This window comes from Ruegeria sp. CDSB136 (assembly GCF_059610965.1).
Window position 1 is genome coordinate 163,984 of sequence record NZ_JBXWOP010000002.1, and the last position, 54,134, is coordinate 218,117.

General features: G+C 59.7%; 61 protein-coding genes, 1 other RNA gene and 1 riboswitch (1 of these 63 running past the window's edge). Of the genes, 36 read left to right on the forward strand and 26 right to left on the reverse strand.

Annotation, left to right across the window (positions count from 1 at the left end; translation table 11 throughout):
• The first annotated feature begins 126 nt into the window (after positions 1–126).
• Together AC2FIR_RS03200 and AC2FIR_RS03205 are read left to right on the forward strand one after the other, a co-directional pair.
• Positions 127–435, forward strand: a complete 309-nt coding sequence (locus AC2FIR_RS03200) for an ArsR/SmtB family transcription factor (protein WP_170807456.1) — start codon at positions 127–129, stop codon at positions 433–435.
• Positions 428–1,459 carry a permease gene (locus AC2FIR_RS03205; RefSeq protein ID WP_496745050.1) on the forward strand — a complete coding sequence of 344 codons (1,032 nt, stop codon included), beginning with the start codon at positions 428–430 and terminating at the stop codon, positions 1,457–1,459. The genes AC2FIR_RS03200 and AC2FIR_RS03205 overlap by 8 nt, the downstream gene beginning before the upstream one ends.
• A gap of 55 nt (positions 1,460–1,514) precedes the next feature.
• On the opposite strand, the gene AC2FIR_RS03210 is transcribed toward AC2FIR_RS03205, so the two are convergent.
• Both AC2FIR_RS03210 and AC2FIR_RS03215 read right to left on the reverse strand, forming a co-directional pair.
• Positions 1,515–1,904, reverse strand: coding sequence for a hypothetical protein (locus tag AC2FIR_RS03210; RefSeq protein WP_170614293.1), 390 nt, complete (start codon positions 1,902–1,904; stop codon positions 1,515–1,517).
• A 53-nt stretch (positions 1,905–1,957) separates the two neighbouring features.
• On the reverse strand, positions 1,958–2,719 hold the full coding sequence (locus AC2FIR_RS03215) for a DUF1013 domain-containing protein (RefSeq protein WP_170807341.1): 762 nt from the start codon (positions 2,717–2,719) through the stop codon (positions 1,958–1,960).
• A 130-nt stretch (positions 2,720–2,849) separates the two neighbouring features.
• On the opposite strand from AC2FIR_RS03215, the gene AC2FIR_RS03220 reads away from it, so the two are divergent.
• Positions 2,850–3,491 carry a ribonuclease T2 family protein gene (locus AC2FIR_RS03220; RefSeq protein ID WP_496761903.1) on the forward strand — a complete coding sequence of 214 codons (642 nt, stop codon included), beginning with the start codon at positions 2,850–2,852 and terminating at the stop codon, positions 3,489–3,491.
• On the opposite strand, the gene AC2FIR_RS03225 is transcribed toward AC2FIR_RS03220, so the two are convergent.
• From AC2FIR_RS03225 to AC2FIR_RS03245, 5 genes are all read right to left on the reverse strand, one after another.
• Positions 3,488–3,976, reverse strand: coding sequence for a hypothetical protein (locus AC2FIR_RS03225; RefSeq protein ID WP_496745046.1), 489 nt, complete (start codon positions 3,974–3,976; stop codon positions 3,488–3,490). The two genes, AC2FIR_RS03220 and AC2FIR_RS03225, sit on opposite strands and share 4 nt — an antisense overlap.
• Before the next feature lie 121 nt (positions 3,977–4,097).
• The gene (locus tag AC2FIR_RS03230) at positions 4,098–4,661 is read right to left on the reverse strand and encodes a histidine phosphatase family protein (protein ID WP_496745044.1); all 564 of its coding nucleotides are present in this window, start codon (positions 4,659–4,661) and stop codon (positions 4,098–4,100) included.
• Between the two features lie 67 nt (positions 4,662–4,728).
• Positions 4,729–5,322, reverse strand: coding sequence for a recombination mediator RecR (gene recR / locus AC2FIR_RS03235; protein ID WP_170614298.1), 594 nt, complete (start codon positions 5,320–5,322; stop codon positions 4,729–4,731).
• 61 nt (positions 5,323–5,383) lie between these two features.
• On the reverse strand, positions 5,384–5,728 hold the full coding sequence (locus tag AC2FIR_RS03240; protein WP_496745042.1) for a YbaB/EbfC family nucleoid-associated protein: 345 nt from the start codon (positions 5,726–5,728) through the stop codon (positions 5,384–5,386).
• Positions 5,729–5,823: 95 nt separating this feature from the next.
• Complete coding sequence (locus tag AC2FIR_RS03245) at positions 5,824–7,584, reverse strand: DNA polymerase III subunit gamma/tau (protein WP_496745040.1); 1,761 nt, start codon at positions 7,582–7,584, stop codon at positions 5,824–5,826.
• A 170-nt stretch (positions 7,585–7,754) separates the two neighbouring features.
• Here AC2FIR_RS03245 and AC2FIR_RS03250 point away from each other — a divergent pair, with 170 nt between their 5' ends.
• Positions 7,755–8,258: a protein-tyrosine phosphatase family protein gene (locus tag AC2FIR_RS03250; RefSeq protein WP_480522807.1), complete on the forward strand. Its 504-nt coding sequence runs from the start codon at positions 7,755–7,757 to the stop codon at positions 8,256–8,258.
• 1 nt (position 8,259) lies between these two features.
• Here the strand turns inward: AC2FIR_RS03250 and AC2FIR_RS03255 are convergent, their stop codons facing one another.
• Complete coding sequence (locus AC2FIR_RS03255; protein WP_170679526.1) at positions 8,260–8,667, reverse strand: hypothetical protein; 408 nt, start codon at positions 8,665–8,667, stop codon at positions 8,260–8,262.
• 87 nt (positions 8,668–8,754) lie between these two features.
• Positions 8,755–8,975, reverse strand: a riboswitch (cobalamin riboswitch).
• 165 nt (positions 8,976–9,140) lie between these two features.
• On the opposite strand from AC2FIR_RS03255, the gene AC2FIR_RS03260 reads away from it, so the two are divergent.
• Positions 9,141–10,049 carry an alpha/beta hydrolase family protein gene (locus AC2FIR_RS03260; RefSeq protein WP_170614302.1) on the forward strand — a complete coding sequence of 303 codons (909 nt, stop codon included), beginning with the start codon at positions 9,141–9,143 and terminating at the stop codon, positions 10,047–10,049.
• Here the strand turns inward: AC2FIR_RS03260 and ffs are convergent.
• Positions 10,049–10,147, reverse strand: an RNA gene (gene ffs, locus AC2FIR_RS03265) — signal recognition particle sRNA small type. The genes AC2FIR_RS03260 and ffs overlap by 1 nt on opposite strands.
• Positions 10,148–10,186: 39 nt before the next feature.
• The gene (locus tag AC2FIR_RS03270) at positions 10,187–12,067 is read right to left on the reverse strand and encodes a bifunctional 2',3'-cyclic-nucleotide 2'-phosphodiesterase/3'-nucleotidase (protein ID WP_496745036.1); all 1,881 of its coding nucleotides are present in this window, start codon (positions 12,065–12,067) and stop codon (positions 10,187–10,189) included.
• Between the two features lie 177 nt (positions 12,068–12,244).
• Here AC2FIR_RS03270 and nudC point away from each other — a divergent pair, with 177 nt between their 5' ends.
• Genes nudC through AC2FIR_RS03290 form a run of 4 tightly spaced genes read left to right on the forward strand, consistent with a single transcriptional unit; the run spans position 12,245 to position 14,243 of the window.
• Positions 12,245–13,228, forward strand: a complete 984-nt coding sequence (gene nudC / locus AC2FIR_RS03275) for an NAD(+) diphosphatase (RefSeq protein ID WP_496745035.1) — start codon at positions 12,245–12,247, stop codon at positions 13,226–13,228.
• Positions 13,229–13,266: 38 nt separating this feature from the next.
• Positions 13,267–13,734: an SRPBCC family protein gene (locus AC2FIR_RS03280; RefSeq protein ID WP_170679533.1), complete on the forward strand. Its 468-nt coding sequence runs from the start codon at positions 13,267–13,269 to the stop codon at positions 13,732–13,734.
• A gap of 21 nt (positions 13,735–13,755) precedes the next feature.
• Positions 13,756–13,959, forward strand: coding sequence for a hypothetical protein (locus AC2FIR_RS03285; RefSeq protein WP_496745033.1), 204 nt, complete (start codon positions 13,756–13,758; stop codon positions 13,957–13,959).
• Positions 13,956–14,243 carry a GNAT family N-acetyltransferase gene (locus tag AC2FIR_RS03290; protein WP_496745031.1) on the forward strand — a complete coding sequence of 96 codons (288 nt, stop codon included), beginning with the start codon at positions 13,956–13,958 and terminating at the stop codon, positions 14,241–14,243. The genes AC2FIR_RS03285 and AC2FIR_RS03290 overlap by 4 nt, the downstream gene beginning before the upstream one ends.
• A gap of 248 nt (positions 14,244–14,491) precedes the next feature.
• Here AC2FIR_RS03290 and hemC read toward each other — a convergent pair whose 3' ends face one another.
• A complete protein-coding gene (hemC, locus tag AC2FIR_RS03295; protein ID WP_170614306.1) occupies positions 14,492–15,451 on the reverse strand; it encodes a hydroxymethylbilane synthase in 960 nt (319 codons plus the stop codon).
• Positions 15,452–15,558: 107 nt separating this feature from the next.
• Between hemC and hemE the strand changes: the two genes are divergently transcribed.
• Positions 15,559–16,593, forward strand: a complete 1,035-nt coding sequence (hemE, locus tag AC2FIR_RS03300; RefSeq protein WP_496761907.1) for a uroporphyrinogen decarboxylase — start codon at positions 15,559–15,561, stop codon at positions 16,591–16,593.
• Positions 16,594–16,675: 82 nt separating this feature from the next.
• Here hemE and AC2FIR_RS03305 read toward each other — a convergent pair whose 3' ends face one another.
• Positions 16,676–17,764 carry a CaiB/BaiF CoA transferase family protein gene (locus AC2FIR_RS03305; protein WP_496745028.1) on the reverse strand — a complete coding sequence of 363 codons (1,089 nt, stop codon included), beginning with the start codon at positions 17,762–17,764 and terminating at the stop codon, positions 16,676–16,678.
• 160 nt (positions 17,765–17,924) lie between these two features.
• On the opposite strand from AC2FIR_RS03305, the gene AC2FIR_RS03310 reads away from it, so the two are divergent.
• The 7 genes from AC2FIR_RS03310 (at position 17,925) to uvrC (ending at position 25,199) form a co-directional block, all read left to right on the forward strand.
• The gene (locus tag AC2FIR_RS03310; RefSeq protein ID WP_496745026.1) at positions 17,925–18,443 is read left to right on the forward strand and encodes an SRPBCC family protein; all 519 of its coding nucleotides are present in this window, start codon (positions 17,925–17,927) and stop codon (positions 18,441–18,443) included.
• Positions 18,444–18,512: 69 nt separating this feature from the next.
• Entirely contained in the window at positions 18,513–19,442 is a 930-nt protein-coding gene (locus AC2FIR_RS03315) for an ABC transporter ATP-binding protein (RefSeq protein WP_170679543.1), read from the forward strand.
• Entirely contained in the window at positions 19,439–20,200 is a 762-nt protein-coding gene (locus tag AC2FIR_RS03320) for an ABC transporter permease (protein WP_170614311.1), read from the forward strand. The genes AC2FIR_RS03315 and AC2FIR_RS03320 overlap by 4 nt, the downstream gene beginning before the upstream one ends.
• Positions 20,201–20,304: 104 nt before the next feature.
• Positions 20,305–21,102, forward strand: coding sequence for a S49 family peptidase (locus AC2FIR_RS03325; RefSeq protein WP_496745025.1), 798 nt, complete (start codon positions 20,305–20,307; stop codon positions 21,100–21,102).
• Between the two features lie 168 nt (positions 21,103–21,270).
• On the forward strand, positions 21,271–22,233 hold the full coding sequence (locus AC2FIR_RS03330) for a calcium/sodium antiporter (protein WP_496761909.1): 963 nt from the start codon (positions 21,271–21,273) through the stop codon (positions 22,231–22,233).
• Between the two features lie 21 nt (positions 22,234–22,254).
• A complete protein-coding gene (locus AC2FIR_RS03335) occupies positions 22,255–23,034 on the forward strand; it encodes an SDR family oxidoreductase (protein ID WP_480912610.1) in 780 nt (259 codons plus the stop codon).
• Positions 23,035–23,324: 290 nt separating this feature from the next.
• Positions 23,325–25,199 carry an excinuclease ABC subunit UvrC gene (uvrC, locus tag AC2FIR_RS03340; RefSeq protein WP_496745214.1) on the forward strand — a complete coding sequence of 625 codons (1,875 nt, stop codon included), beginning with the start codon at positions 23,325–23,327 and terminating at the stop codon, positions 25,197–25,199.
• On the opposite strand, the gene AC2FIR_RS03345 is transcribed toward uvrC, so the two are convergent.
• Both AC2FIR_RS03345 and AC2FIR_RS03350 read right to left on the reverse strand, forming a co-directional pair.
• Positions 25,196–26,080: a DMT family transporter gene (locus AC2FIR_RS03345; RefSeq protein WP_496745022.1), complete on the reverse strand. Its 885-nt coding sequence runs from the start codon at positions 26,078–26,080 to the stop codon at positions 25,196–25,198. The two genes, uvrC and AC2FIR_RS03345, sit on opposite strands and share 4 nt — an antisense overlap.
• Positions 26,077–26,268 (reverse strand): hypothetical protein, encoded by a 192-nt coding sequence (locus tag AC2FIR_RS03350; protein WP_170614316.1) that lies wholly within the window; start codon positions 26,266–26,268, stop codon positions 26,077–26,079. Before AC2FIR_RS03350 ends, AC2FIR_RS03345 begins: the two co-directional genes overlap by 4 nt.
• On the opposite strand from AC2FIR_RS03350, the gene pgsA reads away from it, so the two are divergent.
• Genes pgsA through AC2FIR_RS03365 form a run of 3 tightly spaced genes read left to right on the forward strand, consistent with a single transcriptional unit; the run spans position 26,267 to position 27,632 of the window.
• A complete protein-coding gene (gene pgsA / locus AC2FIR_RS03355) occupies positions 26,267–26,935 on the forward strand; it encodes a CDP-diacylglycerol--glycerol-3-phosphate 3-phosphatidyltransferase (protein ID WP_170614317.1) in 669 nt (222 codons plus the stop codon). The two genes, AC2FIR_RS03350 and pgsA, sit on opposite strands and share 2 nt — an antisense overlap.
• Before the next feature lie 3 nt (positions 26,936–26,938).
• Positions 26,939–27,184, forward strand: a complete 246-nt coding sequence (gene moaD, locus AC2FIR_RS03360; RefSeq protein ID WP_058281820.1) for a molybdopterin converting factor subunit 1 — start codon at positions 26,939–26,941, stop codon at positions 27,182–27,184.
• 4 nt (positions 27,185–27,188) lie between these two features.
• Positions 27,189–27,632, forward strand: a complete 444-nt coding sequence (locus AC2FIR_RS03365; RefSeq protein ID WP_496745018.1) for a molybdenum cofactor biosynthesis protein MoaE — start codon at positions 27,189–27,191, stop codon at positions 27,630–27,632.
• 49 nt (positions 27,633–27,681) lie between these two features.
• Here the strand turns inward: AC2FIR_RS03365 and AC2FIR_RS03370 are convergent, their stop codons facing one another.
• From AC2FIR_RS03370 to ubiA, 4 genes are all read right to left on the reverse strand, one after another.
• Positions 27,682–28,212, reverse strand: coding sequence for a hypothetical protein (locus tag AC2FIR_RS03370; protein WP_496745016.1), 531 nt, complete (start codon positions 28,210–28,212; stop codon positions 27,682–27,684).
• Positions 28,213–28,389: 177 nt separating this feature from the next.
• The gene (locus tag AC2FIR_RS03375; protein ID WP_170614320.1) at positions 28,390–28,710 is read right to left on the reverse strand and encodes a hypothetical protein; all 321 of its coding nucleotides are present in this window, start codon (positions 28,708–28,710) and stop codon (positions 28,390–28,392) included.
• Position 28,711: 1 nt separating this feature from the next.
• The gene (locus AC2FIR_RS03380) at positions 28,712–30,625 is read right to left on the reverse strand and encodes an OmpA family protein (RefSeq protein ID WP_496745014.1); all 1,914 of its coding nucleotides are present in this window, start codon (positions 30,623–30,625) and stop codon (positions 28,712–28,714) included.
• 65 nt (positions 30,626–30,690) lie between these two features.
• Positions 30,691–31,653, reverse strand: coding sequence for a 4-hydroxybenzoate octaprenyltransferase (gene ubiA, locus AC2FIR_RS03385; protein WP_480813046.1), 963 nt, complete (start codon positions 31,651–31,653; stop codon positions 30,691–30,693).
• A 12-nt stretch (positions 31,654–31,665) separates the two neighbouring features.
• Here ubiA and AC2FIR_RS03390 point away from each other — a divergent pair, with 12 nt between their 5' ends.
• From AC2FIR_RS03390 to AC2FIR_RS03440, 11 genes are all read left to right on the forward strand, one after another.
• Positions 31,666–32,391, forward strand: a complete 726-nt coding sequence (locus AC2FIR_RS03390; RefSeq protein ID WP_321249436.1) for a 16S rRNA (uracil(1498)-N(3))-methyltransferase — start codon at positions 31,666–31,668, stop codon at positions 32,389–32,391.
• Complete coding sequence (locus AC2FIR_RS03395) at positions 32,388–33,239, forward strand: GNAT family N-acetyltransferase (RefSeq protein WP_170807360.1); 852 nt, start codon at positions 32,388–32,390, stop codon at positions 33,237–33,239. The genes AC2FIR_RS03390 and AC2FIR_RS03395 overlap by 4 nt, the downstream gene beginning before the upstream one ends.
• On the forward strand, positions 33,236–33,763 hold the full coding sequence (locus AC2FIR_RS03400; RefSeq protein ID WP_170807361.1) for a hypothetical protein: 528 nt from the start codon (positions 33,236–33,238) through the stop codon (positions 33,761–33,763). Before AC2FIR_RS03395 ends, AC2FIR_RS03400 begins: the two co-directional genes overlap by 4 nt.
• Positions 33,764–33,827: 64 nt before the next feature.
• The gene (locus tag AC2FIR_RS03405) at positions 33,828–35,198 is read left to right on the forward strand and encodes a glutamate--cysteine ligase (RefSeq protein ID WP_496745011.1); all 1,371 of its coding nucleotides are present in this window, start codon (positions 33,828–33,830) and stop codon (positions 35,196–35,198) included.
• 104 nt (positions 35,199–35,302) lie between these two features.
• Positions 35,303–36,370, forward strand: a complete 1,068-nt coding sequence (locus AC2FIR_RS03410; RefSeq protein WP_496761912.1) for a Hint domain-containing protein — start codon at positions 35,303–35,305, stop codon at positions 36,368–36,370.
• An 81-nt stretch (positions 36,371–36,451) separates the two neighbouring features.
• Positions 36,452–37,525, forward strand: coding sequence for a phenylalanine--tRNA ligase subunit alpha (gene pheS / locus AC2FIR_RS03415; RefSeq protein ID WP_239339170.1), 1,074 nt, complete (start codon positions 36,452–36,454; stop codon positions 37,523–37,525).
• Complete coding sequence (locus tag AC2FIR_RS03420; RefSeq protein ID WP_496761916.1) at positions 37,526–37,843, forward strand: hypothetical protein; 318 nt, start codon at positions 37,526–37,528, stop codon at positions 37,841–37,843. It abuts the gene before it with no gap.
• A 289-nt stretch (positions 37,844–38,132) separates the two neighbouring features.
• Complete coding sequence (locus AC2FIR_RS03425; RefSeq protein WP_480912588.1) at positions 38,133–38,927, forward strand: CE1 family esterase; 795 nt, start codon at positions 38,133–38,135, stop codon at positions 38,925–38,927.
• Positions 38,928–39,005: 78 nt separating this feature from the next.
• A complete protein-coding gene (pheT, locus tag AC2FIR_RS03430; RefSeq protein ID WP_496745004.1) occupies positions 39,006–41,402 on the forward strand; it encodes a phenylalanine--tRNA ligase subunit beta in 2,397 nt (798 codons plus the stop codon).
• Between the two features lie 81 nt (positions 41,403–41,483).
• Complete coding sequence (locus tag AC2FIR_RS03435) at positions 41,484–41,930, forward strand: YtoQ family protein (RefSeq protein WP_170807368.1); 447 nt, start codon at positions 41,484–41,486, stop codon at positions 41,928–41,930.
• A gap of 463 nt (positions 41,931–42,393) precedes the next feature.
• Complete coding sequence (locus tag AC2FIR_RS03440; RefSeq protein ID WP_480813057.1) at positions 42,394–43,200, forward strand: mechanosensitive ion channel family protein; 807 nt, start codon at positions 42,394–42,396, stop codon at positions 43,198–43,200.
• Between the two features lie 192 nt (positions 43,201–43,392).
• On the opposite strand, the gene ald is transcribed toward AC2FIR_RS03440, so the two are convergent.
• Entirely contained in the window at positions 43,393–44,511 is a 1,119-nt protein-coding gene (gene ald / locus AC2FIR_RS03445; protein WP_480813058.1) for an alanine dehydrogenase, read from the reverse strand.
• A gap of 137 nt (positions 44,512–44,648) precedes the next feature.
• Here ald and AC2FIR_RS03450 point away from each other — a divergent pair, with 137 nt between their 5' ends.
• A complete protein-coding gene (locus tag AC2FIR_RS03450) occupies positions 44,649–45,107 on the forward strand; it encodes an Lrp/AsnC family transcriptional regulator (protein ID WP_170614335.1) in 459 nt (152 codons plus the stop codon).
• Positions 45,108–45,110: 3 nt separating this feature from the next.
• Here AC2FIR_RS03450 and AC2FIR_RS03455 read toward each other — a convergent pair whose 3' ends face one another.
• A complete protein-coding gene (locus tag AC2FIR_RS03455) occupies positions 45,111–45,950 on the reverse strand; it encodes a CPBP family intramembrane glutamic endopeptidase (protein ID WP_496745001.1) in 840 nt (279 codons plus the stop codon).
• Between the two features lie 299 nt (positions 45,951–46,249).
• Between AC2FIR_RS03455 and ppk2 the strand changes: the two genes are divergently transcribed.
• Positions 46,250–47,167, forward strand: a complete 918-nt coding sequence (ppk2, locus tag AC2FIR_RS03460; protein ID WP_170614336.1) for a polyphosphate kinase 2 — start codon at positions 46,250–46,252, stop codon at positions 47,165–47,167.
• A gap of 47 nt (positions 47,168–47,214) precedes the next feature.
• On the opposite strand, the gene AC2FIR_RS03465 is transcribed toward ppk2, so the two are convergent.
• Positions 47,215–48,276 (reverse strand): CAP domain-containing protein, encoded by a 1,062-nt coding sequence (locus AC2FIR_RS03465; protein WP_496744999.1) that lies wholly within the window; start codon positions 48,274–48,276, stop codon positions 47,215–47,217.
• A gap of 310 nt (positions 48,277–48,586) precedes the next feature.
• Entirely contained in the window at positions 48,587–48,793 is a 207-nt protein-coding gene (rpsU, locus tag AC2FIR_RS03470) for a 30S ribosomal protein S21 (RefSeq protein WP_005614280.1), read from the reverse strand.
• 111 nt (positions 48,794–48,904) lie between these two features.
• Here rpsU and AC2FIR_RS03475 point away from each other — a divergent pair, with 111 nt between their 5' ends.
• Both AC2FIR_RS03475 and AC2FIR_RS03480 read left to right on the forward strand, forming a co-directional pair.
• Positions 48,905–49,597, forward strand: a complete 693-nt coding sequence (locus AC2FIR_RS03475; RefSeq protein ID WP_496744997.1) for a COQ9 family protein — start codon at positions 48,905–48,907, stop codon at positions 49,595–49,597.
• 55 nt (positions 49,598–49,652) lie between these two features.
• Positions 49,653–50,639 carry an NAD(P)H-quinone oxidoreductase gene (locus AC2FIR_RS03480; RefSeq protein ID WP_480912576.1) on the forward strand — a complete coding sequence of 329 codons (987 nt, stop codon included), beginning with the start codon at positions 49,653–49,655 and terminating at the stop codon, positions 50,637–50,639.
• 37 nt (positions 50,640–50,676) lie between these two features.
• Here the strand turns inward: AC2FIR_RS03480 and AC2FIR_RS03485 are convergent, their stop codons facing one another.
• Positions 50,677–51,534 carry a DUF2189 domain-containing protein gene (locus tag AC2FIR_RS03485; RefSeq protein WP_170614340.1) on the reverse strand — a complete coding sequence of 286 codons (858 nt, stop codon included), beginning with the start codon at positions 51,532–51,534 and terminating at the stop codon, positions 50,677–50,679.
• Between the two features lie 190 nt (positions 51,535–51,724).
• Here AC2FIR_RS03485 and AC2FIR_RS03490 point away from each other — a divergent pair, with 190 nt between their 5' ends.
• Complete coding sequence (locus AC2FIR_RS03490; protein ID WP_170614341.1) at positions 51,725–52,708, forward strand: quinone oxidoreductase family protein; 984 nt, start codon at positions 51,725–51,727, stop codon at positions 52,706–52,708.
• A 54-nt stretch (positions 52,709–52,762) separates the two neighbouring features.
• On the opposite strand, the gene AC2FIR_RS03495 is transcribed toward AC2FIR_RS03490, so the two are convergent.
• From AC2FIR_RS03495 to plsY, 3 genes are all read right to left on the reverse strand, one after another.
• The gene (locus tag AC2FIR_RS03495) at positions 52,763–53,239 is read right to left on the reverse strand and encodes a YHS domain-containing (seleno)protein (RefSeq protein WP_170614454.1); all 477 of its coding nucleotides are present in this window, start codon (positions 53,237–53,239) and stop codon (positions 52,763–52,765) included.
• Between the two features lie 189 nt (positions 53,240–53,428).
• Positions 53,429–53,710: a hypothetical protein gene (locus tag AC2FIR_RS03500; RefSeq protein WP_496744994.1), complete on the reverse strand. Its 282-nt coding sequence runs from the start codon at positions 53,708–53,710 to the stop codon at positions 53,429–53,431.
• Positions 53,707–54,134 carry the 3' portion of a glycerol-3-phosphate 1-O-acyltransferase PlsY gene (gene plsY / locus AC2FIR_RS03505; RefSeq protein ID WP_170614342.1) on the reverse strand. The gene runs 178 nt beyond the window's last position, so the window shows 428 of its 606 coding nt (coding positions 179–606); its start codon lies beyond the right edge, outside the window — the gene reads right to left on this strand; it ends in the stop codon at positions 53,707–53,709. Before plsY ends, AC2FIR_RS03500 begins: the two co-directional genes overlap by 4 nt.

Consider the following 54,134-nt stretch of genomic DNA (forward strand, 5'->3'; position numbering starts at 1 on the left):
AGAGTGGACTTAATCGCGGGGCAATCTGGACTTAACATCTTGTGGCACGATTTGGCAAAAATCTGTTGACACGATGAAACCATAAACCTAAATAACTAGAAAATTAGTTTAATAGAGGTGATGAAAATGTGGGAAACCGCTGCTGCAGGGTTTTCAGCCATGGGGTCCGAGGCCCGGCTGAAAGTTCTTAAGACCCTGGTCCGCGCCGGGCAGGCGGGCCTGACCGTGGGCGAAATCCAAAGTCGCACGGGCATTGCGCCATCGACGTTGGCCCATCATCTGCGGTTCCTTGCCGCTGGTGGTGTCGTGGAACAGGAAAAGATCGGGCGCACCACGATTAACCGCGCCTGTTTCGATGAGCTTCGGGATCTTGCCCAGTTCATTCTGAGTGAGTGCTGCATGGACGAAGTGGGAAAGGCCGCGAACGATGGCTGAACTGACACAAAATCCGAAGGTACCGGCCAGATCCGTCGCCGATCTGATTAAAACGCCCTGGGCAGTGATCGTGGCGCTTCTTGCAACCGTCGCTGTTCTGGATTCCGGAAACTGGACCGAGGTGGTAACGTTTGCCGGCAAGGCGCTGGCCCATACCGGTCAATACATCCTGTTTGCCGTGTTGCTGCTGTCCTATCTCAAGGCAACAGGGGCCGAGGTCATGGTGGCACGGGCCTTTGAGGGGCGCGAGACACGAATGATCTTTCTGGCCGCCTTGTTTGGTGGCCTGGCTCCGTTCTGCTCGTGCGAGGTCATCCCGTTTATCGCCGGACTTCTGGCCCTTGGCGCGCCTTTGTCGGCCGTTATGGCCTTCTGGCTCAGCTCACCCCTGATCGATCCGCCAACGTTGTTGATCACGGCCGGGGCACTGGGGTGGCCGTTTGCCGTAGGCAAAGCCGTTGCGGCAGTGGCGCTTGGGCTGTTCGGCGGGTTCGTGGTGCGCGCCCTGATGCGCAACGGCGCCTTCTCGCAGCCTCTGCGTGAATACAAACCCGCCGGTTGTTGCGGCTGCGGCCCGAAGAAGGACGACAAACCGGTCTGGCGTTTCTGGCAGGACCCCGATCGCCGCGTGCGCTTCCGGTCCGAGTTTGTGCACAATGGTGTGTTCCTGCTCAAATGGCTGGCGCTGGCCTATGTGCTCGAGGCGCTTCTGGTTAGCTATGTACCGGCTGACATGATCGCCCGGGTTGTCGGTGGTGACGGTGTCCTGCCGATCGTGATCGCGGCGCTGGTTGGCATGCCTGCCTATCTGAATTCCTACGTCGCACCGCCGCTACTGGCCGGCCTGACCGAGCAGGGGATGAGCGCGGGTGCCGCCATGTCCTTCATGGTCGCAGGCGCAGTCAGCTCGATCCCGGCAATGGCCGCGGTCTGGTCGCTGGTCAAACCCCGTGTCTTTGCTACCTATCTGGGCCTGGGGATCAGCGGTGCAATCATCGCCGGAATACTGTTCGAGATGATCTGAAAATGAAAAACCGCCCGGCGTTCAGGCCGGGCGGTTTCAATTAGATCGTGGCGGCTCAGCCAGCCTCGCAATATCGTGGTAATTTGAACCGGTACCGCGCCTCGCCGCTTTCCACATAAACCCGCTTTTCGACGCAAGCGCTGGTGCCAACTGATTGTGCAATCGGAGCTTCGGTCGACGTTATCGATGCCGCTGAACCATCCGGCAGGCGCACCGACGCCACGACGCCGTTCTTCAGATCGCCATTGATCGGCGAAGCGGACAGAACATCGGCGACAAAAAACGAGTCGTGTTCGTGCACGCCGTCGTCATTCAGGATCAGCAAACCTGCCGTTACGGCGATGAGGGCCAGCACACCGGCGATGGCCAGACCCTTCGTCTGGACAAAAGCATAGATGGATACAGCGCGATGCGGGCCAAAAATGGCTGACAGTACGTTCAGCATGGTTCTTCCAAAAAAGCAAAACCCCGGCCAGTCGGGCCGGGGTCACACGTCAATTATGGGCGAAGATCGTCTTCATCCTCTTCCTCGCCACCACCCTTGGGCAGGTTGAAGAAGCTGTCGGCGTCCACGATCGGTTCGTTCTCTTCCTTGTCATCGCTGTCATCGGACAGCGAGAAGGTCTCGAGACCCTCGATGGCAGTCGGGATCTTGGGCGCGGCGTCCATTTCCAGAGACTGCTCGGTCGACACCAGCCTGCGGCGTTCGTCGTCGCTCATGACGCCGCCTTCGGCGGCTTTCTTGGCGGCGGCCTTCTGAACGATCGCGTCCAGCTCGGACTGTTTGCACAGGCCCAGCGCAACCGGGTCGATCGGCTGCATGTTGGCGATGTTCCAGTGGGTACGCTCGCGGATCGACTGGATGGTCGGCTTGGTGGTGCCGACCAGCTTGGCGATCTGACCATCGCTGAGTTCTGGGTGGAATTTGACCAGCCACAGGATCGAGTTCGGGCGGTCCTGACGCTTCGACAGCGGGGTATAGCGCGGACCACGGCGCTTTTCCTCGCCCGAGGCGGCGGGATTGAACTTGAGCTTCAGCTTGTGCAGCGGATTGTTCTGCGCCGAGTCGATTTCTTCCTGGGTAAGCTGGTTGTTGGCGATGGGGTCGAACCCTTTGACGCCAGCAGCAACATCGCCATCCGCGATGCCCTGCACTTCAAGCTCGTGCATTCCTACGAAATCAGCGATCTGCTTGAAGCTGATCGTGGTGTTGTCCACCAGCCATACGGCTGTTGCCTTGGCCATAAGCGGTTTTGCCATCAGCCCATCTCCTATAAATACATCTTTCCCGTCGCCGGAATTCGGCGGCCCCTTGGTGTTGGGGCAGGTTTCCGTTGTCGGGGAACTTGGCCCGTATATAGTCGCCGGAAGGCAAGAAGGGAAGAGGCGAATGCGCCAATGGATTATGGGGCTGGTTTTGTGGGTGTTCGGTTCAATGGCGGCGCTGGCCGACGGCGAAAAGGCGGGTGAGTTCGACTATTTCGTACTGGCGCTCAGCTGGTCGCCCAACTGGTGCGCCCGCGAAGGCGATGCGCGCGGATCGGACCAATGCGATGCGCGGCATGATCGCGGCTGGATTTTGCATGGTCTCTGGCCGCAATACCATCAGGGTTGGCCAGCCTACTGCCGCACGCCAGAGTCACCGCCAACGCGCCGCATGACCCGGGAAATGGAAGACATTCAGGGCAGTTCCGGTCTGGCGTGGCATCAGTGGAAAAAGCACGGCACCTGTACGGGCCTCAGCGCGACTGACTATTTCGCATTGTCCCGCCAAGCCTATGAGCGCGTTGAACGCCCACCGGTGTTTCGTAAACTGGATGCGTCGGTGAAACTGCCCGCCTCGGTCGTTGAGGACGCGTTTGTGAAAGCAAACCCCGGTCTTGAACGCGATATGATCACCGTGACCTGCAAACAGGGTTACATCGAAGAGGTCCGCCTGTGTCTGTCGCGCGACCTGAAACCGGTGCCTTGCGGACGGGATGTGATCCGCGATTGCACCGCCAAGGACGCCTTGTTCGATCCGATTCGTTAGAGCTTCTTGTTCTGGCAGTCCCGCGCATACTCCAGCGCCTTGGCCGTGCCTTTGAGGTCGATTGCCATCACACGCTCACCTGCCGGGTTGTAGACAGTCATGGTTCTGTTCAGCGCAATCGCGTTTACAAAGTTGCGGTCGGTGAAAAACACCGTCCCCCCTGGCACGCGATCCTGCCTGAACCCGATGGCGGTGGCGTCAAAGCTCTTGCCGTCCAGATCGAACCGGATCGGATAGTTTTTCCCCGGTTCGATATCGCCCCATGCCTTGTTATAAACGGTGAAGTATCCGCGATCGCCCAACGCGTCATAGCCCAGCCGCACGACCGACAGATCCTGATAGATCGTCTGGATCAGGCACCCGTTGCCAAGTGCGGGGTCCATCATGATGTTCCAGCCCTCGACAAAGCCTTTGTCGACAAGTTGTTGCGACAGAGCGGAGGTTGCGGTGAAAGCTGCAAAGGTGAAGGCGAGAAGGCGGGTCATCGGGGAACGCTCCAGCTAAAATGGTAGTGTTTGGATATCCTTAGCGCAGTTTTGCGCATAACCAAAGGCTGTGATCAGAAAGCGTGCAGCAGGCACGTGTCGGATAATACTGCAGCCGCCTCTACCGAAGTATCGTTTCCGTTCCGTTGGAAAGATGGAAGACACACCCTTGTGTGCGAGGCAGCTTAAGCAGATCTTCCTGATCCAGGCCCAGCCAGATCCCCCTTAGCACCAAAGAAGTTACACCGTGGGTCACAATGATTGAGGGTTCTTCTTGCTCATCCAGAAAGGATCTAACTCTCGCCGATATCTCCTCAAAGCTCTCACCGCCAGGGCTACAAAAAAACCACAAATAGCTTTCGTAGGCGTAGTCGATCTGCGACCTGATGACGTTCTTGGATACACCTTCCCATTTGCCAAATGCGATTTCCTGCAGGCGGTGGTCAGTTTCCAGTTGAAGATGGGGTGCAATCGCGAGCCGAGCCGTGTGCTGCGCGCGCTCTTGCGGGCTGACGACGACCCGAGAGGGTGTGTTCGGAATGCGGCTCAGAATTTGGTTTTGAGTGCGCGCCTGCGCCTTGCCCGTTTCGGTCAGCGGAGAGTCCTTGCGGCCTTGAAATTTCCCAAGAGTATTCCACTCGGTTTCGCCGTGTCGCAGTACGAATAGATCGGGATATCTGCTCATAAGTTACGCACAACTCTGGAAAATCAAAGCATGATTCAAAAATGTTCTCGGGGCAGGTTCTGTGACCTTACAGTTCTTTCCGCGCCCTCAGCGCCGCCGTGATCGTCCCGTCGTCCAAATAATCCAGCTCACCCCCAATTGGCACACCCTGCGCAAGTGAGGTCAGGCGGACCTGTCCCTCCAACTGGTCGGCAATGTAGTGGGCGGTGGTCTGTCCGTCGACTGTGGCGTTCAGGGCAAGGATGATCTCGGTGATGCCCTCGGCCGTCACGCGGTCTTTGAGGCGGGGAATGCGCAACTCGTCCGGGCCGACACCGTCCAAGGCCGAAAGTGTACCGCCCAGAACGTGATAGCGGCCTTTGAAGACACCGGCACGTTCCATCGCCCAAAGATCAGCGACATCCTCGACGACACAAAGCTCTCCGGTGGCGCGGGCCTCGCTGTCGCAGATGTCACAGATGTCAGCGGTACAGACATTGCCGCAATTCAGGCATTCGCGGGCGGTGGCGGCGACCTGCTGCATTGCGTCCGAGAGCGGTGTCAGCAGCAGGGCGCGTTTTCGGATCAGGTGCAGAACAGCGCGACGGGCCGAGCGCGGGCCAAGGCCCGGCAGCTTGGCCATCAGGTCGATCAGGTTGTCGATGTCGCTGTTCGAACTCACGGCCTGTCCTGTTTGGCACCGAAGGGAGCCTCCGGCGGGAGTATTTTGGAAAAGATGAAGATCAGAACGGCAGCTTGATGTCTGCCGGCAGCCCCATGCTTTCAGTCAGCTTGGCCATTTCCGCCTGAGAGCGCTCGGCGGCCTTGGTCTGCGCGTCCTTGATGGCAGCCAGGATCAGGTCCTCGACCACTTCCTTGTCGTCTCCGTTGAAGATCGACGGGTCGATGTCCAGACCTTTGAGTTCGCCCTTGGCGGTGGCGGTGGCCTTGACCAGACCGGCGCCGGATTCGCCGACAACCATGAGGTTGTTCAGTTCTTCCTGCATTTCGGCCATTTTGGTCTGCAGGTCCTGCGCGGATTTCATCATCTTGGCCATATCGCCCAGACCGCCTAAACCTTTGAGCATCGGGTTTCTCCTGTAAATCGATTTGACGCCTAAATACGAAGGGTGACTGCGTGACACAAGGGGCATGGGCATCCTCCTGTATTCCAGGCAGATGTTCAGTCCTCTTCGAACGGGTCCCATTCGTCTTCGACCTCGGGCAGAGCCTCGGTTTCGACCTTGGCGGCGCGCTGTTCCGGGGTTTCGATCCGTTTGATGCGCGCCTTGGGAAACTGCATGAGTACCGCCTGAACCAGCGGGTGTTGCTCGGCCTGGGCCCTTAGCGCGAGATCGGCCGCGTCGCGGACCTCGGCGATCGTGGCGGCTTCGCCGTCTGCCACAATGGATACCGCCCACCGATTGCCTGTCCATCGCTGCAGCGCCGAACCCAGCCGTTGGGCAAGGTCTGTCGGGGCATGATCGGTCGGCGTAAATTCGATCCGGCCCGGTGAGTAGGACATCAGCCGCACACCGTTTTCGACCTCGACCAGCAGCTTTACGTCCCGATTTGTCCGGATCAGTTCGACCACATGTTCGAAGGTCGGATAGCGCGCCAGAGCGGTTTGGACGTCCTGTGCCAGGGCCGCAGTCGGCGCGCCGGCAGGGCCATTCGGAGCGGAAACGTAGGAAGACCTTGCCGATGCCTGAGGTTGTACCGGGGCGTGCGAGGGTACGGCCATGCCGCCACCGGGGCCTCCGTTCGGCGTGGGTGGAGGTGCGTCCTGCAAACGTTTGATCAGTTCTTCCGGGCTTGGCAGGTCGGCCACATGGGTCAACCGAATGACGGCCATTTCCGCTGCCATCATGGCGTTTGGCGCAGCTGAGACCTCTTCGAGCGCTTTCAGCAGCATTTGCCACATGCGGGTCAGGACACGCATCGGCAGGGCTTCGGCCATTTGCTGTCCGCGTGCGCGTTCGTCGGGCGAAACGGTCGGGTCCTCGGCGGCGTCTGGCGTGATTTTGACCACGGACACCCAATGGGTGATTTCGGCCAGATCGCGCAGCACGGCAAGCGGGTCGGCGCCCTCGGCGTACTGAGCGCTTAGCTCTGTCAGCGCCCCCGCCGCGTCGCCCCGCAGGATCATGTCCATCAGGTCCAGGACGCGGCCCCGGTCCGCCAGACCCAACATCGCCCGGACCTGATCGGCACTGGTTTCACCGGCCCCGTGCGAGATCGCCTGATCCAGCAGCGAAGTTGCATCACGCGCCGAACCTTCGGCCGCTCGGGTGATCAGCGCCAGCGCGTCTTCTGCGATCTGGGCGCCCTCGGCGGCGGCGATCTTGTTCAGAAGACCGATCATGTCCTCGGGTTCGATTCTGCGCAGGTCGAAGCGTTGGCAGCGCGACAGGACCGTAACCGGAACCTTGCGGATTTCGGTAGTCGCGAAGATGAACTTCACATGCTCGGGCGGTTCCTCAAGTGTCTTGAGCAGCGCGTTGAACGCGCTGGTCGAGAGCATGTGAACCTCGTCGATGATATAGATCTTGTAGCGCGCGCTGGCAGCACGATAGCGGACGCTGTCTATGATTTCGCGAATATCGTTCACGCCGGTGCGGCTGGCGGCGTCCATCTCCATCACGTCGACATGGCGGCCTTCCATGATCGCCACGCAATGTTCGCATTGGCCGCAGGGTTCGGTCGTCGGTTTGCCGTCGCCATCGGGGCCGATGCAGTTCATGCCCTTGGCGATGATCCGCGCCGTTGTCGTTTTGCCGGTGCCGCGGATGCCGGTCATGATGAAGGCCTGCGCGATCCGGTCTGCCTCGAACGCGTTTTTTAGGGTGCGCACCATGGCATCCTGACCAACCAGGTCGGCAAAGGTTTCCGGGCGGTATTTGCGGGCAAGAACCTGATAAGCGGGGCTGGGCGTGTCGGTCATTTCTGCTCTGTCGGATTCGTATCAGAAGTGCAGCGTAGAGTGCGCCGCCGCCTGCGTCCACAGCCGGTTCGCGAAATTCATTTGGGAATGCTTCGGGATGCGCGTAAAAATGAAGGCGAAAGCATTTTTGACCGGATTCTTGTGCGTAACGATTAAGGAGGGCGCGTTGCATGTCTCAGATGATTATTCATGCGCTGCAGGTCGGAGGAGGTACTCTGGCCCTGACATCAATGCCGGGGCGTGGGGGTAAATATGCCCAGGACCTGAATGCGATTTCCGACTGGAAGCCCGGTCTTGTCATTTCAATGACGACCGAAGTCGAGATGCTGCAGGACGGCGCGCGTGACTTCGGAACCGACATTCAGGCGCGCGCCTGCCGCTGGGTCCATCTGCCGGTCGAAGATTTCGGTGCGCCCCCCGACGCCGTGACTGCGCGCTGGCCCGATGTAAGCGCGGCCGTCCGCCATGCTCTGTCAGGGGGCGGGCGCATTCTGGTGCATTGCCGGGGCGGCTGTGGCCGGTCCGGAATGGTGGTGTTGCGCCTGATGGTCGAATGCGGCGAGCAACCGGGTGCAGCCCTGAAACGGTTGAGGGCGGTGCGGCCCTGTGCGGTTGAAACAGATGCACAACTGGCATGGGCCACGCAATTGATTCCGGCCAGCGCGGACCCGTAGGTCAGGCCGACAAATGTCCGGCCTGGGCCGCTACTTGGCGACCTGCCAGGGCCGAAGCTTCAAGCATGGCGCAGGGCGGGTCCGACAGAATTGCGGACGGCAGCGCACGGAACTCTGCGCAGAACATCATGTCTGCATAATCCTCCAACCTGTCGCCCGGAGTTTCCTCATTCGTTCCGCAAAACACCCGGATTTTGTCTGGCCGCGCGTGGAACCGGGCCATGCACCCTTCGGGGCAATGGGCAAGCTCGCTGCTGCCTTCAATGGCGAATTGCGGGGTTGCGGCCGGGCCGGCGCTTGCCACGGCGCGCGTCAGAGCCCGCGCCATTTGCGCCAGTGCCGGACAGGGTTTGCCGGTGCGCTGGCACACAGTGGCAGAAAATTCGTGTGTCCTTGTCTTCCAGATCATAATGCGCCCTCCGCGCGCGGCGCGGGGCAAGGATCAGGTGTGACGGGGCTATGCCATCAGGACCTGCCCGGACACCCCGCCCGAGTTTCGGTTTCAGTATCGATGGCAGGTCTCCTGACTTGCGGGTCATCGCTTTGCCGACCTTCCCAGCCCTTCGGCCAGTGGTGTTTCGGCATTGCTCACCGCTTACAGTTGCGGGGGCAGTCTCGGCCTTGGTTCCTTCCGGCAATGCCAGACAGAACCGCACCGTGTTCCCTTTTCATCCCGGCCCCGGAAAGGGCGCGGAAACCATCGCCTCATCGCTAGCGGTTGCCGGGTCCCCGAGTCAAGCGCATAGCGCGGGCCGAGGCATTTGGTCCGATGCGTGGTCGGGAAAGCGGACGTTTGGTCATGTTTGCACCGGGTTGACTTGAGCGGGCGACTGGCCTGACAGATAGGTGAACTGAACTGTTCAGTTGAGAGCGGAGCATGAGATGTTGGACATACAGGAACGGGTCTTGACCGAAGACATACGATTTCCCGCCGGGACGGCGATGCTGTCGGGTCGCCTGTACCTGCCTGTTGCAGCGCCTGATATCGTAGTTGTTCTGAACAGCGCGACCGGCGTTCCCCAGGACTATTATCAGCATTTTGCCCGGTGGCTGGCGGAAGAGCAGGGCATTGCCTGCCTCACCTATGATTACCGCGATTTCGGAAAATCGTTATCGGGGCGCCTGAAGGATTCGCGTGTCACCATGTCCGATTGGGCGCTGGTCGATATTCCCGCGGCCCGGGCCGAGATGCGGCGGCGATTCCCAAGTGCGCGGCAGTGGACCATTGGTCATTCGCTGGGGGGTATGCTTGGGCCATTGCAATCGGATGTGGATCAGGTCGACCGGATGATTTGTGTGTGTTCAGGCCTGGTTACGTTGTCGGATCATCCGTGGCCCTACAGGGGGCTGGCCGGAATCTTCTGGTACGGTCATGCGCCTTTTGCAGTTCATATGCTGGGGTATCTGCCCGGCAAGGCCATTGGGTTTGGCTCGGACCTGCCGTCAAAGGTCTACTGGCAATGGCGAAAATGGTGCACCTCGCCGAACAGCTATTTGCCTGAAATTGGCCAAAGCCTGCCCGCAGCGACCTGGCCGCGGGCCGGTGGTCCGGTTGACCTGTTTGCGATTTCGGACGACCAGATGGTGCCTGAAAATGCGGTCTGGAGGCTGGCCGAGCTATACGGCCCGGACGCCAACCGTCATGTGCTTGAACCAAAGGATTTCGGGCTGAAATCCATTGGCCACATTGGTGTTTTTGCGCGCAAAAACAAAGCGGTCTGGCCGAGGCTGATCGAGTCTGCGGAGCAGCAAGTCCGTTCCGACCGGAAAGATGTGACGATTGCGGGATGAAGTGAGAGGTTGGACATCGACCCAAGCGGGGCTCGTTGTGGCTGCTTCCTTCCGGACCTGACCAGGTTGGCGAGGCGCTCGCCCGCGCCAACCTCTCAATCGTCGATATAGGGAAGTTGCGCCAGGAAGACAACCCGTCAGAGTGACAGTCTGATCCGCAGAAAGCCTTCCGGGTCATGCCCCAGCACATGCGGATCGTATGCGTCCAGTTCGGAAAGATGCGCCCTTGCTCCCGGCCCGGTTTTCAGAATCGAAGCGTGCCCGGGAAGCCGGACAAGGCTGAAGGGGAAGGGCGCAGATTGCATCGGGTCGCCCGGTAATCCCCCCGAAAGATAGTCGCGCAGGACGTGCCTGATGGGTAAGGCCGGCAGATTGATCTGCCGGGCCTGATGCGCAACAGGGAAGTGTCCGCCGCCGCTGGCCCGGTAACTGTTCAGGGCCACAACGAATTTCTGGGTGGGTTCAACAGGGATTCCACCGCAGCAAATCTCGCGGACACGGTTTGCAGCGGGATCGACCAGCATTCCGTGAGAATCAAAACGCGCCGGCTGGGAAAGATCGATCCGATAGGTCAGGCCGAACAGCACATCGAAGTTATGCCCGGCCCGTGTTTCATCGGTCAGAGTGCGGACAGCTCCTTCATCCACCTGATTGAAAATGCCCGCCGACATTTCAAGCCAGTCACGGACCATGTCGCCGGTGACAAGCGCGGCGCGCAGTTCATTCGGGAAAGAATGAAGATCCGAAACATTGCGCAACCGAACCTTTCCGGGCGGTACTTCCGTGTAGGAGCGCGGTCCCGCGCGGCCTCCGAACTTGCAGGGCGAAACAGCGGACAACAGTGGAAGCCCCCGCAGGTCTTCGTCCAGATGGAGGTTCAATGCCGCTGCCTGGGCGCTGGCGACCAGCGCGAGGCCCCGATCTGGTGCGCAAAAGCTGAAATAGCTGTGCAGGCTTTGACCGGTGTGGCCCACGGGTCTTGAGGCCAGCGCACGGATTTCTTCGTGGCCGTAACTGAACAGATGCTGCATTCCGGGGTCTTCGGATACCGCTCCGTTCCCGTGCCGGGAGAGAACAGGCGGCAGCTTAACCTGCTGCCCGACAACCTTCCATCGCCCGGCAGAGGTTTTCTGCACATGCAGGTCAATGATGCCAAGATGCGTCCCGGCGACGCCAGGCATGACAACCGGTTTGCCATGTACATGCCCCCGGGTTGCGTCCGTATGATCCAGCCCTTCGTGATCCTTGCCGGGAAGTGTGAGATGCGTATGGCCTGCAACAATGGCGTCGATCCCGTCGATCGCGGCCAGCGGTATGACGGCGTTCTCCATTCCGCGCGCGGGTTCCGAAGGTCCAAGGCCCGAATGCGCCAGGGCGACAATCACATCGCTGCCGTCCGTGCGCAGGGCCTCGACCGTCTTTTGCGCGGCCTCCAGAATATCTTCGAACACGACCACATCCTGTACCCGGTGCGCATTCCATTGCGCCGTTTGCGGCGGCAGGATCGACAAAAGACCCAGACGAAACGGTGTTTCGACGCCGTCAACCAGAAGAGAGCGTTTTAGTATAGCGCGGTCATTCCATTTGGCCCCGGTGGTCAATTGCCGGGCATTGCTGCAAATCACCGGGCACGGTGCGCCGTCCAGAACGCGATTCAGCGTTTGCAGGCCAAAGTCGAAATCATGGTTGCCCAGTCCGATTGCGTCATAGCCAAGTTCCCGGAAGGCCTGCATCAACACGTGGTTGTCATCAGTCTGCTCTGCCGCCCAATCGCCAAACGGCGTTCCCTGAAGGGCATCTCCGTTGTCGAACAGGAATACCAGTGCTCCGTCTTTCTGCGCTTCTTCTCTGGCGGCGCGGATCAGACTGGCCGTTCGGGTGAAGCCCCGCGCCGGATCCGGTTCATCCGCGTGATAGTCGAACCCTGTCAGATTCATGTGCAGATCGGTCGTGGCCAAAATCCGAATGCGACCGGCTGAAGTATGTTGGCGCTGAGATGAAACAGTGGTCGGGTGCAATTTTCTACTTTGGGCAATTCAATCTAAGCCATGTTCACTAAAAGAATGAGTAAGTGCAAATAACTTGGCGCCGGTGGGACCATTCAGCGGCATTGCCACGTCCCGGTGTTCATGAATTGGCATTGCAACAACTCGGCAGTCGTGGCAGCCCTGTGCGCAACACCCTGAGGATATTCAATGAAAAACGCGGAAACAGTGACATTTGGCGGCTCGGGCCTGGATCGCGCAGCGCATCTCCGGGGAGATTCGGACAGGCTGGAACAGATGAAAACTGATTCACGCGCCGAATGCCTGCTGGTCTGGCGTGGCAAGATATTGGTGCAGGGCGAAGGTCTGGACCGGCTTGGATTGGTTGCGATGGCACATAGCCTGGTGCGCGAAGGTCCCGGAGGGGTTGTGGAAGGCCCGGTATTTCTGGGCCTTCGTGAAGACGATGCACCGATTTTTGCGGCGGATATATCGGACTGGTCGGCGGATGGGCAGGATTTGTCGGATATCGGTGCTTTTGTAGACCGGTCCGAGCAGCAGCATCCGGACCTGCCGGACGGGTACGTGTTTGCCGAATTGCGCCGGATCATGACGCGGCTGAGCGCCCGCGATGCCGAGCTTGCGGCAGCGGCCAAGGCCGTTATTGGCTGGCATGAAACGCACCGGTTCTGTGCGCGTTGCGGGGCTGCCAGTGAAATTGCACAGGCGGGGTGGCAGCGCAGCTGCCCCACTTGTGGCGGGCAGCATTTTCCGCGCACCGACCCTGTGGTGATCATGCTGATTACCCATGGAAACTCGGTCCTGATGGGCCGGTCTCCGGGTTGGCCCGAAGGCATGTACTCGCTGCTTGCGGGATTTGTCGAACCGGGTGAAACGCTGGAAGCCGCCGTGCGGCGCGAAGTAATGGAAGAGGCAGGCGTGCCGGTTGGTGCCGTTCACTATCTGGCCAGCCAGCCGTGGCCGTTTCCGGCCTCGTTGATGTTCGGCTGTGCGGGTGAGGCCCTGTCCCGTGAACTCAGAATTGATCCGGTCGAGATCGAAGACGCGATGTGGGTCAGCAAATCGGAAATGATGCGCGCTTTTTCCGGAGAGCATCCGGTCTTGTTGCCGGCCCGAAAAGGCGCCATTGCGCATTTCTTGTTGCAAAACTGGCTTGCAGACACTCTGGACTGACGAGACACTGAACGAAGGCAAAGGCACCGAGGGCGGACATGCAGTTTTCAGCGCGCGAAGATATCGAGGCCCCGATTGATGCGGTTTTCGACATGGTCGCGGATTTTGAGCGGTTCGAGCGGATGGCCATGCGCCGGGGTGTCGAAGTACGGCGACTGAACGAACAGGCCCCGATAACCACTGGTGCCACTTGGCTGACGGATTTCAATTTGCGGGGAAAACCGCGTCGGGTCGAAATACAGATGACCGATTGCGATACCCCGTCCCGCATGTGCTTTGAGATGTCCAGCAAAGGTATGAAAGGGGTGACATCGGTTGACTTTCTTGCCCTGTCCCAACGCAAAACCCGGCTGAGTGTCGAAATGTCGCTTGCTGCGAAGTCACTACCGGCCCGCCTGTTGCTTCAGTCCCTGAAGCTGGGACAATCGCGGTTCCGCCGGCAGTTTCAGATTCGCCTGAGCGAATTTGCCCGTGAATTGGAAGAGCGGCATGCACACGGTGTATGACGGAAAACTTGCAGGCATAGATTGAGCAGCTATTCCATTCGCCCCGCCGTTGCGGACAATGCCGAGGGGTTGGCCGTCGTTCTGAAGGCCCTTGTTCTTGCCGGACAACGCAGCAAACCATCGGATGCGGCCTTTGCCTGTCGCATTATCTTTGCCACCCTCAGCAGATCCGGTGTTCGGTCGCCATCGACCCCCGGGGAACAGTATTGGGGTTCCAGTCTTTGAAGCTTGCAACTGCAGGCAATCCGTACAAGGTCGCTGAGGGGTGGGGCATTATTGGCACGCATATCAACCCGTCATCGGCCCGGCAGGGAATCGGACGGGCCTTGTTCAGATCCACTTTGCGGGCTGCGCAGGAAGTCGGCTTGCCTGCGATAGATGCCACCATTGGGGAAACCAATGTTGGGGGGTTGTCCTACTATGGTGAAATGGGCTTCACCGAATACCGCAGGTTGCCCGGCGCGATTTCGAAGTCGTTCACTCTGTCAGACTGCCAGTCATTGAGCTGACTTTTTCTGATCGTATTAGCTGGTGAGGATCGCAAAACAAAAAGGGCCGCTGTCAGGCTATGACAGCGGCCCTTACCGATCAGAGTTCGGGGATCGGTTTCGCCCCCTCGAAAACCACTTAAAACACCAGCAACCAGAAAATCTTTCGATACTTTCGAAACTGACCCGCCTTGCTGATCGGTATGTCACTGTAATGCCGATAAACTTCGAGGCTCACAGTGAAGCAGTTCACATTGTTAAAACTTTTTTCATTTTTTCCAGTCGAAGAAGCCCGGTCCGGCCTGTTGCAGCAGTCTCGCTGCCATCTGGCGACCCATTTCCGCGCCGTCTGCAACATCTCCGGTCACATCCTCGGCGATTGATTCTGACCCGTCTGGGCGCAGGACTTCTCCGCGCAGCCGAAGTTGCCCATTCAGAATTTCGGCTAGGCCGGCGATCGGTGTCTCGCAGGAACCGTCAAGCGCCGCCAGCAGCGTGCGTTCCGCCGACATGCGCTGTCCGGTCTCGGCATGGTGGATGGCTTCGAGCATTTCAGCCGAACGGGTGTCGGACGCCCGGCGTTCGATGCTGATGGTGCCCTGCGCGATGGCGGGCAGCATGTCCTCGGGCGCAATGGCCGTGGCGGGGACGTCGTCCATCTGCAGTCGGCGCAGTCCGGCCATGGCCAGAAAGGTGCAGTCCGCCACCCCGTCGCCCAGCTTTTTCAGCCGGGTCTGAACGTTGCCCCGGAACTCGACAACCTTCAGGTCAGGCCGCCGGTTCAGCAATTGCGCCTTGCGGCGCAGCGACGACGTGCCGACCACTGCGCCATCGGGCAGGTCATGGATGGAACTTAGGTCCGGCGAGATGAAAGCGTCGCGAACATCCTCGCGCGGCAGGAACGTGTCCAGTACCAGTCCCGCGGGCTGTTCGACCGGCATATCCTTGGTCGAATGCACGGCGATGTCGATATCGCTGCGCAGCATCGCCTCTTCGATTTCCTTGGTGAACAGGCCCTTGTTGCCGATCTCCTTCAGCGGGCGGTCCGCGTCGATCATGGCGCGATTGTCGCCGGTGGTCTTGATGACCACGATCTCGAACGCCTCTTCGGGCAGATCAAACGCATCGCGCAGTCTTTGACGGGTTTCGTAGGCCTGCGCCAGCGCCAGTGGCGAGCCACGGGTTCCAATCTTCAGCGGCGATGCGGGGGTCGGCAGAGTCAATGTCATGCGCACAGCTTTAGTCGCGTCACATTGCCCTGACAATGGGGGCAGAGCTTGACAAATTGCCGCCGAAGGCAGACCCGTTGCGGCAAACCGGACGATTGGGGACAAATATGGCCGAGACAAAGAAACTGCTGCAGGCGCTGGCGGGCGAGGTGCAGGACGTGCCGCCGATCTGGATGATGCGGCAGGCGGGGCGGTATCTGCCGGAGTATCGCGCGACACGGGCGCAGGCAGGGGATTTCCTGTCCTTGTGCTACAACCCCGAACTGGCCGCCGAGGTCACTTTGCAGCCGATCCGCCGCTACGGGTTCGACGCAGCCATTCTGTTTGCCGATATCCTGCTGGTGCCACAGGCGCTGGGTGCCGACCTGTGGTTCGTCACGGGTGAAGGGCCGCGCCTGTCGACCATCACTAGGCAGTCCGACTTTGACGATCTGAAGCCGGTTGAGGATATCCACGAAACCCTGTCTCCGGTCTACGAAACGGTGCGGATCCTGGCGCGGGAACTGCCCTCCGAGACGACGCTGATCGCATTTGCTGGCGCGCCCTGGACCGTGGCAACGTACATGATTGCCGGGCGCGGCACGCCGGATCAGGGCCCAGCCCATGCGCTGCGTGAAGGTGACACGGCCTTGTTCGAAGCATTGATGGACCGGATCACTCTGGCCACGATCGAATACCTCTCCGCCCAGATCGACGCCGGGGCCGAGGTGGTCAAGATTTTCGATAGCTGGGCTGGGTCGCTGAAGGGTGAAGCGTTCCGCAAATACGCCCTTGAGCCCTGTCGGGTTATCACGAAGGCCATCAAGGAACGTCACCCGGGCATCCCTATCATTGGTTTTCCGCGTGAGGCAGGGGACGGCTATGTCGGATTCGCCAAGGCCACCGGTGTGGATTGTGTCGCGTTGGATAATTCCGTGTCGCCCGAGTGGGCTGCAGAAAATGTGCAGGCCGATGGATGCGTTCAGGGAAATCTGGCGTCGTCGCATATGGTGACAGGTGGGCAGGCGCTGGTCGATGAGACGCGGCGGATTGTCGAGGCCTTCTCGAATGGGCCGCACATTTTCAATCTTGGGCATGGGATCACGCCGGACGCAAACCCGGACAACGTGCAACTGATGATCGATACAGTGCGCGGTCGGTAACGACGGGCAAGGGGGCCAGCCCCCTTCTTGGCCGTTGGCCAATTCATCCCCCGGGATATTTCCGGCCAGATGAAGGGGCGGATCAGCGCAGGTTGTCGAGTTCGGCCAGGATTTCCCCAGTGTGCTCACCGCGAGCAGGGCTGACGCCGGGTTGCCAATTGACGTCTGAAAACCGCGGCGCGCCGGCAGCCTGCAAGGTTCCGTCAACCTCCCGCCAGGTTTGGCGGGCGAGGTTCATCTCGTGGTTCTGCGCCTCTTGCGGGCTGAGGACCGGGGCGACGCAGGCGTCGGTGCCATTGAACAGGTCTGCCCATTGATCGCGGGGCTTGTCGGCAAATATGGCGCTCAGCCGCCGCGTCTGGTCGGGCCAGAGCTGCGGTTTGAATTGTTCCTTGAAAGCCGGATCCCCGGACAGATTGAGAACGCTCAGGAAAATAGCGTAGAATTTCGGTTCGAGGCATTGAACCGAGACAAAGCCACCATCGGCGCAGCGATAAGTGCGGCTCCAGTGCGGACCGTCCAGCAGGCTTTGACCGCGGGTGTCTGACAGGTTGCCGGTCTGGCGCAGACTCATCAGCAGGTTCATCATATGGGCGGATCCGTCGTAGATCGCCGCATCGACAACGGTGCCTTGTCCGGTTCGTTGCGCATTGATCAGTCCGGCCAGAACGCCGGCGACCAGATACATCGCCCCTCCGCCAATATCGCCGACCAGCGTTGCCGGTGTTTGCGGCGGGTGATCCGGAGCAGAGGCGTACCAGAGTGCGCCCGACAGGGCGATATAGTTCAGATCGTGGCCAGCGTCGCCCGACAGCGGGCTGTCCTGTCCCCATCCGGTCATGCGGCCGTAAACCAGCCTGGGGTTCCGGGCCTGGCAGATCTGCGGGCTGAGGCCCAGTTTTTCCATGACACCTGGGCGAAATCCTTCGATCAGCGCATCGGCCGAGGCGATCAGGCGTTTGGCCGTTTCAAGGTCATCGGGATTTTTGAGGTCCAGATCGATAGAGCGCTTTCCACGATCTAGCAGCGAACGTTCCGGCATTCCGGGTGTCACAGCCCCACCCTTGCGGTGAATGGTAATGACGTCCGCCCCAAGGTCCGCCAGCAGCATGGCCGCGAAAGGGCCAGGGCCAAGCGCTTCGATTTCGATGACGCGTATTCCGTGCAGCATGACTGTCCTCCGTTGTCGCGCAAAATTCCGGGAAGGCCGAAAAAATGCAAGGTCGGAGTTGCCGCGCCGGCGCGTTTCGAATCCGGCGTGCTTGCCTGCCACCACTATTCAGCGCTAGGTCTGTGAGAACCGTCAGAGAAACGACAAAGGGTCCGCGACCATGCAGATGAGTGATACCCGTGAAATCAAGGCATCGCCGGCAGAGTTGTACGCCGCGTTGCTTGACCCGGAGGTTCTGAAAGCCTGTGTCAGTGGCGCGCAAGAGGTTTCGGGCAATCCGCAGGACGGTTACGAGGCCACGGTTGTGCAGAAGGTTGGCCCGGTGAAGGCGACGTTCAAAGGCGTCGTCACAATGTCGGACATGGTCGAGGCCGAGCGACTGACCATTGCCGGTGACGGAAAGGGCGGCGCGGCGGGTTTCGCCAAGGGCCGCGCCACGGTGACATTTCAGCCAAACGCCGAGGGCGGCACAGTTCTGAGCTATGACGTTGATGCCAGTGTCGGTGGCAAACTTGCGCAACTGGGCAGCCGTCTGATCGACGGGTTTGCCAAGAAAATGGCAGATCAATTCTTCGTAAACCTGCAAGCGCATTTCGAAGGCCCGGCAGAAGAAACAGCGAAAGACGGGGATGGAGAAAGCGGCAAAGGATGGCTGGGGCGCTTGACGGGCCGGGACTGATCCGTTTGTAAATGGTCTGTTCGGTAACGGCGCGGCGCGGATGGGTCGTTGCCACCACAGGGAATATGCATGACCACCATTCTGTCCATCAGGGATCTGCGAAAATCGTATGCGGATGGCTTTGAGGCGCTGAAAGGCGTGTCTCTGGATATCGAGCAGGGCGAAATACTGGCGCTGCTGGGGCCGAACGGCGCCGGAAAGACGACCCTGATTTCAACGATTTGCGGGATCACCACGCCCAGTTCCGGGTCCGTCACGGTGGGTGGTCACGATATTCAGACAGAGTTTCGCGCCGCCCGCCGGATGATCGGTCTGGTGCCGCAGGAGATTGCGCTGGAACCGTTTGAGAAGGTCTGGAACACGGTGCGGTTTTCGCGAGGTCTGTTCGGGCTGGGCCGTGACAACGCTCGGCTTGAGGAGATTCTGCGCAAGCTCTCGCTGTGGGAAAAGCGCAGAAATGCCATCCGGGAACTGTCGGGCGGCATGAAGCGGCGGGTGCTGATTGCCAAGGCGCTGGCTCATGAGCCGCGCGTGCTGTTTCTGGATGAACCCACCGCCGGTGTTGATGTCGAATTGCGCAAGGACATGTGGGAGATCGTGGCCGAGTTGAAGCGGGCCGGTGTCACCATCATCCTGACCACCCACTACATCGAAGAGGCCGAGGCCATCGCGGACCGTGTAGGCGTCATCGACAAGGGTGAGTTGTTGCTGGTGCAGGACAAGGACACCCTGATGGCGCAGATGGGGAAAAAGCAGATCGAGGTCATGCTGACCGAGCCGATCCCGACCATCCCGGACAGTCTGGCCGCGCACAATCTGGTTCTGAACGGAAGCGGGGACACCTTGGTCTACACCTACGACACGCATGCCGACAGGACGGGTATCACCACGTTGCTGAACGATGTGGCACAGGCCGGTCTGGTGTTGCGTGACGTTCAGACCCGGCAGTCGAGCCTTGAGGAAATTTTCGTCAATCTGGTGTCGGGAGAACCCGCATGAACTGGTCTGCCATCGCCGCCATCTATCGGTTCGAGATGCAGCGCTTTTTCCGCACTCTGGCGCAAAGCTTTCTGTCGCCGGTGTTGTCGACTTCGTTGTATTTCGTGGTCTTCGGCACGGCCATCGGCAGCCGCATTCAGGAGGTTGAAGGCGTGTCGTATGGAGCCTTCATCGTACCGGGGCTGATTATGCTGTCGGTGGTGATGCTTTCGATCTCGAACGCATCTTTCGGCATCTATTTCCCGAAATTCCTGGGCACGATCTACGAACTCCTGTCGGCCCCGGTCAATTTCATCGAAATCGTGATCGGTTACGTTGGCGCGGCAGCGACAAAAGCGTTGTTTGTGGGCGTGGTGATTTTGATTACCGCTACCTTCTTTGTGGATCTCAGGATTGAACACCCGTTGGCGATGATGGCCTTTCTGGTGCTGACTTGCCTCAGTTTTTCATTGCTGGGCTTCATCATTGGTATCTGGGCCAGCAATTTCGAGCAGATGTCGCTGGTGCCGCAACTTGTGGTCACGCCATTGATCTTTTTGGGCGGCACGTTCTATTCGATCTCGATGCTGCCGCCGGTGTGGCAGACAATCACCCTGTTCAATCCGGTCGTCTATCTGATTTCGGGGTTCCGGTGGTCCTTCTACGGGCTTGCGGATGTGCCCATCGTGTTTAGCCTGCTGGCCATTCTGGCCTTTACCGGGATCTGTCTGGGCATCATCGGCTGGATCTTCAAAACCGGCTGGCGCATTCGCAGCTAGGGCGTTGCATTTTTGCCCATCGGATGTGTTTATTTGGTTCACGTCGCGTTTATGGCCGCGTCCGTCTCTTGTTTACCGTCAGGCAGCACTCTACATCGGCATCCATGAAACTCAGCCTTCCGTTTGTCAAAAAGCAGCCGCTTGTGGCCGTTGTGCGTTTGTCCGGCGCGATCGGGATGGCCGGTCGCGGGTCGCTGAACGACACCACGCTGGCCCCGATTCTGGAAAAGGCATTTCGCAAGGGCAAGCCTGCTGCCGTCGCGCTTGAGATCAACTCGCCCGGCGGTTCCCCGGTGCAAAGTTCCTTGATCGGCGCACGTATCCGGCGGCTGGCGGAGGAGCTTAAAGTCCCTGTTTTCGCCTTTGTCGAGGATGTCGCGGCCTCGGGCGGCTACTGGCTGGCGGCGTCTGCGGATGAGATCTTTGCCGATGACAGTTCCGTACTGGGTTCGATTGGCGTGATTTCTTCGGGCTTTGGTGCGCATGTGTTCCTGAAACGCCAGGGGCTCGAACGGCGCGTACACACAGCGGGTCAGTCGAAATCCATGCTGGACCCCTTCGCGCCGGAAAAGAAAGAGGATGTGGCACGACTGCAGGGTTTGCTGGGCGATATCCACGATAACTTCATCACCCATGTCGTCACTCGACGCGGTGACAAGCTGGATGATGCGGCGGACCTTTTCAGTGGCGAAATCTGGCTGGCCAAACGCGCGCAGGAGCTGGGGCTGATCGATGGTATCGCGCATCTCAAACCTAAGATGCAGGAGCGGTTTGGCGACAAGGTGAAATTCCGCCGCTACGGCGTCCGCAAGCCGATCTGGTCCCGCTTCGGGGCCGCCGTGGCGCAGGATGCCATTGCCGGGCTGGAGGAGCGGGCGGCTTACGCGCGCTTCGGCTTGTAACGTGATCATCAAGGCCGTCACTCTTTTTCTGATCGCCATGGGTGTATTGGCGATGTTCGGAAAACTGCGCTTTCCGGGGCAGAAGCGGTTGCAGTCCTCAAGATGTCCCCGCTGCGGGCGGTTCAGGATCGGTAAAGGCCCCTGCGCCTGCGAAAAAGGAGGGCGGACATGACGGCATGGCTGTTATCCGGCCTTGGATTGCTGATCCTTTTGCTGGCCGGAGACGCGCTGGTTCGGGGGGCGGTCAACCTGAGTCTGCGTCTGGGCGTGCCTGCTTTGATTGTCAGTCTGACGATTGTTGCCTTTGGCACATCGGCGCCGGAACTTCTGATTTCCATCAGCGCCATATTGGAAAACGCGCCTGGTATCGCACTGGGGAACGTGGTTGGGTCGAACACGGCGAATATCCTGTTGGTGCTGGGCCTTCCCGCGCTGCTTGCCACGCTTCACACCAGTGAATGCGACAGCCGCAAGAACTATGTTTTCATGTTGCTGGCCTCGGTTCTGTTCATTGGGCTGGCCTTCTGCGGCACGTTCACCGTGATCAGTGGCCTCATATTGCTGGCTGCGTTGGCCCTGATGCTGTGGCACGCGTTCCGGGAAGCCTGTGCCCATCGCAAGGCCTGTGGCGAAGCCTGCGCCGACGATGAGGAGCTGGAAGGATTGGAAGAAGCCGATCCCGAAATGCCCTATTGGAAAGTGTCGATCTTTTTGGTTCTGGGTCTGGTCGGCCTGCCGATGGGCGCGCATTTGCTGGTCGAGAACGCAACAGTAATTGCGCGGCATTACGGTGTCAGTGAAACCGTGATCGGACTGACGCTGGTGGCCGTCGGAACATCTTTGCCCGAGTTGGCGACAACGGTCATGGCGGCACTGCGCCGGCAGGCGGATGTGGCGCTGGGGAACGTCATCGGTTCGAACATGTTCAATCTGCTGGCGATTGTGGGGATTGCGACGCTGGTCGGACCGATTCCGGTTGATCCCGAATTCCTGCATTTTGATCTGTGGGTCATGCTGGGCGCATCGCTTCTGCTGATCCCTTTTGTTTTCCTCAAGCAAGACATCACACGGACCTGGGGTTTTGTCCTGTCCATCCTTTACGTGATTTATGTCATCATCCTGCTGGCGTGATCTGACGAAGAAAGGTGATCCATGACCCGAGCTCTAGTTACCGGTTCAGGCATTCGTCTTGGCCGGGCCATGGCGCTTTTTCTTGCGCGGCGGGGATATGACGTCGCGGTTCACTACGCCAGTTCGCGGGCCCCGGCAGAGGAGACCGTGGCCGAGGTTCAGGCGAAGGGGCGCAAATCCGTTGCACTACAGGCCGACCTGCTGGACGAAGCCCAGGTTCAGGCGCTGCTGCCTCGCGCGGTCGAGGCGCTGGGCGGGCCGATCACCTGTCTGGTCAACAATGCTTCGGTCTTCGAGTACGACAATATCCGGACGGCCACTCGGCAAAGCTGGGACCGCCATCTCGACAGCAATCTGCGCGCGCCGTTTGTGCTGACGCAGGCAATGGCTGCGCAGGGCCTGGAGCCTGAAACGGACGACGCGGGCGAGCCCGTTGCCACCGGTCTGATCGTCAACATGGTCGACATGCGGGTGCGCAAGCTGACGCCGGAATTCATGTCCTACACCATTGCCAAGATGGGTCTTTGGGCGCTGACACGCACCGCGGCGCAGGCGCTGACGCCCGCGATCCGCGTCAATGCGATCGGGCCGGGTCCGACCATGCAGGGCCACCGGCAAAGCGAAGGGCACTTCAAAGCGCAACGCGCCAATACTGTTCTGGAACGCGGCGCGAACCCCTCCGATATCACCGCGGCGCTGGGGTATTTTCTGGATGCCCATGCCGTAACCGGGCAGTTGCTTTGCGTCGACGGCGGCCAGCACCTTGGCTGGCGGACGCCTGACGTGCTGGGACTGGAATAGGCAATTTTGCTGTAAGTTTTGCACCGCTCTCATTTGTGTTACCGGCACGTTACAAAAATGTCTTTTTTTTCATACACTTGTCACGTGTGAGAAAAAATCTCTATAAATAACAGGTGGTTATATGATCGCCTAATTATTAGGCAAACAGGGAAATAGGCAATGAAACAAGGGAAAAACGAGGCGATACAAAAGTTATCTGCACAGTTATCCACAGAAACCGTGGACTTGTTTACTCTTGATCTGAGGTCGACAAGATTGCAGCCATGGTCAGAGAATCATATCTCAGGCCAATGACCACCCAGGACGACCCTTCATCAGACACGCAGCCCACCGGCTATGCCTGCATTCAGCGTTACGTGAAAACGTTGGACAGCTCACCCGGTGTTTATCGCATGCTGGATAGCGACAGCCGCGTTCTTTATGTGGGAAAGGCGCGGAACCTCAGGGCGCGAGTGTCGAACTATGCGCGTCCGGGGCATTCGGGGCGGATCGAGCGGATGATTGCTGCGACGTCGTCGATGATGTTCCTGACCACCCGGACCGAGACCGAAGCGCTGCTGCTGGAACAGAACCTGATCAAGCAGCTCAAGCCGAAATACAACGTGCTGCTGCGCGATGACAAAAGCTTTCCGAATATTCTTGTCGCAAAGGATCATTCTTTTCCGCAGATCAAGAAACATCGCGGGGCGAAAAAGGAAAAGGGGGCCTATTTCGGCCCATTTGCCAGTGCGGGTGCGGTAAACCGGACCCTGAACCAGCTGCAAAAGGCGTTCCTGCTGCGCAACTGCTCGGATTCCATGTTCGACAGCCGCACACGACCTTGTCTGCTTTATCAGATCAAGCGCTGTTCCGGACCGTGCGTCGGCCTGATCTCCGAGGCTGACTATGGCGCAAGCGTCAAGGATGCGGAACGGTTCCTGTCCGGGCGGTCCACTCGGGTGCAGGAAGAATTGGCCGAACAGATGATGGTCGCCTCCGAGGCGATGGAGTTCGAACGCGCCGCCGGTCTGCGTGATCGCATCCGGGCGCTGACGCAGGTGCAGACCTCGCAGGGCATCAATCCGCGCGGGGTGGCCGAGGCAGATATCATCGGTCTTTACATGGACAGCGGGCAGGCCTGCGTTCAGGTGTTTTTCATCCGCGCCAACCAGAATTGGGGCAACAAGGATTTTTATCCGCGCGTGGGGCCAGACGTCTTGGCGGCCGAGGTCATGGAAGCTTTTCTGGGTCAGTTTTACGACAACAAGGAACCGCCCCGGCAATTGATCCTGTCAGACGGGATCGAAAACGCCGATCTGATGCAGGAGGCACTGTCTGAGAAGGCTGGCCGAAGGGTCGAAATCCTTGTGCCCCAGCGCGGTGAAAAGCAGGAACTGGTGGCTGGGGCCTTGCGCAATGCACGTGAATCTCTGGCCCGGCGCATGTCGGAAAGCGCAACGCAGGCCAAGCTGTTGCGCGGCGTGGCCGAGGCGTTTGATCTGGACAGTCAGCCGAACCGGATCGAGGTTTACGACAACAGCCACATTCAGGGCACCAACGCTGTGGGCGGCATGATTGTTGCGGGCCCGGAAGGGTTCATGAAAAACGCCTATCGTAAGTTCAACATCCGGGGCGACGATCTGACACCGGGTGACGATTTCGGCATGATGAAAGAGGTTCTGACCCGTCGGTTCACCCGTCTGCAAAAGGAGGACCCAGACCGGGACAAGGGGCTTTGGCCCGATTTGCTGTTGATTGATGGCGGTGCCGGTCAGGTGAGTGCCGTGCATGAAATTATGGTCGAACATGGTGTCGAAGACATCCCGATGGTCGGTGTCGCCAAAGGCGTTGATCGCGATCACGGCAAAGAAGAATTTCACCGGATCGGTCAGCGCCCCTTTGCGCTGAAACGCAACGACCCGGTGCTGTATTTCATTCAGCGCCTAAGGGACGAGGCGCATCGGTTTGCCATCGGAACACATCGCGCGAAACGGGCCAAAGCGGTGGGCGCGACACCTCTGGACGAAATCCCGGGGGTGGGTGCCGCGCGCAAAAGGGCGTTGCTGGCGCATTTCGGCAGTGCCAAGGCCGTCAGCCGAGCCAATCTGGCAGACTTGAAGGCGGTCGAGGGGATCTCAGCCGGGCTGGCCCAGAAAGTTTACGATTACTTCCACGACAAGGGCTAGACCTTCCGCCCACGCCACAGGATGTACAGCCCCGAGGCAACGATCAGCGCGCTGCCGGTCCACATGGTCCGGTCCAATTGCTCGCCAAATATGACGACCCCCAGTCCGATACCGAACAACAACCGGGAATAGCGGAAGGGCGTGACCGCCGAGACCTCGCCCGTGCGCATCGCCTTCATCAGCGACGCATAGGCGATTGTGCCCATCAGTGTGGCACCAACCAGGTGCAGGCTCGTGTGCAGGGTCACAGCGGCCATCGGCACATTTTCCCAGAACCGATAGGCCAAACCGGCCACGACGATGCAAAGAAAGCCATAGAACCCCAGCACTTCGGTTCCCAGCGACGCGGGTGCGGCACGGCTGGCCAGATCGCGTCCGGCAAAGCCCAGCATTCCCAACACGGCGAGGATGGAGAGGGCCGAGAAACTGTCCCCGGTCGGCTGGATGATGATCACGACGCCGATCAGCCCGATCAGGATTGCGCTCCACCGCCGCCAGCCGACGGTTTCACCAAAGAACAGGGCCGCTCCGGCGACCACGACAAGGGGCGTGGCCTGCAGAATTACCGTGGCCGAAGACAGGGGTGTCAGCGCAATGGCCAGCACGTAGAACAAACGCCCAAGGATTTCGAAGACCACGCGCACTTTCATCGGGCGCGATAGCACGTCAGGCTGAAACAGCCGCGTGCCACGCAGCAAGGCGGCAATTCCAAACACAAGCGCACCGCCCGCGCCGAACAGAATCAGGACCTGCCAGATCGGCAACGCGGCCGAGGCGCTTTTCAGCAGCGCATCCTCGAGCGCAAACAGCGCCATTGCCGAGATCATCCATAAACTGCCGATCAGGTTTGACCGGGGGTCCGTTTGAATATGCGGTGTCATGCTGCTGTCGTTCCCCAACCGGTCCGCACGCCAATCTGACGGCAAAGCGCGCGCGCGCCAAGCTGTATCTGGTTGAGATGTCCGGCTTGCGACCCTTTGACCACCAGTGCCGCAACCGCCTGTGATCGGGTCAGTTTTTTGCATGGCTGTCTTTTCTGTCCCGAAGTGGCGATGTAGTGTCGATCCATGAAGTGGAACCTGCCCAATATCCTGACCGTCCTGCGCCTGTTGGCGGCACCCGGTCTGGCCGTGATGTTTCTGTATTTCACCCGCCCCTGGGCGGACTGGTTCGCTTTGATCCTGTTTCTGACGGCCGCCATCACCGACTGGTTCGATGGATATCTGGCGCGTGCGTGGAAACAGGAAACCAAGATCGGGGCCATGCTGGACCCGATTGCCGACAAGGCGATGGTTGTGATCGCCCTGATGATTCTGGTCGGCTATTCCGCCGAGCACTGGACGCCCTGGCTGGTGCTGCCCGCAACTGTTATCCTGTTTCGCGAGGTTTTCGTCTCGGGCTTGCGTGAATATCTGGGTGACGTGGCCGGGACGCTGAAAGTCACGAAGCTGGCCAAATGGAAAACCACTGCGCAGATGGTGGCGATTGCCATCCTGTTTTCGCAAGGGATATTCGAGCACCATTTTGTGATGGGGTCCTTTGGCATGGATGCCGAAACACTCGATCGGGTCCTGATGGGTGAGATCGAGGACCTGAACGGCCTGCGCTGGCATCTTGAGGGGATGTTCTGGTCCGGGCGGATTGGGCTTTGGCTGTTGTGGATCGCGGCGACTCTGACATTGATCACGGGCTACGACTACCTACGTAAAGCCATGCCGCATCTGAAGGAGAGCTGAGCGATGGATGTGCTGTATTTCGCATGGGTGCGCGAACGCATCGGCCTGCCGAAAGAAAGGGTCGAGACCGAGGCCGCAACGGTATCCGATCTTGTGGCCGAGCTGAGCGCGCGAGAAGACCGCTATGCCGCAGCCTTTGCGGACCTGTCCGCATTGCGGGTAGCGCTGGATCAGGAACTTTCGGACTTTGACGCCTCGCTGGCCGGTGTGCGTGAAGTGGCGTTCTTTCCGCCCATGACCGGCGGCTGACGCGATGCGTATTGCCGTTCAGGAAGAAGCGTTTGACCTTGGCGCCGAAGCCAACGCTTTTGCGTCAGGGGATTCAGCCAACGGCGCCATCGTGACCTTTACCGGTATCGTGCGCAATCTGGCCACGGGTGATCTGGATGTGATGGAGATCGAGCATTACCCGGGCATGACCGAGCGCGCGCTGACCAGGATCGCCGAAGAGGCTCAGGAACGCTGGTCTTTGGGGGATGTTCTGGTAATCCACCGCCACGGGCGGCTGGCCCCGGGGGACCGGATCATGATGGTTGCCACGGCTGCGCGGCATCGCAAGGATGCATTCGAGGCGGCAGAGTACTTGATGGACTATCTGAAATCCCGCGCGCCCTTCTGGAAGAAAGAGATCACCTCGGGCGGGACGGAGTGGGTGGCCGCGAAAGATGAAGACGAAGACGCGTTGACCCGCTGGTAATACTCGAACCGGCACCCGTCGGGCGGATGCCGGCGCGTGTCAGGGCAGATTAGCTGGATTGTTCCGCGTTGCAGGTCCGTGCTGCTTCAATGGCTTTCTTTGTGCCATCCAGGTTGACGGTGAATGCGAATTCCTTTTCCGGGAACACGATCATTTCGTTTTTGTTGATGACGTCGTCAACGAACTGAGCGTTGTTCGCCAGGATGTACCCGCCGGTATATCCATCGGCCAGGTGCTTGGTTTTCTTGTGCGCTTCGGCCTCATAAACGTTGCCGTCTAGTGACAGGAAGATCTTTTCCTTCTTACCTTTCAGGCCGATGTCATTCTTCGTGAAAACCCCCAGATAGCCCATCTCATGGTCTTTGGTCAGGCCCATTTGAACGACGTTCTGGTTTTCGTCCATGCGCTCGATCAGGCAGGACCCGCGCGTATCATCTACAAAGATGGTCCATCCGGATTCTTCCCCCCAATTTGAAAACGTATCGTTTTCCGAGGGGATGACATCGCCGGAAGCCAGGGCTGAGGTTGCGGAAAATGCGCAAAGCACTGTGGCGGTTTTCAAAGTATCTTGGAAATTCATAGTACACTCCAATTTTCTGGATAGTGGACAGTGATGTGTGTAGGCAAAAACACACCAATTCGTAGTATTGAATTTGTCGCCAATATTGAAGGCGAAAGAAACAGACCGGCCAAAACACGCCGATCTTGTTTACTGTTGTCCTGAGGCAAGCTCAGGTTGTGCAGTCGACGCCAAGGTTCAGTCGGCGTTGTTTATCCGCCCGCGCAGTTCTTCCGCCTCTTGCCGCGCCGCGCGCAGGCCGTCCATCGCGGCGGCAAGTTCGGCTTCGGTCTGGGTCAGCTGGTTGGACAGTTCGGCCTCGCGTTGTTGCAGGTAGGTAATCGCCTGATCGCGGGTTTCTTCGGCTTCATGCAACTCCTGGCTCATACGGTCCAGATCAGCGACGTCGCTTTGGCGGACGCGGGACAGACGATGGGCCAGCCAGTTGGCGAACCAGCCCATGCAGAATGCCGCAAACAGGATGACGGCAGTGGCGATGATGAATTCGGTTCTGTTCACTTTACTGATCCCCTGCATCCGTATCAGATGCGCTGTTTTCCGGTTCTTCAGGCTCGGATGGCGTGGCTTCCAGCGCATCAAGCCCGGTTTCCCTGTCCGCAAGCGGTTCGGGTCGGATCAGGCGAAACTCGATGCGGCGGTTTTCTTCCCGGCCTTCTTCGCTGTCATTGTCCGCGATGGGTTGCGTTTCACCATAGCCGACGGCCGAGTAGCTTGCCGTTGGTATCCGGCGCGCGCGCAGCTCACTCAGAACGGACTGGGCGCGGGACTGGCTCAGCTGCTGGTTCATCTCTTCGCGGCCCTGGCTGTCCGTGTGGCCCTGAATTTCAAGCCGGATGGGGCCACATTCCCGCAGGATCTCTGCGATCTGGTTCAGCGTATCCCGCGATTCGGTGGCAACGGTGGCCGAGCCGGGTTCGAACGCGATCTTGCCTGCCGCCTGAATCTCGGCAATCTGGGACTCGCAAAGTTCCGGATCGGGCAGGGCATCTTCGGGTTCGGGCGGTTCCTGATAGGTGATCGACAGGGTGAAATCTTGCGCTTCGCCCAGTTTGTCTGACAGATGCCCGGCTATGCGGGCCTTTGCATCTTCCTCATGGCTGACACCGGACAGTTCCACCACCTCGGGCGTGACGGTCAGAACACCATTGTGCAGTTCCGACAGCGCCTCAAGCCCGGCCAGCACCCGCAGCGGCCAGTCGGCGGGCAGATCGGGAACAATGCGGGTTGCCACGTGCACCTGTTCCGAGCCGAAGGCCGCGCGGGCAAAGCTGTCGACCATGTCCCGCAAGGTTTCATCCCCGACACGCCCACGCAGTTGCACCAGGCCTTCCGGGCTGCGGGTTGCGGAAAACTCGGGCGGGCCGGCCTGGTCTTGTGTATCTGGTTCGGGCAAAACGGCGTGCAGGGCAAACACTTCCGGCAATGCGTTTTCCAATTCACCCACGACCCGGTCGAATGTGGCGGGGTCCGCGCCTTGCGCCGCGATCAGCGTGATGTCGGCATCGGACATGGTCACCGAACCCTGCCCGATATCGGCCAGCGCCCCGATGCTGAGCTCGGCAGCGCGGGCCCAGCGAGGCGAGGGGACACCCAGCCCGATGGTGCAATGGTAAGGACCGGACAATCCTGCTGCTTGCGCGGCGGCCACGATTGTCTGACGGGCCTCGTCATCCTGCGCCGAACAGGCGTCGAAACGCCCCCCTTCTTCGGTGATCAGGTAGCGCAACGTAAAAGGTGTGATCACCGGGCGCGGTGCTGAAATCGACAGGCCGATCCGAAGGCTTGGCGGTGCTGCGCGCGTCAGGTCGCGCTCCAGCATCTCTTTTTCCTTCTGGCTGTCGGTGATGGCCGTGATCCGCACCAGCCCGGGGCTGGCCGAGATCTTGGCCCGGGGCAGCTTCGCCAGCGCGCTCAGCGCGTAAGTAAATGCGTCGTCCCAGCCCTTCGGCTTGGGATAGTCAGCCGTTTCCAGCAGATCTGACACGGGAGTGTTTGGAACCAGTTTTTCCAACTGGCTGATCATGGCGTCACGATCCACGCTGGCCGGGATCAGACCGATGACCGAGATGCCACTGTCGTTGCGCAGGATTTCGGTCGAAAACCGCGGTGCCGCCAACGTTGTGGTGGGCGCAACTTCCATCTCATCGATGACACGCGATGTATCGACTTCGGTTCCGGCAGCGGTCAGCGCGTTGAAACGCGTTGCCTCGTCCGAAGCGGTGCCGGTCAGAACCACGCGCAGCCCGTCTGAATGCACTTCGGCCCAGTCGTGCCCCTTGAGATCCAGCGCCCGGCGCACGGCAAATTCCGAAGCTTCTTCGACCTTTGTCACGGCATAACTGGCCGCCAGCAGCGACAAACCGCCCGACACGAGAAAGATCAGGACAACAGCGATGGAAAAAGGCAAACGCATGTGCGGTTTCGGGACTCCTCGGGCGATTGGTCGGGACTCTTACAGAGGCGTGGCCTGGGGTGCAATCAGAGCAGAAGCGCGACGCAGAGGAAGATCAGCGGAATCAAGCCGGTGTCGCGGTTGGCCCGGAACAGTTGCAACAGTTTGGCGTTGTCTTCGATATCCAGCCCGCGCAATTGCCAGGCCATGTGCCAGCCCATCGCCCATGGCCCGGTCAGGGCAACGACCAGTGCCATGATGGACGCCTGCTGGGCCGCACCATCGATGATGGCAAGTCCCATAAGCGCGACGGTTGCGACCAGAAAATACTTGAGCCATTTCACCGTATCCGTCCCGAACAGCCGCGCGGTGGATTTGATGCCGATCAGTTCGTCATCCTCGGCATCCTGATGGGCATAGATGGTATCGTAAAACAGCGTCCAGGCGATGCCCGACAGGTACAGGGTAACTGCGGGCCAGCCTACTGTGCCGCTATGGGCGGCCCAGGCCAGCAGCGCCCCCCAATTGAAGGCCAGGCCCAGAAAGACCTGAGGCCACCAAGTGAACCGCTTTGCGTAAGGGTAGATGGTCACGGGCAACAGGGACAGAACGCCCATGGCGATGGCCGCCTGATTGAAAGTCAGAAGAATCCCCAGCGCCAGCAGGCATTGCAGGCCCATCCAGACAACCGCCTGCCGAACGCTGACCTGTCCGGACGGGATCGGCCGGGACCGTGTGCGCTCCACCTGCCCGTCAAATTCGCGGTCGGTGATATCGTTCCAGGTACAGCCTGCACCACGCATAAGAAAGGCTCCGATGGCGCAGCCGATCGCGATCCACAGATCCTCCCAGCGTGGGTTTCCGTCGCTGAGAATTGCCAGCGCAAGGCCCCACCAGCAGGGAATCAGCAGCAGCCACGTGCCGATGGGCCGGTCCGCGCGGCTGAGGCGCAGGTAGGGCCGCGCAAAAGCGGGCGCATGGGTGTCGACCCAGTTGCCGCTGACGGCATCGGCGACCTGACCATCTGGTGTTGGGACGTTGCCTTGCATATGTAAGGTCTCATGAGTGCAAAAATCAGACTGTATGTAGAGCACCCTCTGGGTCGGGGGCAATCCGTTGAATTGACGCGCGAGCAGGCACATTACCTGTTCGGCGTCATGCGTCTGGCTGTCGGGGCACACGTTGCCCTGTTCAACAGTCGGGACGGAGAGTGGCTGGCCGAGGTGGCCGAGGCAGGCAAACGCGGCGGCACGCTGGCCTGTGTCGAACAGACAAGACCGTTGCAGATGCCGCCCGACCTTTGGTTTCTGTTCGCGCCGATTAAAAAGGCACGCACCGACTTCATCGTTGAAAAGGCGGCGGAAATGGGTGCCGCTCGGATCATGCCGGTGCAGACCGAATTCACCAATTCCGAACGAATCCGGCAGGACCGTTTGCAGGCCCATGCGGTTGAGGCCGCCGAACAGTGCGGCGGAACCTTCGTACCCGAAGTTTGCGAGCTGCAGCGCCTGGACCGTGTGCTGGATGCTTGGCCCGATGGGCGGCAACTGATGTTCTGCAACGAGGCGGAAGTAGGCTCTGCGCTGAGGCTGGCCGAACAGGAAAAGGGCGGGCCGTGGGCCATTCTGATCGGTCCCGAAGGCGGGTTTTCCGAGCGTGAGCGCAACCGCCTGACCGCGTTGCCTTATGCGCATGTGGTCAGTCTGGGCCCGCGCATTCTGCGCGCGGATACCGCGACTGTGGCGGCCCTGACCATGTGGCAGCAGGCGCTGGGGGATTGGTCGTGACCTGGTGTTTGGCGCAAGCCGCCGACCTGCCCGCGATCGAGGAATTCCTGCGCCGTCACCTGCAATCTTCAATGTTTCCGCTGGCCAACTTGCGGGACTTCGGACTGAACGGATCGGAACCCCGGTCCCTAAAGGTCTGGATGCTGGGCGAGCCGCCGCGCGCCGTTCTGGCCATCACGAACGAAGGAATGCTGTTGCCGCAGTGCCGGGATTGCACCGATGCCGAGCTTGAAGCGGTACTAAAGATGTTGAAAAGCCGCCCGGTCATCGGTGTGATCGGTGAGGCCGCCCAAGCCCGGCGCATTTTGCAACTGGCTGGCTGGCAAAACAGACCCGCTATCCTCAGCCGGGATGAGCCTGCCTTTTCGCTGGAACTGGAACAGCTGATTATTCCAGACCTGCCGGGAGCGCGCCTTGTCCCCTTGTCGGCAATTGACCGGGCGCTGGCCGTTCACTGGCGGCACAGCTACCATCTGGAATCCTTGGGAAAGGACTCGGATCAGGCGCAACATCAGGCCGAGCGCGACATTGACGGGTATCTGAGCCTGGACAGCCACCGGGCGTTGTTGTTGAACAACCAACCTGTCTGCATGACCGGTTTCAACGCCGTTTTGCCAGACGTGGTTCAGATCGGCGGGGTTTATACGCCGCCTGAACTGCGCCGCCGCGGCTATGCCCGAACCGCCGTCGCGCTGCATCTGGCCGAGACGCGCGCAAAGGGTGTGTCACGTGCCGTACTTTTTGCCGCTTCAGATTTTGCGGCGCGGGCCTATATCGCAGTAGGATTTGTTCGGGCAGGTCAGTTCTCGGTGAACCTGTTCAAGACGGAAAAGGAGGCCGCCGCATGAGTTTCATCCGCCCGGAAGCGAAACTGGCCCTGTGGCGCTGGCGCGAAGTGCTGGTGGCCGTCGCCGTTTTTCTGGTGGGCCTCAGTTGGATTAGCGGGCCCGGCGGGCTGCTGGGCTGGATGGGCTGGATTCTGGTCGCCGTGGCGGCGGCGCTGGCGGTGATCGGGGTGCAGCGGGTGCGATTCCGCATGGGCGCGGGTGGTCCCGGTGTCGTGACAATAGATGAGGGGCAGATCACCTATCTCGGGCCTCTGGATGGCGGCATTGTCGCAGCGCGCGAAATCGAGAGGCTGGCGCTGGACCCGACCTCGGACCCGGCGCATTGGGTGCTGGACCAGCCGGGACAGCCCGCACTTCACATTCCTGTGAACGCCGAAGGCGCCGAGGCGCTATTTGATGTGTTCTCGGCCCTGCCGGGGCTGAAAACCGAACAGATGTTGTCGGAACTCAACGGCGGATCGCCGCATCCGGTGGTAATCTGGGAACGCACGCCCTCGCGCCCGTCGCATGTGCGCCTGCATTGACACTGGCCGCGTTTGCGACCACGACTGACCCAGCAACAGACACTTCAGGAGCGGAGCGCGGTTCATGTCCATTCCCCAGTCCGGCGGCGGGCCGATCGAACGCCACGAGCAACTGGCCGAATATCTGGAATCGGGCTGCAAGCCCAAGGCCGATTGGCGTATCGGTACCGAGCATGAGAAGTTCGGGTATTGCAAGGACACGCTGAAACCGCTGCCGTTTGAAGGCACCCGGTCCATCGTTGCGGTGCTTGAAGGCTTGCGCGACCGTCACGGCTGGAGCGAGGTACGTGAAGCCGGGCATCTGATCGGTCTGGAAAAGGACGGCGCGAATGTCAGCCTTGAACCGGGCGGCGCGCTGGAATTGTCGGGTGCCCCACTGGAGACCATCCACGAAACCTGTGACGAGGTGAACACTCACCTGCGCGAGGTGAAGGATATCGCCGACGAGATTGGTGTCGGTTTCATTGGTTTGGGGGCGGCTCCGATCTGGACCCATGACCAGATGCCGCTGATGCCCAAGGGCCGTTATCGGCTGATGAACGACTATATGGAAGAAGTCGGCACCATGGGCCGCGCCATGATGCGGCGCACATGCACGGTACAGGTCAATATCGACTTCGGCTCCGAGGCCGATATGGTTCAGAAACTGCGCGTGGCACTGGCGTTGCAGCCGGTGGCAACGGCGCTGTTTGCAAACTCTCCGTTCTTCGAAGGCAAGGTCAACGGACAGAAAAGCTGGCGCAGCCACATCTGGCGGCATCTGGACGATGCCCGCACCGGGATGTTGCCCTTCGTATTCGAGGACGGATTCGGGTTCGAGCGTTACGTTCAGTATGCGCTCGATGTGCCGATGTATTTCGTCTACCGCAATGGCGAATACATCAACGCGCTGGGCATGTCCTTCCGTGATTTCCTGCAGGGCAAACTTCCGGCGCTGCCGGGGGAAACCCCGACCCTGTCCGACTGGGCCGACCACCTGACCACCGCCTTCCCCGAAGCGCGGATCAAGAAGTTCATGGAAATGCGCGGTGCCGATGGCGGCCCGTGGCGCCGCCTGTGCGCGCTGCCTGCCTTCTGGGTCGGGCTGACCTACGATCAGGGCGCGCTGGATGCGGCGTGGGATCTGGTCAAAGGCTGGGACGCGGAAACCCGCGAGGCGCTGCGGGTTGAGGCCGCCAAAGACGGGCTGCAGGCGCGGGTTGGCAACATCAGCATGCATGATCTGGCACGCGAAGTGGTGGCCATTTCCGAGGCCGGCCTGAAATCCCGTGCGCGCCCCGGCGCCGGAGGTCTGGTCCCCGATGAGACCCATTTCCTGAATGCGCTGAAGGACAGTATCGAGACCGGTAAGATTCCGGCAGACGAGTTGCTGGATCACTTCTATGGAGACTGGAACGGCGATCTGACCCGTATTTACCCTGAATACAGCTACTGAGACCATCGGGCGCGCTAAGGCATGATTTGCCAAAACAGGCCTAATGTCTTGTACTTCTTGCGGGCCGTCAGATACTAGCACGCATTCCGTCGCGCGAGTGATCCATGGCCCGTATCAGTGAACTTCATTATTCCAACGCCTACGCCGCCAGTTCGGGCGTAAACGAATTTCTTGAAGTCGCACTGCGCCCAGATGAGATTCCGGCAGATTTCACGGTCTCGTTCTACCAGGCAAACGGGCAGGTCGGGATCGAAATTCCGCTGGATCATCCCTCAGTTCAGATGTCGGTCGATGCCGACAACAACGAGCTTGTTTTTGTCATATCGGCGGATGACTTCCCGATCCTTCTGACGGATCCCAACGGTGGCGGGCCGACCAACTACGAAGCTTATGCACTGACCAATACGAACACTGGTCAGGTCATCGATTTTTACGATATCGGTGGCGGCACAACGAACATCGTCGCGCAAAACGGGCTTGCGGCGGGGCAGACTTCGGTCAACCTGCCGGTTCTGGTCGGACCGAACCAGACCACGACAACGTTGCAATTCAATCAGCCCGATCCGGATACCCTGACCTACGGGTCAGTGGCCCCCGGCGACAGTGGTGCGGCCTGTTTCACGGCGGGCACAATGGTGGAGACGCCCGACGGACGTTGCGCTGTCGAAAATCTGCGGCTGGGTGATCTGGTGCACACAATCGACGCCGGGCCGCTGCCGGTTCGCTGGGTTGGCGGGCGCACGGTCTCAGGTCGTGGCCGCTTTGCGCCGATCCGGATCCACTCAGGTACACTTGGGGCCGAGGCCGATATTCTGGTCTCTCCCCAGCATCGTATCCTGATCACCGGTTGGCAGGCCGAATTGCTGTTTGGCGAAGATGAGGTACTGGTTCCCGCGATATCTCTGGTCAACGGCACCACCGTGACACAAGACCCTTGCGACATTGTCAGGTACATCCACCTGCTGTTTGACCGCCATCAGCTTGTCACCACCTCTGGCTTGATCTCCGAGAGCTTTTTTCCGGGGCAGGAGGGGCTTGCGGGGTTGGGAACGGACACTCAGGACGAGTTGCTGGCGTTGTTTACCCAGCTGCGCAATCACCCCGAGGCATATGGCCTTGCAGCGCGCCCGGTGCGGCAGGACAGAACCACAGCGCTGCTTCGTTTCGCCTGAATGTGCGCGCCCTCTTGCTTTCGCGGGCTGCTGTGATAGCAGGTCCGCAACAGCATTCAGGGGCCAAAGTCAGGAAGCGTCATGGACGATCTTAAGGCAAAATATCTGGGTCAGATCGCAGACGCGGGCGACGAGAACGCACTCGAAGCGATCCGCGTGGCCGCCGTGGGCAAAAAGGGCGAAGTCGCGCTGAAGATGCGCGAGCTGGGCAAAATGACACCCGAGGAACGCCAGGTTGCAGGCCCGGCGCTGAATGCCCTGAAGGATGAGATCAACTCGGCGCTATCCGCCAAAAAAGCCGCTCTGGCCGACGCCGCGCTGGATGAACGTCTGCGCACCGAATGGCTGGACGTCACCCTGCCGACCCGCGCGCGCCGTCAGGGCTCGATCCACCCGGTCAGCCAGGCGACCGAGGAACTGACCGCGATCTTTGCCGAACTGGGTTTCTCGGTGGCCGAAGGGCCGCGGATCGAAACCGACTGGCACAACTTCGACGCGCTGAACATCCCCGGCCACCACCCTGCACGGGCCGAGATGGACACGTTCTACATGCACCGCGCCGAGGGCGACAATCGCCCGCCGCATGTCCTGCGCACCCATACCTCGCCGGTGCAAATCCGGTCGATGGAGCTGCAGGGCGCGCCGATCCGCGTGATCTGCCCGGGCGGCGTGTACCGCGCCGACTATGACCAGACCCACACGCCGATGTTCCATCAGGTCGAGGGGCTTGCCATCGACAAGGACATCTCGATGGCGAACCTGAAATGGGTTCTGGAGGAATTCGTGAAGGCGTTCTTCGAGGTTGACGACGTCGAACTGCGCTTCCGCGCCTCGCACTTCCCCTTCACCGAACCGTCGGCCGAGGTTGATATCCGCTGTTCCTGGGATAACGGTCAGCTGAAAATCGGCGAGGGCGACGACTGGATGGAGATTCTGGGCTCGGGCATGGTCCACCCCAAGGTGATCGCCGCCGGAGGGATTGATCCTGAGGTCTATCAGGGTTTCGCTTTTGGCATCGGGATCGACCGTCTGGCGATGCTGAAATACGGCATTCCGGATTTGCGAGCCTTCTTTGATAGCGACCTGCGCTGGCTGCGCCATTACGGTTTCGCAGCGCTGGATATGCCGAACCTGCATGGTGGTTTGAGCCGGTAAGTGTATCCGCTGGGTGTATATCTGGCGAGCTATTATGATTGGTGGCGCCGTAGAGTAGCCAAGGTTCCATTTCTATGGCTGGTCGGGCTAGTTGTAGCGTTAGGCTTTCTTCAGCTTTCAGTAGAACGCTTGTTCGGATCGTCCTTTGCTTGGGTTTTGTTGGTTGCGGTTATCGCTGTATCTCCGGGAGTGTGGGTGGCTCTTTTGGCGACCCGTAACGGATTTTTAAAGAAAGTGAATCCTCTGAAAGAGGTGGAAGATCAAAAAGCCATGGCCAAGAAGCTCATTAATGAATTCGCGAAAAAGCAGTCGAAATAGCGGCGCGGAGCAAAGGCCGATAGGCCGCCGCGCCATCGCCAGACCGCCCGGACGGGCTGGCGATTTGTCTCCGCCAGCGTTCCGTTTGAACGTCACACGGGTTTGGCTGCCATAAAGTGCCCAACACAACCCGAGGATCGCCATCCCGCGGTCTGGCGATGGCGCGGCTTGGTGGTTTGGTTGGATGTCGGGCGGGCTTCAGCCCACCATGCCCCGGGTGCCGGGCTGGAGCCTGGCCTACACCAATATGTTACGTGACAGTGCCGTGAGTCTGACTAGGCTCCGGCCTATGATCTATCGACTGCTATGCCTGCTTCTGCTGACCGCCACCCCGGCCGCCGCCGTGGATACCTGCCACGGGGATACCGCCTGTCAGGTCGGCGACCGCTCGTATCATGTGCTGGAACCCGATGGCTGGGACGGGGTGACGCCTCTGCCGGTGTTGCTGCATTTTCACGGCTGGGCGCGGCAGGGGACGGTTGTGGTGAACCACGAGCGTATCGCCGGGGCCACGAAGCTGCGGGGCGTGTTGTTGGTCGCGCCGAACGGCCTGGGCAAAAGCTGGGATTTCTGGACACCGGACACTGGCGACGTGGCTTTCGCCAATCGAGTGCTTGAGGATGTCGCCAGTCGGTATCCCATTGATCCCGAACGTATCTATGTCTCGGGCTATTCCTATGGCGGCGCGATGGCGTGGCGCTTTGTCTGCCAGTCCGGCAATGACGTGACCGCTTTGTTGGCCGTGGCGGGCAGTATCCCGCAGACCGAGGATTGCCCAGAAGCCCCGCGCCAGGCGCGCCATGTTCACGGGACCGATGACACAGTAATGAGCTTCCCCTTTGGTCCGGGCGGCGATACGACCTATCCGGTGGCGCTGTGGCGGGAAAAATTCGGCTGTGCAACTGCAACCCCACGCGGCGACTGGAGTGTCGAGCCTTTCCTGACGCTCAGCCGGGTGGAATGGACCGATTGCGCGCGGGGAAAGGTGGTGCTGGACACCCATCCTGGCGGACATTTCATCCCTCATGGCTGGATCGGCTGGCAACTGGATGAGCTTTTGGGCCGCACCCCAGCCTATCCCTGACGCGCGGCGCTTGCACCCCGGCGCAATCTTTGCCATTGCCTTTGCCGACTGGATGTTTGCCAAAAAAGGCCCCGTGCAATGAAATTCACTCTGTCCTGGCTGAAAGACCACCTCGACACTGACGCTTCGGTTGATGAGATCGCCGAGGCGCTGACCGATCTCGGGCTTGAGGTCGAAGAGATCGTGAACCCGGCGGACCGGCTGAAGGACTTTAGGCTCGGCTATGTGAAACATGCCGAGAAACACCCTGACGCGGACAAGCTGCGCGTCTGCAAGGTCGAAACAGATGAGGGTGAGTTGCAGATCATCTGCGGTGCCCCGAATGCACGTGAGGGTATCACGGTCGTTGTTTGCAAACCCGGCATGTATATCCCCGGTCTGGACCTGACGATCAGCATGGGCAAGATCCGTGGCGTCGAAAGCTTCGGCATGATGGCGTCTGAACGCGAGCTTGAGTTGTCGGATGAACATGACGGCATCATCGAACTGCCTTCAGGCGAAGTCGGCGACAGGTTCGTCGATTGGCTGGCTGAGAATGACCCCTCGAAAGTCGATCCGATGATCGAGATTGCGATCACTCCGAACCGTCCGGACGCGCTGGGCGTCGAAGGGATTGCCCGCGATCTGGCCGCGCGTGGCATTGGCACCCTGAAACAACGTGACTACGTGCCGGTCCCGGGAGACTACGAAAGCCCGATCAAGGTGACGATTGACGAGGACACGTTGGACGGCTGTCCGCATTTCACCGGTCGTTTGATCCGGGGTGTCAAGAACGGTCCCAGCCCTCAATGGTTGCAGGATCAGCTGAAGGCAATCGGTCTGCGCCCGATTTCTGCCTTGGTGGACATCACCAACTACATGACTTTTGACCACAACCGCCCTCTGCACGTTTTCGACGCGGACAAGGTGCAGGGCAACCTGCGCGTTCACCGCGCCAAAGGCGGCGAAAAGCTGGTGGCACTGGACGAGAAGGAATACACGATTCAGCCCGGCATGATGGTGATTTCGGATGACAAGGGCCCGGAATCGATTGCGGGCATCATGGGCGGGCAGGAAACCGGCTGCACCGAAGAGACCGTTAACGTTTTCCTCGAAAGCGCCTTTTGGGATCACGTTCAGATTGCTTTGACGGGCCGGGCGCTCAGGATCAATTCCGATGCCCGTTACCGTTTTGAACGTGGCGTCGATCCGGAATACACCCGTGAAGGGCTTGAGCATGCGACGCAGATGATCCTTGATATCTGTGGCGGTGAAGTTTCGAACGTGGTCGAGGCAGGCAAGGCGCCGAACCACGCGCGTGCCTACAAGCTGGACGCGGCGCGGGTTCGGTCCCTGGTCGGCATGGACATCCCCGAAAGCGAGCAGCGCCAGACCCTGACCCGACTGGGCTTTCGTCTGGAAGGCGAGATGGCTCATGTTCCCAGCTGGCGCCCCGATGTCATGGGTGAGGCCGATCTGGTTGAAGAAGTCGCGCGGATTGCGTCCCTGACCAAGCTGCAGGGAAAGCCATTGCCGCGGGTCACAGACGGCATTCCGAAGCCGGTGATGACCCCGGCGCAGCGGCGGCAGTCGATGGCGCGACGCACCTGTGCGGCGCTTGGGTACAACGAATGCGTCAGCTACACGTTCATCGATCAGGCCTCGGCCGCGCTGTTTGGCGGTGGCGATGATGCGACGAAGCTGGAAAATCCGATCTCGTCCGAGATGAGCCATATGCGCCCGGACCTTTTGCCGGGGCTGCTGCAGGCTGCGGCCCGTAATCAGGCGCGTGGGTACGCGGACGTGGCTTTGTTCGAGGTCGGTCCGGTTTTTCACGATGGCGAACCCGGCGATCAGAAGACCCAAATTACCGGCCTGCTGGTCGGTCGAAATGGCCCCAAGGATGTGCATGGCGCGTCGCGCCCGGTCGACGTGTTCGACGTCAAGGCGGATGCCGAAGCCGTTCTGGCCGCGATCGGCGCACCTGCCAAGGTTCAGGTTCTGCGTGACGGTGACACCTGGTGGCATCCGGGTCGTCACGGTCGGATTTGTCTGGGCCCGAAGAAGGTGCTGGGTGTATTTGGCGAACTGCACCCGCGCGTCCTGCAGGCGATGAATATCAAGGGACCGGCAATGGCCTTCACGATCTGGCCGGACGAGGTGCCTTTGCCCCGAAAATCCGGCGCCACCCGCGCGGCGCTGGAACTGCGTGACCTGCAGGCGGTCGAGCGCGATTTTGCCTTTGTTGTCGATGCCGGGGTCGAGGCCCTGACACTGGTCAATGCTGCGGCAGGTGCCGACAAGGCGCTGATTGAGGACGTGCGTGTGTTCGACGAATTTATCGGTGGAAGTGTAGGTGAAGGCAAAAAGTCCCTGGCCATTACCGTGCGACTTCAGCCGACGGACAAAACGCTGAAGGAAAAAGACATCGAAGCCGTCAGCGCCAGGATCGTTGAAAAGGTCGCCAAGGCCACGGGCGGTACGCTGCGGGGCTGATGGAGTCCGCCTCCGGCGGGAGTATTTTCAAAAAGATGAAGGGGCGGTTGCGCCCCTTTGTTGTCTGGAGAGGAGAAAGCCATGCTGAACGTTTATCTGTCCGGGGAAATCCATACGGACTGGCGTGAACAGATCATCGAAGGTGCCAAGGGGCTGAGCATCGCGTTCAACAGCCCGGTGACGGATCATGCGGCCAGTGACGATTGCGGCGTTGTTATTCTGGGCGCCGAGACAGACAAATACTGGCATGACCACAAGGGCGCGATGGTCAACGCAATCAGAACGCGCAAGGGGATCGCCGATGCGGATGTGGTCGTGGTTCGGTTTGGCGACAAATACAAGCAATGGAACGCTGCCTTTGATGCCGGTTACGCGGCGGCTTTGGGTAAGTCTCTGATCGTGATGCACGGGCCAGATCATCAGCACGCGCTGAAAGAGGTGGACGCTGCCGCGCTGGCCGTGACCGAGACACCGGAACAGGTTGTCGGTGTCCTGCGCTATGTGTTGACCGGCGCGCTGCCGAAGTGATCTGCGGACCGAACGCAGGTCATTTTCCTCGGATTTACCGTCTGAATGCAGGCGTCCTTGCGAACGGCCCCGGTCCGCGCTGATTGCTGCTGACTGGCGTCTTCGGCGTGACGGGTCGGATTCCAAGCACTGGCGTCACTGGGGAAAAACATGCCGCCTTTCCCATGAAAATGATTGCGCGTTTGTGAGAATGGCGCAGTCATCCTATACGAAACCACAACACTTGGGGTTTGCCCCTGCCGGGAAAACTGGTGAATCGTGCGAAGGAACGCGCGAAAAAGGCGGAAAGAACAGACCGAAAAATCGCGGGCAGGCCAGAGCGAGCCGGATAAACGTAAGGAGACTTGCGGCATGCTGAAAAAGTGACTGCTGTTGCATCAATTGTTTGGGATCTGCGCAGATGCACAGATTTCTGTTTTAAGGATAGCGAAAACTGCGGCTTAGGGAGTAATCGGGAATGGAAATGGACCAGATTGTAGAAATGACAAACGGCTATCTGCCGGTTGCGCTGAATGCAGGCAAGGCGCTGATTGTCCTGATTTTGGGTTGGATCGCAGCGGGTGCAATCAGCGGTATGGTCCGTCGCCGGATCAACAGAACACCTCAGATCGATCCAACATTGGGCAACTTCGCCGCCAGCATCATCAAATGGGTCATTCTCGCGATGGTTGTCGTCGCTGTACTGGGGATCTTTGGGATACAGGCGACCAGTATCGTGGCCATTCTGGGTGCCGCATCGCTGGCCATCGGCCTGGCCCTGCAGGGAACGCTGAGCGATCTGGCCGCTGGTGTCATGCTGGTCGTGTTCCGCCCCTACAAGCTGGGCCAGTATGTCGATATCGGCGGGACGGCGGGGACCGTAAAAGACCTCAATCTGTTCACGACGGAACTGGTGACGCCGGACAACGTGCAGATCATCGTTCCGAATGGCCAGTCATGGGGATCGATCATAACCAACTACTCTGCGCATGATACGCGCCGCGTCGACCTGGTGTTTGGCATTGACTATGGCGACAGCGCAGATGAGGCGATGGAAATTATTCTGGATGTGGCCAAGGCGGATGAACGTATTCACAGCGATCCGGAGCCTTGGGTGCGTGTGACCAATCTGGGTGACAGCTCAGTCGATCTGACGGCGCGCCTGTGGTGTGCGGCGGCGGATTACTGGGACGTCAGGTTCGAACTCACCAAGACGATCAAGGAAGCCTTTGACGCCAAAGGCGTATCGATCCCCTATCCGCATTCAGTGGAGATCCAGAAACAGGGCTGATGGCTCCCGCCCGTCGGGCGGGCATTGGAAATGCCCTTCTCCTGTTGGGTCCGGCGCCGCGCGAAAACGCGCGGCGCTTTTTTTTGCGGCCACGCTGGTGCTTGAGACGACAGCGCCGCGCCCGAAGGCGCGGCGCTATGCCTACCGCTGTAAAGCACCCGCATCAGCGGGCGCTTTCAACGGCGGGAGGGCTTAGGATTTAACAATAACGCTGGGAGATACGACATCGATGCCCAATGCTTTGCCGACCGCGAAATAGGTCAGCTGCCCGGCGTGAACGTTCAGACCGTTCAGCAGGTGCGGGTCATCCTGACATGCCTGTTTCCAACCCTTGTCCGCAAGTGCCAGCATGAACGGCATGGTCGCGTTGCCCAATGCAATGGTCGAGGTGCGCGCAACCGCGCCCGGCATGTTGGCCACGCAATAGTGCATGATGCCATCGACCTCGTAGATCGGTTCCGCATGGGTGGTGGCTTTCGAGGTTTCAAAGCAGCCGCCCTGGTCGATGGCCACGTCCACCAGCACCGCACCCGGCTTCATTGTGGACAATTGCGCGCGCGAGACCAGCTTGGGGGCTTCTGCACCGGGGATCAGAACGGCGCCGATCACCATGTCTGCAGTCTGGATCAGTTCGGCCGTTGCGCCAGCGGTCGAGTACTGGTTCTTGAACGTGCCGCCATAGACGTCGTCCAGATACCGCAGACGTGGCAGCGAACGGTCCAGAACGGTGACGTCCGCGCCCATGCCGGCTGCGATCTTGGCAGCGTGGGTACCAACAACACCACCGCCGATCACGACGACCTTTGCCGGGCCAACACCGGGAACACCGCCCATCAGAACTCCACGGCCACCATTGGCCTTTTGCAGCGTCCACGAGCCGACCTGAGGGGCCAGACGGCCAGCGACTTCGGACATCGGGGCCAGCAACGGCAGGCCGCCATTGGCGTCGGTCACGGTTTCATAGGCAATGGCGGTGCAGCCGGAGTCCAGCAGGTCGCGGGTCTGATCCGGATCGGGGGCCAGGTGAAGGTAGGTGAACAGCAGCTGGCCTTCGCGCAGCATCTTGCGCTCGACCGCCTGCGGTTCCTTGACTTTCACGATCATGTCCGCCGTCGCGAACACCTCGGCCGCGGTGTCGACGATGCTGGCACCGGCAGCGGTATAGGCGTCATTGTCAAAGCCGGATCCCAGGCCGGCTCCGGTTTCGATGATGACCTCATGGCCGCGCGCGACAGCTTCCTGTGCGGCGTTGGGCGTCATACCGACACGGAATTCCTGAGGTTTGATTTCCTTTGGGCAACCGATTTTCATTTTGGCCTCTCCATCCATAAACTGCCTAAATTATGGGCACTCACAGCCGCAATTTCTGTGAAACTTTGCCCGGAATCTAAGTTTGTTTCGGTGGATTCTTCGATATACTGTCAGAATCTTGCAAAGGATTTGCGTGAATGAGCATAGATTCGACTGATCGAAAGATTCTGGCCGCCCTGCAGCGCAATGGCAGAATGTCGAATGCTGAGCTTTCAGAGCAGGTGAATCTGTCGCCCTCCGCCTGCCACAGACGTGTACAGCGGCTCGAGGTCGAAGGCTATATCCGCAACTACGTGGCGCTGCTGGATGCGCGCAAGATGAACGTTCCGACAACCGTGTTTGTCGAGATCACGTTACAGGGTCAGGCCGAAGAGGTTCTGGATGCGTTCGAGAAGGCAGTATCGCGGATACCGGATGTTCTGGAATGCCATCTTATGGCGGGTACTGCGGATTACATCCTGAAGGTCGTCGCGGAAAACACCGAGGACTTTGCCCGTATCCACCGGCAATACCTGTCACGTTTGCCCGGCGTGGCACAGATGCAGAGTTCCTTTGCGCTGCGGACCGTGTTCAAGACCACCGCATTGCCGGTGTGATCTTCAGGCCGGGCCGGGATAGGTGAACAGGGCCAGATGCAGGGCGTTGAAGGCGAAATGCATCACAACAGGAACCCAAATTCGTCCCGTCGCGAAATAACCCAGACCGCAGCCCAGCCCAAGCAGCGATGCGAACAGGACCAGAGGGACGCCACCGCCCGCATGGGCCACGCCAAACAGAAGGCTTGCGACCGCAATTCCGGCGGGAGGGCCGAACCGGGACACAAGGACCGTTTGCAGATAGCCGCGAAAGAAGGCCTCTTCCGCGAGGCAGGTCAGGAACAGGTTGGAAAGGGCAAAGGTCAGCCACCATTCAGGCAGGCCGACTTCCGGATGCACGGCCCCAGTCAGTAGTCCTGTTGCAAAGAGCAGCGGCAAAGTTACGACACCAAGCGCAAGGGGCACCCAGCGTACCGGAGATTTTCGGCTCAACATCGCAGGGCAAGCAAGCACGACCGCGAAGAACACCAGCGGTTTGTCCAGATTCAGGTGCATTGAGAACAGCGCGCTGTCTGGACCCGCGCGAACCTGATCCAGGACCAGAAGATTACGAAATCCGGGCAGCAGATGTGCGCCAAGTGCGATGCACCAGACAATCAACGCCAGATGCCCGATCAGGACCCACCGGCCCTGAAGTCGATGCAGAATCCAGGCCCCTATCAAGCCCGACACGGCAAGTCCGGTTGCCAGCGGCGCCAGAAGCCCGGTCAGCAGCGCGGCGACCGCGAAAACCGAAAGCAACGCAAGACCCAGCCGCAGGTGCCCGGCCAAGGTGCTTACCTGAGCGGTTATCAGGATCGTCCATGGCCAGATCACGGGCAACAGAGAAACAAAGTGGTCCACAAAAGCCTCATGCATTCGATGTCGGCATTGTTGCCGCCTGATTGCGGGAAATGGCAATATCGCTCTGGCCTGTTGGTTTCAACCTGTTGGCATTGCGTCAATTCTAACGCTTGTATCCCCGGCACCATGGGTCCACATTCAGGACAAAGACCGCACAACGGCCCCGTTTTCGTGGTCTGCACCTGTCAGGTCAGCGCCACTTGCCCGGGGATTTGGCGATGCCACCGCATTTTCGGTGACATCCGGCAGTTACACTTGCCCGGTACGGTCCAGACCCGACGAACGATAAGGAGCAGACCTTGACCTACGAAAACAACAGTACCCCCAAAGATTGGCTTGAGGCGGAACTGGAAGACACGCTGGACGAAGATTTCGAAATCGAGTTCAGCGAACCAATGCTTTCGATGGAGGTCCGCAAGATCTACAAGGACCAGCATCCCGACATGCTGGACCGCAAGGTTTATTTTCAGAACCTGCTGCGGCTGCAGGCCGAGCTGATCAAGGTGCAGGATTGGGTGGTTCACACCGGCGCCAAGGTCTGCATTCTGTTCGAAGGCCGTGACAGCGCCGGCAAAGGGGGGGTGATCAAACGCATAACTCAACGCCTGAACCCGCGCGTCGCCCGAGTTGTGGCCTTGCCCGCGCCCAGCCGCCGGGAGCAGAGCCAATGGTATTTTCAGCGATACGTTCCGCATCTGCCTGCGGCGGGCGAAATAGTGTTCTTCGACCGCTCGTGGTACAACCGGGCCGGTGTCGAACGCGTCATGGGCTTCGCCAATGAAAACCAGGTCGAGCAGTTCTTTCAGGACGTTCCCGAATTTGAACGGATGCTGGTGCGGTCGGGGATCATTCTTCTGAAATATTGGTTCTCGATCACCGATGAAGAACAGCAACTGCGATTCCTCATGCGGATTCACGATCCGATGAAACAGTGGAAACTGTCACCCATGGATCTGGAATCCCGCATCCGCTGGGAGGCGTACACCAAGGCCAAGGAGGACATGTTCTTCCGCACCAATATCCCCGAGGCACCTTGGTATATTGTGGAAGGCAATGACAAAAAGCGCGAACGTCTGAACTGTATCGAGCACCTGCTGACCAAAATCCCTTACGAGGACGTGCCGCAGGACAAGGTCAATCTGCCCGACCGCCGGTATAATCCCGAATACGAACGGCGCATCCTGCCGGATGAGCTTTACGTTCCAAAGATCTATTGATGAAGTTGTGCGAGGCTGGTTGTCCAGCCTCGCACCGGAACGCCGGATCAGGCTGCGTCCATCATGCAGTCCACGTCGAAGATATTGAGCATCATGAAGTCACAGCCGTCTTCGGCGACCGTGCCGGAATCAGCAGGGTCTTCCATGTGTTCGCTGTCTTTACCCGTCACAAGATCGAAGTCATCCATGTCACCGGTTTCGTCGCCTGCGGTTTCGGTGCCATCCCAATCGAACTGATCGAACTGGGCCTGCAGGTTTTCCAGGAATGAAGCGATCTCATCCAGAAAGGCCTGTACGTCAAAACAATCGGACTCTGGTTCGCCTGAATCGGTCACTTCAGTATCTGGCGTTTCGGTTTCCGGATTTTCCGTCTCGCTATCATCCGCGTCCGTTGTTTCGATCTCCGGTTCCTCAGGCTCGTTTTCATCCGTGTCCGTTGTTTCAGTCCCCGGCTCTTCCGTTTCGGTATCTTCGGTGTCGGTTGTTTCGGTCTCCGGATTTTCCGGTTCCGTCACTTCTGTGTCGGTCGTTTCGCTATCCGGCTCCTCGGGTTCCGTCACATCCGTGCCTGTCGTCTCGGTATCCGTTTCCTCCGGGTCGGTTGTTTCCTCGACCGGTGTGACCGGCGTGGCGGGTGCCGAGGGTTCTCCGGTGTCCGGCAGAACAGCGGCATCGGTTGCGGCAAAGTTCTGGGTGACCATGACCGCGTCAAATCCCTGCATGTCCCCGGTTTCAATGCCAATACCGATATACTCGAATTCAGGGTTCAGGATATTGGCGCGGTGGCCCGGGCTGTTCATCAGACCCTGATGTAGCTGGGCAACATCGTCGCTGATGCCTGGGGCACCCCGTTCGGATTGCCAGGCGATGTTTTCGCCGGTGCGCCAGCTGCCTTCCAGGTCGAACCCGGCATTTTCCATCCGTTGAGTCGCGCTCGATCCGCCCGATCCGGTATGGCTGAAGGTATCCGTGTTCAGCATCCAGCTGCTGTGGTTTTCCGACGAGTCGTTCAGCTGGGTTTCAAGTTTCAGCTGGTTCAGCCCGCGGGATGTGCGCTCCTGATTGATCAGCGCCAGCATTTCGCGTTCGAACGTGTTTGCAGTCGACATTGTTGCCTCCGTTTATGGTTGAGTCCTTGCGGACGACGCCACTTAGAGGTGCAAGGCGCGACAGCGATAGAGACTGTCGAAAGATCGGCGGTTTACGGCGACGTAGCGCTTTCCGGACAAGATTCGCTGCGCTGCAAAATGCCGGGCAAAATGCTGCTGATGGGAAAATGGCAGCTTGCCGCGCGGTCTGTCCCACGGGTCGGCGGAATGTAACCGGCAAACGGGCGATGCCCCCTGAAAACGACAAACCCCCGGGCAGGGCCTCGGGGGTCGTCAAATAGTGTCATCCAAAGCTGGACGAGCAAGGTGCTTAGAGCAAACCTTCGCGCTGTGCTTTCTTACGTGCCAGTTTACGGGCACGGCGGATCGCTTCAGCTTTCTCGCGCGCTTTTTTCTCGGACGGTTTCTCGAAATGTTGCTTCAGCTTCATTTCACGGAACACGCCTTCGCGCTGCAGCTTTTTCTTCAGGGCCCGAAGCGCCTGATCGACGTTATTGTCGCGAACACTAACCTGCATGTGGTTGTCACCACCTTTCTAGATAGAGTTGCAAGGAAATTGCAGGAGTTGGCCGTATAGCAAAGCCGTTATATCTTGTCTAGTACTGGCTCTGAGAACCGGAGAACCGCTATGACCACCACTTATGAAGATGCAAAGCAACAGCTTTTGGACGCGATGCTGACCCACGTTCCGTTTGACGGCTGGTCCGAGGTGGGCTTTCGCGCGGCCATTGCGGACTGTGACATGGATGAAGGTCTGGCACGTGCGATCTGTCCGCGTGGCGCGGTCGATCTGGCGCTGGCTTTCCACGCACGCGGCGATGCAGTCATGGTCGAACGTCTGAAATCTGAAGATCTGGGCGATCTGAAATTCCGCGATCGGGTCGCTGCCGCAGTGCGCTTTCGGTTGCAGGCCGTCGAGGATAAGGAGTTGGTCCGCAAGGGTATGACCCTTTTTGCGCTGCCCCTTCATGCGGCAGACGGGGCCAAGGCCCTGTGGCAGACCTGCGACCTGATCTGGGATACGCTTGGCGACACTTCCGATGATGTGAACTGGTACACCAAACGCGCCACCCTGTCGGGGGTGTATTCTTCGACCCTGCTGTTCTGGCTGGGTGATGAGTCCCCCGCGCATCAGAAGACGTGGGAGTTTCTGGACCGGCGCATCGACAATGTCATGCAGTTCGAGAAGCTCAAGGCACAGGTGAACGACAATCTACTGTTCAAGCCGTTCCTTGCGGTTCCGAACTGGCTGGCCGGGCAGGTGAAGCCGCCGATGAAAATGCGGACCGATCTGCCCGGGATGCTGAATCCGCGCGAGTAAGCGTCTGGGCCTTCCAGAAATTGCCTGCTAGGCATTGGGCAAAGGAGATTTGCCCATGACCCAGACGATGCGCGCCGTAGAAATATCCGAGCCTGGCGGCCCGGATGTTCTGCGATTGACCGAACGCCCGATTCCGAAACCGGCCAATGGTCAGGTAATCCTGAAGGTCGCCTATGCCGGGGTGAACCGCCCCGACGCGCTGCAGCGCGCAGGTGCATATGATCCCCCTCCGGGCGCCAGTGATCTGCCGGGCCTGGAAGCTTCCGGCGAAGTGGTTTCCATCGGATCAGGGGTTGAAGGGCTGTCACTCGGCGATCAGGTCTGCGCGCTTCTGCCAGGCGGTGGTTACGCCGAATATGTCGCCACGCCCGCCGCCCATTGTCTGCCTGTGCCAAATGGTATGGGCATGAAAGAAGCCGCATGCCTGCCCGAAACCTTCTTCACCGTCTGGTCCAACGTCTTCATGCGCGGCGGGCTGAAAGCAGGTGAGCGGTTTTTGGTCCATGGCGGATCCAGCGGAATTGGCACAACGGCGATCCAGCTGGCCAATGCCTTTGGCGCACGGGTCTTTGCAACAGCCGGATCTGCCGAGAAATGCGAAGCCTGTGTCCGGCTGGGAGCAGAAAAGGCGATCAACTACCGGGACGAAGATTTCGTGGCGGCGATGCGGGTCGAAGGCGGGGCGAATCTGATCCTCGATATGGTGGGGGGCGATTACATCCCGCGCAACGTCAAGGCGTTGGCCGAGGATGGACGTCTGGTGCAGATCGCGTTCCTGCAGGGTCCGAAGGTCGAGTTGAACTTTGCCATGATGATGGTGAAACGCCTGACCCTGACCGGAAGCACCCTGCGCCCGCAAAGCGATCTGGCCAAGGCAAAGATCGCGCAGGACTTGCGCGAGGCGGTCTGGCCGCTTCTGGATGCCGGAAAGATCTCACCTGTGATGGACAGCGAGTTTGCCTTGGCCGAAGCGGCGGCAGCGCATGCGCGCATGGAAAGCTCGGGCCATATCGGCAAGATCGTTCTGAACGTCGCAGGCTAAGGGAACAGCGCGCGGGGGTGCCCCGCGCGCGACCGCGTCAGGCGATGGCCCGACGATACAGGTGCCAGGTCGAATGGCCAAGAACGGGCATCACCACGATCAGGCCCAGCAGCATCGGGATGGCCCCCAGAATAAGAAGGGCCGCGACGATGAAGCCCCAGGTCAACACCACACCCGGGTTTTGGCGCGTCACGCGGAAGGATGTTACCACAGCCACCGGCAGCCCGACCTGCTTGTCCAGGAGAAGCGGAAAGCTGACAACACTGATCGCCAGGGCGACAAGCGCAAACAGGAAACCGACGGCGGTTCCGACAACGATCATGGTCCAGCCTGCGCCGGTTGTGAACACCTGCGTTGCAAACACACTCAGAGAGGCGGGCGGTTCCGGCCCCAGCGTCTGTGCATAGATAGCTTGTGCGGCCATCAGCCAGATCAGCAGCAACATGACCAGGTAGAAGCCAAGCGCCAATATGGCACCGAAGGACGGCGACCGGAAAACACCGAACGCGTCCAGCCATTGAACCACTTCGCCCTGTTCGCGCTTGCGGCTGATTTCGTACAGACCCACGGCTGCGACCGGGCCGATCAGGGCAAAGCCCGCGATCAGGGGCGCCAGCAGTGGCACCATGTTCATGTTCAGCCCGAAGCCGACCATCAGAAGCCCGGCAATCGGGTAGATCAGCACCACGAAGATCGCGTCGGCGCGCGTTTCCAGAAAGTCCTGATATCCGGCTTTCAGGCAGGAACGCAGGTCCTGAAGTGTCAGCGTTTGAACCACCGGCAGGTGCTTGGTGTCGGCGCTTCCGATCCGCGATACGCTTTCCGATATATGATCGCCGGACGCACTGATGTTTCTGGCGGCCCAGCTGATTGGATTACCGATTGTTTTTGCCATACTCATCCCCTCCCCTAACGAGGTTGCGTCTCGGATCATGTCCGGCGCAGGGGGTCGTGGCCGGATCAGCCGACAACGTGTGAAATCATTATAGCACAGTATCTTCTTTTGCGCCGCCATAATTCTGATACAGGTCAATTGCCCTGTGCCTCAGTCATGTTAGCTTGGTTACAGGCGCAAGGAGGTGAGCATGCAGCAAACAGCACGTACCGTGGTCATTCATGAAACCGGCGGCCCCGAGGTTCTGCGAATCGAAGACAGGCCCGTGGGCGATCCCGGTCCGGGAGAGATTCGCATTCGGCATCACGCCTGTGGGTTGAATTTCATCGATGTCTATCAGCGGACCGGCCTTTATCCGCTGGAACTTCCGCACGCCCTTGGCATGGAGGCCGCAGGGGTCGTTGAGGCCGTCGGCGAGGGTGTGAGCCACCTTCAACCCGGTCAGCGTGCCGCCTACGCCGCGGCTCCCCCAGGTGCCTATTGCGAGGCACGCGTAATGCCGGCGGCGCAGGTCTGCCCGCTGCCCGATAGCATTCCGTTCGATGCCGCCGCTGCCATGATGCTGAAAGGGATGACGGTCGAATATCTGTTTCACCGGACGACGCCCCTGAAACGCGGCGACACGGTGTTGTTTCACGCCGCTGCCGGCGGGGTGGGACTGATCGCGTGCCAGTGGGCCAAGTCCGAGGGCATCACCCTGATCGGCACGGCGGGCACGGATGAAAAATGCCAGTTGGCCAGGTTCAACGGGGCCGCCGAATGCATCAATTACCGGACCGAAAATTTTGCCGAACGCGTGGCCGAGATCACCCACGGCAAGGGGGTGGACGCGGTCATGGATTCAATCGGCGCGGATACGTTCGAAGGTTCTCTGGATTGCCTGAAACCATTGGGCATGATGATCTCGTTCGGCAATGCGTCCGGACCGGTGCCGCCGGTGGATATCGGCATACTCGGCCGCAAAGGCTCGCTGAAGATCACCCGCCCGACCTTGTTCACCCACATCGCGGATCATTCGGTATGCCAGGCCATGGCCCGGCGTCTGTTCGGCAAGGTCGAAGGCCGGGAAGTCAGGCTGCACATCGATCAGCGCTTTGCCCTGTCACAAGTCGCCGATGCGCATCGGGCGCTGGAGGCGCGCCAGACGACCGGCAGCACGGTTCTTGAACCCTGAACGCAAATGGCGGCGGAAATCTCCGCCGCCGTTTGTTCTGAAAGGATCAGAAAATTACTGCTGCTGCAATTCAGCAGGGGTTTTATGAGCGATGGTTTCCCAGTTCGCGTCCGCTTTTTCGTTGAAGCCCGGGATGTCACCTTCCCAGCGTTCCTGGATGTCCGCCGACAGGTTCAGGTACAGCTTGTTGTCAACGATTTTCCAGTAGTTCGGATCACCGTCGAACTTGAAGCCCATGGCCGTGCCGAAGGCGCAGTAGCCGCCATATGCCGGCAGGTAAGCATCTGGGTTCTCTTCGAATGCGGCTTTGTTTTCTTCCGAGGAGAAGCGGTACAGCGCTTCGTTGTGCAGTGCGGTTATGCGGTAGTCGCCTTTGGTCGCTTCACCTGCGGTGAAATAGGCCACCGGGTCGTAGCCCTGCAAGGCCAGGCCGGTCGAACTTGCGTTCAGTTCAACACCCGCCGCCATGGCCGAGCTTGCAATTGCAACAGACAGCGCGACGCCGCCGATAAGGGATTTGATCTTGTTCATTGCTTCACCTTTCGTGAACCGGGTCACCAGATGGCGTTGGAATTGCACCTTGGTTTCCCTCGTGATTTTGTCCTGTGCGGTCGGTAATTGGCCGTCACAACACCCCAGTTGGGAAGCGGGCTGTTCACGTTCAAAGCAATCAATTGTGATTGTGCGGTTATGAATAGGTGATGTGCAGGAACGAAGGGTTCAGCCAGCCGGTTGCGGATCGGGCACCAGCGCGATCGTGAACGCGATCACCTTGGCTGCAGACATCTCGCAGGGCCGGAGCAGCGCACCGCTGTTCTTGGTCTGATACAGGTTCAGGCTGATGAAATCTGTGCCGTCCAGCTGATGCGCCACCAGCTTGTGCGACTTACCTTTCGCCACGGTCTGGCGGCACACGACATAACGCCCGTTGCGGCTTGTCCCGGTGAAAGTGCCCATGGGCAGGGCAAAGAATGCGTTCAGAAATTCGTCTGGCGGGGTCACGATTTGCCGATTTTCGGCTCGGTCCCGGCCTTGATACGCGCGACGTTGGCACTGTGCCGCCAGTAGACCAGCAGGGTCAGGATGATCCCCAGAATGAACGTCGCGCCATCCGTCAGAACAACGATCCAGACCGTCAGCAGGGCCGCCGCCGCAAGCGCGCCAACCGAGGAGATCCTCCAGATCGCTGCCGCCACAAGCCAGCTCAGACAGCAGGCAACTCCGACCCGCCAGTCCAGCGCGAGCCACAGGCCCAGAAAGGTCGCAACACCCTTGCCGCCCTTGAAGCCCAGCCAGACCGGAAAGCAATGTCCCAGAAAAGCGGTCAGGGCGGCAATCTGGGCTGCGTCTTCTCCGGCCAGTGAACGTGCCAGCAGAACAGCCACCGCCCCTTTGGCCGCATCGAAAATCAGGGTCAGCGCGGCGG

What these genes read in the sequence shown, in the direction of transcription:
- AC2FIR_RS03345 (WP_496745022.1), bottom strand. Translation starts at nt 26,080, where the DNA reads ATGACACCGCATATTCAAACGGACCCCCGGTCAAACCTGATCGGCAGT.
- AC2FIR_RS03240 (WP_496745042.1), bottom strand. Translation starts at nt 5,728, where the DNA reads ATGCTCAAAGGTTTAGGCGGTCTGGGCGATATGGCCAAGATGATGAAA.
- AC2FIR_RS03245 (WP_496745040.1), bottom strand. Translation starts at nt 7,584, where the DNA reads ATGACCGACACGCCCAGCCCCGCTTATCAGGTTCTTGCCCGCAAATAC.
- AC2FIR_RS03315 (WP_170679543.1), top strand. Translation starts at nt 18,513, where the DNA reads ATGACCACCATTCTGTCCATCAGGGATCTGCGAAAATCGTATGCGGAT.
- AC2FIR_RS03425 (WP_480912588.1), top strand. Translation starts at nt 38,133, where the DNA reads ATGATCTATCGACTGCTATGCCTGCTTCTGCTGACCGCCACCCCGGCC.
- AC2FIR_RS03220 (WP_496761903.1), top strand. Translation starts at nt 2,850, where the DNA reads ATGCGCCAATGGATTATGGGGCTGGTTTTGTGGGTGTTCGGTTCAATG.
- AC2FIR_RS03410 (WP_496761912.1), top strand. Translation starts at nt 35,303, where the DNA reads ATGGCCCGTATCAGTGAACTTCATTATTCCAACGCCTACGCCGCCAGT.
- AC2FIR_RS03305 (WP_496745028.1), bottom strand. Translation starts at nt 17,764, where the DNA reads ATGCTGCACGGAATACGCGTCATCGAAATCGAAGCGCTTGGCCCTGGC.
- AC2FIR_RS03370 (WP_496745016.1), bottom strand. Translation starts at nt 28,212, where the DNA reads ATGAATTTCCAAGATACTTTGAAAACCGCCACAGTGCTTTGCGCATTT.
- AC2FIR_RS03495 (WP_170614454.1), bottom strand. Translation starts at nt 53,239, where the DNA reads ATGAACAAGATCAAATCCCTTATCGGCGGCGTCGCGCTGTCTGTTGCA.
- hemE (WP_496761907.1), top strand. Translation starts at nt 15,559, where the DNA reads ATGGCCGAGACAAAGAAACTGCTGCAGGCGCTGGCGGGCGAGGTGCAG.
- AC2FIR_RS03405 (WP_496745011.1), top strand. Translation starts at nt 33,828, where the DNA reads ATGTCCATTCCCCAGTCCGGCGGCGGGCCGATCGAACGCCACGAGCAA.
- AC2FIR_RS03250 (WP_480522807.1), top strand. Translation starts at nt 7,755, where the DNA reads ATGTCTCAGATGATTATTCATGCGCTGCAGGTCGGAGGAGGTACTCTG.
- hemC (WP_170614306.1), bottom strand. Translation starts at nt 15,451, where the DNA reads ATGACATTGACTCTGCCGACCCCCGCATCGCCGCTGAAGATTGGAACC.
- AC2FIR_RS03435 (WP_170807368.1), top strand. Translation starts at nt 41,484, where the DNA reads ATGCTGAACGTTTATCTGTCCGGGGAAATCCATACGGACTGGCGTGAA.
- pgsA (WP_170614317.1), top strand. Translation starts at nt 26,267, where the DNA reads ATGAAGTGGAACCTGCCCAATATCCTGACCGTCCTGCGCCTGTTGGCG.
- AC2FIR_RS03225 (WP_496745046.1), bottom strand. Translation starts at nt 3,976, where the DNA reads ATGACCCGCCTTCTCGCCTTCACCTTTGCAGCTTTCACCGCAACCTCC.
- AC2FIR_RS03280 (WP_170679533.1), top strand. Translation starts at nt 13,267, where the DNA reads ATGCAGTTTTCAGCGCGCGAAGATATCGAGGCCCCGATTGATGCGGTT.
- nudC (WP_496745035.1), top strand. Translation starts at nt 12,245, where the DNA reads ATGAAAAACGCGGAAACAGTGACATTTGGCGGCTCGGGCCTGGATCGC.
- AC2FIR_RS03440 (WP_480813057.1), top strand. Translation starts at nt 42,394, where the DNA reads ATGGACCAGATTGTAGAAATGACAAACGGCTATCTGCCGGTTGCGCTG.
- AC2FIR_RS03320 (WP_170614311.1), top strand. Translation starts at nt 19,439, where the DNA reads ATGAACTGGTCTGCCATCGCCGCCATCTATCGGTTCGAGATGCAGCGC.
- AC2FIR_RS03390 (WP_321249436.1), top strand. Translation starts at nt 31,666, where the DNA reads ATGAGTGCAAAAATCAGACTGTATGTAGAGCACCCTCTGGGTCGGGGG.
- AC2FIR_RS03350 (WP_170614316.1), bottom strand. Translation starts at nt 26,268, where the DNA reads ATGGATCGACACTACATCGCCACTTCGGGACAGAAAAGACAGCCATGC.
- AC2FIR_RS03450 (WP_170614335.1), top strand. Translation starts at nt 44,649, where the DNA reads ATGAGCATAGATTCGACTGATCGAAAGATTCTGGCCGCCCTGCAGCGC.
- AC2FIR_RS03205 (WP_496745050.1), top strand. Translation starts at nt 428, where the DNA reads ATGGCTGAACTGACACAAAATCCGAAGGTACCGGCCAGATCCGTCGCC.
- AC2FIR_RS03380 (WP_496745014.1), bottom strand. Translation starts at nt 30,625, where the DNA reads ATGCGTTTGCCTTTTTCCATCGCTGTTGTCCTGATCTTTCTCGTGTCG.
- AC2FIR_RS03230 (WP_496745044.1), bottom strand. Translation starts at nt 4,661, where the DNA reads ATGAGCAGATATCCCGATCTATTCGTACTGCGACACGGCGAAACCGAG.
- AC2FIR_RS03255 (WP_170679526.1), bottom strand. Translation starts at nt 8,667, where the DNA reads ATGATCTGGAAGACAAGGACACACGAATTTTCTGCCACTGTGTGCCAG.
- AC2FIR_RS03325 (WP_496745025.1), top strand. Translation starts at nt 20,305, where the DNA reads ATGAAACTCAGCCTTCCGTTTGTCAAAAAGCAGCCGCTTGTGGCCGTT.
- AC2FIR_RS03330 (WP_496761909.1), top strand. Translation starts at nt 21,271, where the DNA reads ATGACGGCATGGCTGTTATCCGGCCTTGGATTGCTGATCCTTTTGCTG.
- rpsU (WP_005614280.1), bottom strand. Translation starts at nt 48,793, where the DNA reads ATGCAGGTTAGTGTTCGCGACAATAACGTCGATCAGGCGCTTCGGGCC.
- AC2FIR_RS03210 (WP_170614293.1), bottom strand. Translation starts at nt 1,904, where the DNA reads ATGCTGAACGTACTGTCAGCCATTTTTGGCCCGCATCGCGCTGTATCC.
- AC2FIR_RS03200 (WP_170807456.1), top strand. Translation starts at nt 127, where the DNA reads ATGTGGGAAACCGCTGCTGCAGGGTTTTCAGCCATGGGGTCCGAGGCC.
- AC2FIR_RS03485 (WP_170614340.1), bottom strand. Translation starts at nt 51,534, where the DNA reads ATGGCAAAAACAATCGGTAATCCAATCAGCTGGGCCGCCAGAAACATC.
- ubiA (WP_480813046.1), bottom strand. Translation starts at nt 31,653, where the DNA reads ATGCAAGGCAACGTCCCAACACCAGATGGTCAGGTCGCCGATGCCGTC.
- uvrC (WP_496745214.1), top strand. Translation starts at nt 23,325, where the DNA reads ATGACCACCCAGGACGACCCTTCATCAGACACGCAGCCCACCGGCTAT.
- AC2FIR_RS03465 (WP_496744999.1), bottom strand. Translation starts at nt 48,276, where the DNA reads ATGTCGACTGCAAACACGTTCGAACGCGAAATGCTGGCGCTGATCAAT.
- pheS (WP_239339170.1), top strand. Translation starts at nt 36,452, where the DNA reads ATGGACGATCTTAAGGCAAAATATCTGGGTCAGATCGCAGACGCGGGC.
- moaD (WP_058281820.1), top strand. Translation starts at nt 26,939, where the DNA reads ATGGATGTGCTGTATTTCGCATGGGTGCGCGAACGCATCGGCCTGCCG.
- AC2FIR_RS03400 (WP_170807361.1), top strand. Translation starts at nt 33,236, where the DNA reads ATGAGTTTCATCCGCCCGGAAGCGAAACTGGCCCTGTGGCGCTGGCGC.
- AC2FIR_RS03215 (WP_170807341.1), bottom strand. Translation starts at nt 2,719, where the DNA reads ATGGCAAAACCGCTTATGGCCAAGGCAACAGCCGTATGGCTGGTGGAC.
- AC2FIR_RS03480 (WP_480912576.1), top strand. Translation starts at nt 49,653, where the DNA reads ATGACCCAGACGATGCGCGCCGTAGAAATATCCGAGCCTGGCGGCCCG.
- AC2FIR_RS03335 (WP_480912610.1), top strand. Translation starts at nt 22,255, where the DNA reads ATGACCCGAGCTCTAGTTACCGGTTCAGGCATTCGTCTTGGCCGGGCC.
- AC2FIR_RS03490 (WP_170614341.1), top strand. Translation starts at nt 51,725, where the DNA reads ATGCAGCAAACAGCACGTACCGTGGTCATTCATGAAACCGGCGGCCCC.
- AC2FIR_RS03365 (WP_496745018.1), top strand. Translation starts at nt 27,189, where the DNA reads ATGCGTATTGCCGTTCAGGAAGAAGCGTTTGACCTTGGCGCCGAAGCC.
- AC2FIR_RS03475 (WP_496744997.1), top strand. Translation starts at nt 48,905, where the DNA reads ATGACCACCACTTATGAAGATGCAAAGCAACAGCTTTTGGACGCGATG.
- AC2FIR_RS03260 (WP_170614302.1), top strand. Translation starts at nt 9,141, where the DNA reads ATGTTGGACATACAGGAACGGGTCTTGACCGAAGACATACGATTTCCC.
- pheT (WP_496745004.1), top strand. Translation starts at nt 39,006, where the DNA reads ATGAAATTCACTCTGTCCTGGCTGAAAGACCACCTCGACACTGACGCT.
- AC2FIR_RS03310 (WP_496745026.1), top strand. Translation starts at nt 17,925, where the DNA reads ATGCAGATGAGTGATACCCGTGAAATCAAGGCATCGCCGGCAGAGTTG.
- ald (WP_480813058.1), bottom strand. Translation starts at nt 44,511, where the DNA reads ATGAAAATCGGTTGCCCAAAGGAAATCAAACCTCAGGAATTCCGTGTC.